A 56,835-nucleotide genomic window follows, 5' to 3' on the forward strand; every position below is an offset into this window, starting at 1 on the left:
CTCCTCGACCCTGTCCCGCCCGCCGACCTCACCCGCGCCATCGTCGCCGGAGTGCCGCAGCTCATGGACGAGCTGGACTCCGACACGCGCAACGTCCTGCTCACGCTCGCCCGCGTCTGGACCACCCTCGCCACCGGGGCCATCCGCTCCAAGGACACCGCCGCCGACTGGGTGCTTCGCCGACTGCCGGTCGAGCAGAGCCCGGCGCTGACATGGGCGCGGGACGAGTATCTCGGGGTTCAGCGGGAGGCGCCGTCGCCGGAAGGCGTGCGGGGCTGCGCCGACGCCATGGTCCAAGAAATTCGTACCCTCGCGGATCAGCCTTCGTACGGCCCGCCCAGGTCCCAGCCCTGATACATCGCGTCCGCGAACGCCGCCGCGATCTTGTGTTCGCCGTTCGCGTTGGGGTGGGTGCCGTCGTACGTGTCCGTGTGGATGTCGTACGACGGCGGTGTCGAGGCCAGCAGCAGCGGGGAGCGGGGCTCGTCCAGGTCGGCCACCGTCTTCGCGAGGAGTTCGTTGAAGGACGTCACCTGCGCGGCGAAGGGGGCATCCGACATCGCGCGGACGTTCGGGATCACCGGCAGGACGACCATCCGCACGCGTGCGTTACCCGTCCGCGCCCCGGTGACGAAGGCGCGGACGTTCTCCGCCGTCTGCTCCGCGTTCGTGTAGAAGCCCAGGTCGATCAGGCCGAGGGAGACCAGGAGTACGTCTGCGCGGCTTGCGCGTATCGCGTCGCCGATCAGCGGTGCCATGTGCAGCCAGCCCTCGCCCCAGCCGGCCAGGTGGGAGCGGGGGAAGTCCGGTTCGGCGTAGGCGTACGAGGTGGGGGCGTCGGCGGCCTTGTCGTACAGCGTCTCGCGTGGGCCGACGAGGGTGAACGGGCCGCCGGATGTGGCGCACAGGTGGCGCCACATCCGGTAGCGCCAGGTGTGTTCGCCCGCGCTGCCGATGGTCATGGAGTCGCCTACGGGCATGAACCTGAGCATCCGCTCATGATGGATGATCGGCGGGGCCGGTGGGGTGTGAAGCCTGCCACGCACCCAGAACAGGCGTGCGGGGTGGCAGTCTTGGGGGATGCGCCGATCCTTCGCCGTTCTCGCCGCTGTCCTGCTCACGGGTGCACTCGCCGTGCCGTCCGCCTTCGCCGCCGACGGGGACGAGGGGTTCACGATCAAGGACCCGCGTATCACCGAGTCCAGCGGGCTGGCTGCATCGCGTCAGCACCCGGGCATCTACTGGACCCACAACGACAGCGACGACGGGGCCTATCTGTACGCCGTGGACAGCTCGACCGGCGAGACCGTCGCCACCCTCACCCTGACCGGCGTCGGAACGCCCCGGGACGTCGAGGCCGTCTCGATCGGCCCCGGCAACCAGATCTACGTCGGCGACATCGGCGACAACCTCGGCGGCACCTGGGACCACGTCTGGATCTACCAGCTGCCCGAGCCCGAGGAGCTCCAGGACCGGACCGTGCGGGCCACGCAGTACGTCGTGAAGTACTCCGACGGCGCCCGCGACGCCGAGTCGCTCGTCGTGCATCCGAAGACCGGGCGGGTCTACGTCATCGACAAGAAGGAGGAGGGCGGGCACCTGTACGAGGGGCCGGCGAAGCTGTCCTCCTCCGGAACGAACGTCTTCAAGCCCATCGCCGCCGTCCCCGAACTGGAGGCCACCGACGCCGCGCTGTCCCCGGACGGCGAACAACTCGCCGTACGCAGCTACTTCGGCGGTATCGCGTACGACTGGAACGGCGGGCAGATCAAGCGGACCGGGCGGCTCAGCGTGCCGTTCCTGGGGCAGGGGGAGTCCGTCACCTACTCCGCCGACGGGACGAAGCTCATGTACGGCAGTGAGGGGGAGGGGAGTTCGGTGGAGCCGGAGGATGTGCCCGGGGGGCTCTCCGAGTCCAAGTCGCCGTCGGGCAAGGGGAGTTCGAGCGCTGGTGACGAGGGCGAGGGCGGGGGCTTCTCGGCCCGGACCGGGGCGCTCGCGGTGGCCGTCGCCTGTGCCGTCCTGCTCGGCTTCCGGGTGCTGCGGCGCAAGGGCTAACTCGTAGCGTCACCCCGCTGTGCGACCAGCACCTCGAGGCCGTCGAGGATGCGTTGCAGGCCGAACTCGAAGTGGTCGAAGTCGGCGCTCCAGGTGCCGTCCGCGAGGGAGGCCATGATCGGGTAGCGGCCGGTGGCCATGACCTTCTCCAGGACGGGCACCTGTGCCTGCCAGAACTCCGCGTCCGTCAGGCCCGACCGGTGCTCGGCCTCCTCCTGGTACACCTGGGTGCGCGCGGCGCCGACGACGTACGAGTCGACCATGATGATCGCCGAGACCAGCTCCGGGTCGGTCAGGCCCATGGGCTTGATGCGGGAGAGGACCTTCTCCATGCCGTCGAGGGCGCTGGGGCCGAGGATCGGGCGGGCCTGGTTGACGTGGAGCAGCCAGGGGTGGCGGCGGTAGAGGGCGAGGGTGGCGCGGCCCAGGGCCTCCAGTGCGGAACGCCAGGTGCCGTCGCCGAGGTCGGCGGGGTTCTCGGAGGGGCGCTGGACGCGGTCCAGCATCAGGTCGAGCAGCTCGGCCTTGCCGGGGACGTACCGGTACAGCGACATCGCGCCGGTGCCGAGTTCGGCGGCGATACGGCGCATGGACACGGCGTCCAGGCCCTCCGTGTCCGCGACCCGGACGGCCGCTTCCACGATCCGGTCCAGGGTCAGCCCGGGTTTGGGACCGCGACTGGGCCGTCGGCCGGTGTCCCACAGGAGTTCGAGGGTGCGGACGATGTCGCCGCTGCCGCTGGTCTCCGTGGCGCCGGTGCGCCCGCCGGTGCCGCTCTTGCCACTCGTCATGACCTCAGCTTATGTCCCCGGAGAAAAACTGAGTACGTCGTACGCGAAATAGGGTACGGTGTACTCGGTTGGTGCGGGTATCGGAAGGGACAACCATGGACGGATACGCGGTCCGGGCCGAGGGCCTGGAGAAGCGCTACGGCGAGAAACGCGCCCTCGACGGCTTCGACCTGGCCGTGCGCGAGGGCACCGTACACGGACTGCTCGGGCCGAACGGGGCGGGCAAGACCACCGCCGTACGCATCCTCTCCACGCTCGTCCGGCTGGACGGCGGGCGCGCGACGGTGGCCGGACTCGACGTGGTCCGGCAGTCGCGCGAGGTGCGGGCGAGGATCGGACTCACCGGGCAGTACGCGGCGGTGGACGAGGTGCTCACCGGGCGGCAGAACCTGGAGATGTTCGGCCGGCTGTTCCACCTGGGTGGGAAGCGGGCCAAGCTGCGCGCCACCGAGCTGCTGGAGCAGTTCGACCTGACCGACGCCGCCGACAAGGGCGTCGGCAAGTACAGCGGCGGCATGCGGCGCCGCCTCGACCTCGCCGCCTCGATGATCCTGGCCCCGGCGGTCCTCTTCCTCGACGAGCCGACGACGGGGCTGGATCCCCGCAGCCGCGGTGAGGTCTGGGAGTCGGTGCGGGCGCTGGTGGCGAGTGGGACGACGGTGCTGCTGACCACGCAGTACCTGGAGGAGGCCGACAAGCTCGCCTCGCACATCACCGTCATCGACCAGGGGCGGGCCATCGCCGACGACACCCCGGACGGGCTGAAGAACCGGGTCGGCGGCGACCGTATCGAGGTCGTGGTCGCCGAGCGGTCCGAGATCCCCCGGGTGGTGAAGGCGGTCGCCCGGGTCTCGGACGGCGAACCCGAGGCCGACGAGACCGAGTTGAGGGTGCACGCCCCGGTCACCGACCGGGTGTCCGCGCTGACGGACGTGGCCCGCACGCTCCAGGACGAGGGCGTCCGCGTCGAGGACATCGGGCTGCGCAGGCCCAGCCTCGACGACGTGTTCCTGCGCCTGACCGGACACCGCACCGAGAAGGAGGCCGCCGTATGAGCGCCGTGGACCTGACCGGCCCGGCTGCGCGCGGGCGTGCGTACTGGCTGCTCGCCGACTGCTGGAACATCGTCCGGCGGGGCCTGACCCACTACCAGCGCCAGCCCGTCAACATCGCCTGGCAGCTGGGCTTCCCGATCCTGTCCGTGCTGCTGTACGGCTATGTCTTCGGCAGCGCGATGAAGGTGCCCGGCGGCGGGGACTACCAGGACTTCCTGATGCCGGGCATGTTCGTGATGACCATGGCGTTCGGCTTCATCAACACCGCCACGGTCGTGGTGTACGACTCCACCAAGGGCGTCATCGACCGGTTCCGCTCGATGCCGATGGCCTCGTCCGCGGTGGTCGCCGGGCGCGGGGTGACCGATCTGATCGTCGCCTGCGCCGAGTTGGGGATCATGATGCTGACGGCGCTGGCCATGGGCTGGCGGCCGGACGGGGGGTGGGGCTTCCTCGCCGCGTTCGGGCTGCTGCTGTGGCTGCGGTTCGCGCTCATCTGGATCGGGGTGTGGCTCGGACTGATCGTGCCCAACCCGGAGGCGGCGGGCGGACTGTTCGCGGTGGCCTTCCCGCTGACGATGATCTCCAGCATCTTCGTCGCGCCCCAGCTGATGCCCGACTGGCTGGGCTGGGTGGCGGCCTGGAACCCGATCTCGTCCACGGCCGCGGCCACGCGCGAGCTGTTCGGGACGCCGATCGGCGGCGGCGACTCCTGGGTCGAGCAGAACGCGCTGCTGATGGCGGGGGTGTGGCCGGTGGTGCTGACGGTGATCTTCCTGCCGCTGGCGGTGCGGCGTTTTCAGAAGCTCAGCCGCTGACTCGGCTGGGGGTCTGGGGGCCCGCGGCGGAGCCGCTGATGTCACAGCCCCCAGGAGATGCAGCCTGCCGCTGGCCGTCCGGCGGTTCCAGAAGCTGAGCCGCTGACGGTTCCAGAAGCTCAGCCGCTGACGGCTCAACGACGAGGGGCGCCCGGAGAGTTCCGGGCGCCCCTCGTCGTCGTACGGGAAACCGCTACAGCTTCTCGATCACGTAGTCGATGCACTTCGTCAGCGCGTCGACGTCCGCCGGCTCGATCGCCGGGAACATCGCCACGCGGAGCTGGTTGCGGCCGAGCTTGCGGTAGGGCTCGGTGTCGACGATGCCGTTGGCGCGCAGGACCTTGGCGACGGCGGCGGCGTCCACCTCGTCGGTGAAGTCGATCGTGCCGATGACCTGGGAGCGCTTGGCCGGGTCGGTGACGAACGGGTTGGCGTACTTGATGTCCTCGGCCCAGCCGTACAGCGTGCGGGCGGAGGTGGCCGTACGGCGGACCGCCCAGTCGAGGCCGCCCTGGCCGTTGATCCACTCAAGCTGCTGGTTCAGCAGGAAGAGGGTGGCGAGGGCCGGGGTGTTGTACGTCTGGTTCTTGCGGGAGTTGTCGATCGCCGTGGGGAGCGAGAAGAACTCCGGGATGTGGCGGCCGGATGCGTGAACGCGCTCGGCACGCTCGATCGCCGCCGGGGAGAAGACGCCGATCCACAGGCCGCCGTCGGAGGCGAAGGACTTCTGCGGGGCGAAGTAGTAGACGTCGGTCTCGGCGACGTCGACCGGGAGGCCGCCGGCGCCGGAGGTGGCGTCCACGAGCACCAGGGCGCCCTCGTCGGCTCCCGCCACGCGCTTGATCGGCATGGCGACGCCGGTGGAGGTCTCGTTGTGGGTGAAGGCGTAGACGTCGACGCCCGCCTCGGCGACCGGCTCGGGGTGCGTGCCGGGGTCGGTGGAGATGACGTCCGGCTCGGCGAGCCAGGGGGCGAGCTTGGCGGCCTTGGCGAACTTGGAGCTGAACTCACCGAAGGTGAGGTGCTGCGACCTGTTCTCGATCAGGCCGTGCGTCGCGATGTCCCAGAAGGCCGTCGAGCCGCCGTTGCCGAGGACGACCTCGTAACCGTCAGGGAGCTGGAACAGCTCGCTGATGCCCTCGCGCACCTGGCCGACCAGGTTCTTGACCGGGGCCTGACGGTGGGAGGTACCGAGGAGGGAGGTTCCGGTGGCGGCCAGCGCGTCCAGCGCTTCCGTCCGCACCTTGGAGGGGCCCGCGCCGAAACGTCCGTCGGCGGGCTTGATGTCAGCGGGAATCTGGATCTCAGCCACGGAGTGAGGTTAGCCGTTTCGGGAAACCCGGGCGAAACCTCGTCCGTCGGGTGAGACGGCGTTTCGCCTGCCGTGGGGCCCGGGGGCTGCCGCCCCCGGGCCCCCGCTTCGGCCCTGAAGGGGCCTCGTCCCCGCACGCCGGACGGGCTGGACGGCGTGCGACCGGAGCCGAGAGACCGCCGGCCACCGCAGCAGCGGGAACCCAGCCGGACCGGCGCGAGAAGCCGCCCTCGGTGTGGGTCAGCGCGGTGACGGCCCTGGCCAGACGGCCGAGGCGTCGTCTCGGTGGGGGTCGGGCAGGCGGACCGGGCGGACGGAAACGGGGTGGCGGAGGCCTTCGGCGTAAGCCGCCCACGGGGCTGGGCGGCCGGAGTAGCACAGGGTGGTGAGGGCGAAGACGCCGTCGGCGTAGACCTCGACGTACTCGCCGATGGTGAGGATGCGCAGCGAGGCGGCGGGTTCCGGCAGGAGGGTTTCGCCGAGCCGGTCGCCGTCAGGGCCGGTCACCCAGAGGTTCTTGCCGTCGCAGCCGACCGTGAGCGCGGGGCGGTCCGCGTCGGAGGCATCGGAGGCAAGTGTGCGCAGGGTGATCTCGGTGCGGCCGGAGATGCCGACGTCGCCGACCGCGTGCAGGGGAGCGTCGTAGGTCTCCTCGCCGAGCCAGTGGTCCAGGCCCGGCCACCACTCCAGGCGGGGCGCCGAGTCCTGCGGTACGACAAGGGACTTGGGCTGGGCGAGCATGCCGCGGCAGCGGTCGCCGGTGTCGGTGAGGCCGACGCGGCGCGGGGTGGTGTGCAGCACGACGCGGGAGCCGTCGGGGGCGGCGATGACGCGGGGGGCGTACGAACCCGTCGGGCCGAGAGGGCCGCGACGGGTCCAGGGGCCGCGCAGGCGCGGGGCGGTCCACGCCTCGAAGCCCCGCGTGGCGCCGATGGAGCCGAGCAGCAGCCAGCTGCCGTCGTCGAGGCGTTCGAGGACCGGGCACTCCAGCTCGTCGATGTCGCCGGGGGAGATGAGCGGCGGGTGGACGGTCCAGTGCTCCAGGTCGTCGGAGGTGGCCCAGGCGACACACCCGCTGACCTCGACCGGCAGGGAGGCGTCGGCGGCGCAGACCACCATCACCCAGCCCTCCGACTCGTCGTCGCGCACGACGAAGGGGTCGCGCCAGCCCATGCGTTCACCCGTGCGGTACCAGCGCGCGTCGGCCTCGACGACCGGCCCCGTGCCGTGACGGCGCCAGCCGGTGCCGTCGGTGCGGTCGGAGTACGCCAGACCCACCGACTGCAGCGGCCAGCCGCCCGGGGTCAGCCCCGAGACGCCCGTGTAGAACATCGCCGTGCCGGCGCCGTGCGGGACGATGTGCATGGTCCACACCGCCTGCTGGTCGAAGCGGCCCGGCAGGCCGTTGCCGAAGGCCGTGCCCTGCGGCTCCCAGTGGACCAGGTCGGCGGAGGTGGCCCGGCCGTACGACGTCTCCATGCGCAGGTGGTCGAACTCGGTCGTCCACGGGCCCTGCAGATGCAGCACGGTGTACGTGCCCTCCGCGTCGCGCAGGAGGTCGAAGTCGTTCACGCAGAGGCCGGGCGGGGCGTATCGCATGGACAGGTCCTGTCTGCTCGCAGCAGCAACTCAAACGTGTGCGCTGGGTTCTGGCTGGTGAGAGATTCTTTGGGGGGTGGTCGAAGTAAATCTGAACGCAAACGCTTGCGCAACCGGGTGGGCGGGTTTACGGTCACGTCACTCGCCCCTCACGCCGATGTGACGTTCGAACCTCTTCACGCGGTGTGCACCCGATCAAGGAGCGTCCCGTGACGGTCAGCATCACCGATGTCGCCGAGGCCACCGGGGTCTCGGCGTCCACCGTGTCCCGCGCCCTGCGCGGCCGCCCCGGAGTGTCGGAGGAGATGCGGGTACGGATCGTCGCGGCCGCCGCCGAACTGGGCTACACCGCCTCGCGCTCGGCCTCCAGCCTGGCCGGCGGGCGCACCTACACCATCGGGGTCGTCGTCCCGTACGTGGGCCGCTGGTTCTTCGGCACCGTGCTGGACGCGGCCGAGAAGGTCTTCAGTGCCGCCGGCTACGACGTCCTGCTGTACAACCTCGGCTCACCGGAGGCACGCAAGCGTTTCTTCACCAAGCTGCCGATCCGCAAGCGGGTCGACGCCGTGCTGTCGCTGCTGATCCCGGACCCGGAGGAGGCCGCCGCCCTGCGGTCGCTCGACGTGCCGTTGGCGACCACGGTCGGCGGCGCCAGGCCCGGCTTCATGGTGGTCGGCATCGACGACCGCGGCGGGGCGGAGAGCGCCGTACGGCATCTGGTGAACCTCGGCCACCGGCGGATCGGCATGATCTCCGGGGCCAGCGAGCCGCTGCACTGGACGACGCCGATCGACCGTCGGCAGGGCTACCTGGACGTGCTGGCCGACGCCGGGATCGAGCACGATCCCGCCCTGGAGGCGGACGGCGGTTACACGGTCGAGGGCGGCGAGCGGGCCATGACCGAGCTGCTGGCCCTGCGCCACCCGCCGACCGCCGTGTTCGCCCAGTCCGACGAGATGGCGATGGGCGCCCTGCGCGCCCTGCGCCGGCACCGGCTGAGGGTTCCGGAGGACGTGTCCGTCGTCGGCTTCGACGATCATGAACTGTCCGAGGTGGTCGGGCTGACCACCGTGGCCCAGCCGGTCGCGGCCCAGGGCCAGGAGGCGGCCCGGCTGCTGCTGGCGCAGCTGGACGACCCGGACGCCGGGCCGCCCCACCCGGTCGAGATGCCCATCCGCTTCATCCTCCGCGAGACCACCGCGCCGCCGAACCCCCGGAGGCAGCGGTAGCTCCTGTCCCCGCCCCCGGGTCCTTTGATTCCCGCACGCCCCCGGAGGGTCGCTTCAGCCCCGGCCCCACACTCCTCGCACCCCCACACTCCTCGCACCCCCACACTCCTCGCACCCACCGCACTCCTCGCACCCACCGCACACCCCGCACGGAGGCACAACCATGATCACCGGCCCCAGAAGGTACCGTCGCACGGGCCTGACAGCCCTGGCTCTCCTCCCCCTGGCCGCGCTGGCCGCCTGTGGCGGAGGCGGCGGCAGCGACACCTCCGCCGAAGAGGGAAGCGGCAAGGGCACCATCAGCATCTGGGCCCACCAGGGCCAGACCAGCGAGGCGGCCGCGTTGCAGAACGCGGTGAAGTCCTTCAACTCCTCGCAGAGCGACATCAAGGCCGAGCTGAAGCTGATCCCCGAGAACGACTACACCAAGACCATCACGGCCACCGACGCCTCCGAGCTGCCGGACGTGCTGGAGTTCGACGGCCCGACCATGGCGAACTTCGTCTACAACAGCAAGCTCGCCCCGATGGACGACTACCTCTCCGCCAAGACCCTCGACAACGCCACCGACGCCATAAAGGCGCAGGGCGAGATCGACGGCAAGCACTACGGCCTGGGCATGTTCGACTCCGGTCTCGGCATGTACGGCAACAAGAAGCTGCTGGACGCGGCCGGAGTGAAGTACCCGACGAGCCTGGACGACGCCTGGACGGCCGAGGAGTTCGACAAGGCACTCAAGGCCCTGAAGGCCAAGGACTCCGACGGCAAGGTCCTCGACATCCAGGAGGGCAACGGCCTGGCCACCGAGTGGGGCACCTACGGCCTCTCCCCGATCGTCTGGTCGGCCGGCGGCGCCCTCCTGAAGGACGGCAAGGCCGCGGGCGCCCTCGACAGCCCGGACGTCGTCTCGGCGCTGAAGACCTTCCAGTCCTGGAAGCCGTACGTCGACCCCAACACCGACGGCAACGCCTTCGCCAAGAGCAAGGTGGCGCTGAGCTGGGTCGGTCACTGGATGTACCCCGCTTACAGCGAGGCCCTCGGCGACGACCTCGTCGTCCTGCCGCTGCCGGACTTCGGCAACGGCCCCAAGACCGGGCAGGGTTCGTGGGCCTGGGGCATCGGTGCCAACAGCAAGAACGGCAAGGCCGCGGGCGCCTTCCTGGACTACCTCCTGAACGACACCAACGTCGGCGCGATGACGAAGGCCAACGGCGCGGTGCCCGCCACCGAGTCGGCACTCGCCAAGAGCGAGCTGTACAAGCAGGGCGGCCCGCTCCAGCTCTTCGCCGACCAGCTCGCCAAGGCGTGCGGTGACAGCGACATCAGCAAGTCCTGTGTTGCCGTCACCCGCCCGATTACCGCCGGGTACCCCACGGTCACCGCCAAGTTCAGCGAGGCCCTGAACTCGATCTACGGCGGCAGTGACCCGAAGGAAGCCCTGGAGAAGGCCGCCCGCGCCATCGACCGGGACTTCACCGACAACGCCGGCTACGAGATCCCGTAACCCCGCAGCACGCATCGGCCGGGCGGGCCGTCGGCAACGTGGCGACGTAGACGTGGCGACGTAGACGTGGCGACGTCGCCGACCGCGCCCGCCCCCGGCCGGGAAGAGGACCCTCCCGTGAAAACCGTGGAACCCGCGCACGCCGCGGCCCCTGGCCGGGCGCAGGCCACCTCGTCCGCGCCCTCCGCGAAGCCCTCGCGTCCGCCGCGCGGGAACCGCGACTGGCTGCACGGACTGCTGATGTCCGCCCCGGCCGTGGGTGGGCTGATCGCCTTCGTCGGCATCCCGTTCGGCTATGCCGTGGTGCTCTCCTTCTACAACGTCCGCCTCGGCTCGCCCCTGGAGCCCACCTTCTTCGGCGTGGAGCACTACCGGCGGCTGTTCACCGACCCCGACCTGTCCGGCCCGTTCCTGCGGGCGCTGCTGAACAACCTGACGTTCGCCGCGGTCGTCGTACCGCTGCAGACGGGTCTGGCACTGGCGCTCGCGATCCTCCTCAACCGCAAGCTGAAGGCCATCGGCCTGTTCCGGTCCTTCTTCTTCATGCCGGTCGTCTTCCCGATGGCCCTCGTCGCCGTGATCTGGCGGCTGATCCTCGCCCGCAGTGAGCAGGGCATGCTCAACTCCCTGCTGAACGCGGTGACGTTCGGCAACTGGGGTGCCTTCGACTGGCTCGGCGACAGCCTCACCGCGATGGGCTCGATCATCGTGCTGTCGGTGTGGCAGGGCGTCGGCTTCCAGATGGTCATCCTGCTGGCCGGCCTCCAGCAGATCCCGGGCGAGCTCTACGAGGCCGCCCAGCTGGACCGGGCCTCGCGCTGGCAGCAGTTCCGGCACGTCACCCTGCCCGGCATCCGCGGCACCCTCGTCTTCGTCGCGATGCTCACCTCGGTGCTGTCCTTCCGGGTCTTCGACCAGGTGTACATCCTCATCCGCGGTGGCGGCCTGGACGAGGACGCTACCCGTACGGTGATGTACCAGGCCGTCACCACGGCCTTCGACCAGAACAACATCGGCCAGGCCTCGGCCATCACGGTGGTGTTCTTCCTGATCGTCGTCGCCCTGACGATCGTCCAGCGCCGCGTCGTCCGGCCCGAAAACGAGGACTGACTGACCCATGGCCATGACCCGTACGCCCGTGCGCCGCGTCGTCGACTACACCGTCCTGAGCGTGTTGGCGTTCATCTTCGCCCTCCCCGCCCTCTACCTCTTCCTCGGCAGCCTCAAGCCGTCCGACGAGATCCTGAACGGCCTGTCCGGCTTCCTGCCCACCCACCTCTCCTTCGACAACTACGCCGCCGTCCTCGACAGCCTCAGCTCCGACAGCACCGGCTACTTCTGGCAGTTCATGGGCGTGTCGGTGCTGCTCGCTTTCGTGGTCGTCACGGGCGGACTGATCGTCAACTCGATGGCGGCGTACGGGCTCACGCGGCTGAAGTGGCGGGGCCGGAACGCGGTGTTCGCCCTCGTCCTGCTGCTGATGCTGATCCCGTTCGAGTCGGTGGCGGTGCCGCTGTTCTACATGTTCAACGGCCAGCGCAACACGATCTACATCCAGGCGCTGCCGTTCATGGCCAACGCCTTCGCGATCTACCAGTTCCACACGTTCTTCCGGAATATCCCGCCGAGCATCGAGGAGGCGGCCCGGCTGGACGGCGCGGGTCCCTGGCGCACCTTCTTCGCGATCATCGTGCCGATGTCCAAGCCGGTGTTCGCCTCGGTCGCGATCCTCACCTTCCTCATCCAGTGGGGATCCTTCCTGTGGCCGGTGCTGATGGTGTCCGACCCGTCGGTGCGTCCGCTCCCCCTGGAGATGAGCGTCTTCCAGGGCCAGCAGCCCCCGGACTGGGGCCAGATCCTCGCCTTCGGTGTGCTGCTGGTGCTGCCCGTGCTGATCGTCTTCGCGTTCTTCCAGCGCTGGTTCGTCGAGGGCGTGGCCAGCTCCGCCGTGAAGGGCTGAACCCCCGGTGGGCGTCGGCCCGGCCCGTCACTGTCAGTCGTCGGATGCATTCTGGACGTATGACGGATCTCGAAGCGCAGTTGCGTGCCGTTGTCCGGGGTGACGTGGGGTTCGACATCACCTCTCGGGCGTTGACGACCATGGACGCGTCCAACTACCGGCGTGTCCCGCTCGGCGTCGTCGCCCCGCGTGACGCCGACGACGTGGCGGCGGTGCTGTCGGTATGCCGGGAGCACGGAGTTCCGGTGGTGCCGCGGGGCGGGGGCACGTCGATCGCGGGGCAGGCCACGGGCACGGGCGTGGTGCTGGACTTCACCCGGCACATGAACCGGCTGGTGTCCCTGGACCCCGAGGCGCACACCGCCGTCGTCCAGCCGGGGCTCGTCCTGGACCGCCTCCAGGAGGCCGCCGCCCCGCACGGCCTGCGCTTCGGCCCTGATCCCTCCACCCACAGCCGTTGCACGCTGGGCGGCATGATCGGCAACAACTCGTGCGGCTCGCACTCGGTGGCGTGGGGGACGACTGCGGACAGCGTGCGGGAGCTGTCGGTGGTCACCGCGCGCGGGGAGCGGTTGCGGCTCGGGAAGGGCTGGGCGGGGCTCCGGACGGCTGCGGGCCTTGGCGGAGGGGAGTTGGCGCGGTTGCGGACCGGCTTTCCCGAGCTGCCCCGCCGTATCTCGGGGTACGCGTTGGACGCCCTGCTGCCCGAGAAGGGCGCCGACGTGGCCCGCTCCTTCTGCGGCTCGGAGGGCACGCTGGGCGTGCTGACAGAGGCGGTCGTACGGCTGGTGGAGGCGCCACGCGTGCGTGCGCTCGCCGTGCTGGCGTACGCCGACGAGAGCGCGGCGGCGGAGGCGGCGGCGGGGCTGCTGCCGTACCACCCCCTGACCGTCGAAGGCATGGCCGCCGACCTGGTGCCCTCGCCGGCCGCGCTGCCCGAGGGCGGGGCCTGGCTGTTCGTGGAGACCGGCGGGGAGTCGGAGGCGGAGGCACGCGCGCGTGCGGAGGCGATCGTGCGGGCGGCCGATGTCGTCGATTCGACGGTGGTGACCGATCCGGCCGGACAGCGGGCGCTGTGGCGGATACGGGAGGACGCGAGCGGTACGGCGACGCGTATGCCGGACGAGAGCGAGGCCTGGCCAGGCTGGGAGGACTGCGCGGTGCCGCCGGAACGGCTCGGGGCGTATCTGCGGGACTTCCGGGCGCTGCTGTCCGCGCACGGCCTGCGCGGCACGCCGTACGGGCACTTCGGGGACGGCTGCATCCACGTCCGTATCGACTTCGACCTGCTGACGGAGGCGGGCATCGGCCGCTTCCGGCGCTTCTCGGAGGAGCTCGCCGAGGTCGTCGTGGCGCACGGCGGCTCGTTGTCCGGGGAGCACGGGGACGGGCAGGCGCGGGCGGAGCTGCTGCCGAAGATGTACGGCGAGGAGATGGTCGGACTGTTCGAGCGGGCGAAGGGAGTGTGGGACCCGGACGACCTGCTCAACCCCGGGATGCTGGTGAGCCCCGCGCCGCTGGACGCCAACCTCCGGTTCGCTGTCCTGCCCAGGGAGCCGGTGGATGTTGCCTTCGGCTATCCGGCCGACGGCGGGGACTTCGCGGCGGCGGTAAGGCGGTGCGTCGGGGTCGCCAAATGCCGTACGACATCGGCGACCGGCTCCGCTGTCATGTGCCCGTCCTTCCGGGTGACCGGCGAGGAGGAGCACTCCACGCGCGGGCGTGCCCGGCTGCTGCACGAGATGCTCGCCGGGGAGCTGGTGACCGACGGCTGGCGGTCGACGGAGGTGCGGGACGCGCTGGACCTGTGCCTGTCCTGCAAGGGCTGCCGGTCGGACTGCCCGGTCGAGGTGGACATGGCCACGTACAAGGCGGAGTTCCTGCACCACCACTACGAGGGCCGACGGCGCCCGGCCGCGCACTACAGCATGGGCCGGCTGCCGGTGTGGCTGCGCGCGGTGGCACGCACGCGTACGGCACCGGTGGTCAACGCCCTGGCCGCCGTACGGCCGCTCGCGTGGGCGGCGAAGCGGCTCGGCGGGATCGCGCCGGAGCGGGAGATTCCGCGGTTGGCGACGCGGACGTTCAGCCGGTGGTGGGAGCGGCGGGACAAGGCCGTGGACGGCGACCTGGTCATCCTGTGGCCGGACACCTTCACTGAGCACCTCTCGCCGTCCGTGGGGCAGGCGGCCGTACGCGTGCTGGAGGCGGCGGGGCTGCGGGTGGCGCTGCCGCCGACGGTGCACTTCAGGAGGGCGCCGGTGGGGGACGGTGTGACGGTCGCCCTCGACCCGGTGTCCCTCCTGCGGGGCAGGGGCCGCGTCTGCTGCGGGCTGACGTACGTCTCCACCGGGCAGCTCGACCGCGCCCGTGCGGTGCTGCGCCGCACGCTCGACCTGATGGAGCCGGTGCTGGAGACCGACGTCCCCGTCGTCGTCCTCGAGCCCAGCTGCGCGGCCGCCCTCCGCGCGGACCTCCCCGAGCTGCTGTACGACGATCCGCGCGCCCGCCGCCTGGCCGACCGCGTCCTGACCTTCGCGGAGGCCCTGGAGCGACTCGCCCCCGGCTGGAGGCCACCCCGGGTCGACCGGGCGGCGGTGGGGCAGACCCACTGCCATCAGCACGCCGTGCTGGGGGACGCGGCCGACCGCCGACTGCGCGAGGCCGCGGGGCTCTCCGGGGAACTGAGCGGTGGCTGCTGTGGCCTCGCGGGCAACTTCGGTTTCGAGAAAGGGCACTTCGAGGTGTCGGTGGCGTGCGCGGAGGAGCAGTTGCTGCCGGCGGTGCGGGGCGCGGGGGAGGAGACGGCGGTGCTTGCGGACGGATACTCCTGCCGGACGCAGCTGGAGCAGCTGGCCGGGGTGCGGGGGCAGCACCTGGCCGAGGTGTTGGCGGAGGCGTTGGAGGCGTCCGGGCCCTGACTCCGGGACAGTTCCATAATGGGTTCACACACCTGACGTAGTCCACTACCCTGGACTCGGCAGTACATCATGATGAACGAACCCCGAGCCGAGCCCCTGGACCGCCCGTGAGCACCCCCGACGCCACCACCACGCCTTCGCCCACCCCTGTTCGGACCGCACCCGCGCCGGCGAACGGCACCGCACGCCGCTGGGGCTCTCTCGGTCCCGTCGGACTGGTGCTCGCCGGTGGGATCTCGGTGCAGTTCGGCGGCGCCCTGGCGGTCACCCTGATGCCGCGGGCCGGTGCGCTCGGCGTGGTGGCGCTGCGGCTGCTGGTGGCGGCGGTGGTCCTGCTGCTGGTCTGCCGCCCGCGCCTGCGTGGTCACTCCCGTACCGACTGGGGCACGGTGATCGTCTTCGGCATCACGATGGCCGCGATGAACGGCCTCTTCTACCAGTCGGTCGCCCGCATCCCCCTCGGCCCCGCGGTCACTCTCGAGGTCCTCGGCCCTCTCGCCCTGTCCGTCCTGGCGTCACGCCGGGCGCTCAACCTGGTGTGGGCCGGGCTGGCCCTCGCCGGTGTCGTCCTGCTCAGCGGCGGCGGTTTCGGCGACCTCGACCCGGTGGGGGTGGCGTTCGCGCTGGGCGCGGGCGCGATGTGGGCGGCGTACATCGTCTTCAGCGCCCGCACGGGCCGCCGCTTCCCGCAGGCCGACGGACTCGCCCTGGCGATGGCGGTGGGGGCCCTGCTGTTCCTGCCGCTGGGCATCGCCGAGTCCGGGGCGAAACTCGTCGACCCGGTGACGCTCGGCCTGGGCGCGTCGGTGGCGCTTCTCTCCTCCGTCCTCCCCTACACCCTCGAACTCCTCGCGCTGCGCCGCCTGCCCGCCCCCACCTTCGCCATCATGATGAGCCTGGAACCGGCCCTCGCGGCGACGGCCGGCTTCCTCGTCCTCGACCAGGCCCTCACCGCCATGGAGGCCGCCGCGATCGCGCTCGTCATCGCGGCGAGCATGGGAGCGGTACGGACGCAGGTGGGGCGGGGGAAGGCGAAGGCCCCGGGCGCGGTACCCGAGGCCTGAGCCGGTTCTGATCAGGCAGCGAGCATGACGGGCGCGGTGACCGGCCCTTGCTGCTTCGCGGGGCGTGCGGTCCGGTCGCGGCGGGTGGCAAAGACGTAGAGGCGCAGGACGATGAAGCGGCCCACCCCGGCGAGCCCGGAGGCGCTGAGGTAGACGATCTGCTCGGTCAGCATCCCGGCGGCGGGCTGCACCAGGTGCAGAACCGAGATGGCGAGGCTGGTGGCCAGGTAGGCGGCGGTGGCCGAACCTGCGGACTGCCAGTGCTCCCGCCATCCGGCACGGCGGCCCTTGCCGAAGGTGTAGCGGGCGTGGAGCTCGGTGCACAACAGGGTGGAGGCGACGGTGACCAGCGCGTTCGAGGCCACCCAGGGCATCACCAGGGCCAGCAGTGCTACGGCGAAGCCGGCGAGGGCCCCGACGCCACCCCCGAAGATCACGAACCGTATGAAGGAGGCGACCGGGCCGGGACCGGCCTGAGTCGCCGCCTCGGACTTCGTCGAAGGTGAAAGCGGCGACTTCATGGCGGCGTCCTTCCTGAGGGCGGGTGGGGCGTCGTTCAGAGGCTGCGGGCGGTGATGTCGCCGTAGCCGGTGGTGGCGTGGATGGTGAGACCCGCGCCGTCACTGTTCTTGAGCGAGTTGCTGATACGGCCGTATCCGGTACCGGCGTCCAGGGAGGCGGAGACGCCTCGCACGGCGCCGACGGTGATGTCGCCCTGTTCGGTGCGCAGGGTGACCGTGCCGCCTGCGGCCTCGGTGATCTGGAGGTCGCCCCTCTGGGTGCGGATCTCGGCGGGGCCGTTCAGGCGCCCCACGGTGATGTCGCCGTCGGCGAGGGTGAGCCGGGCGCCGGCGGCCTCGTCGAGCTTGACCGGGCCCTGCGAGCTGCCGTAGGTGACCTCGCCGAGTCGTCCGACGCCGCGCAGTTCGGCGGCGGCGGCCTTGGCCTCGACACGGGAGCCTGCCGGCAGCTGGACGGTGACCTCGATGGACCCGGTCGGGCCGAGGGACCGGTTCTTGGCCTCCGGGACCCCGATACGCAGGACGCCGTCGCCGTAACTGACCTCGGCCTGCTCAGCCGCCTTCACGTCGCGGTTCTTGGACGGGTTGGCGGGGCGGATCTCGACGGTGGTGTCGTTCCGGTCGGCGGCGATGAGCTGGATACGGCCGGCGGGGATGTCGAGAACGGCGGAGATGGCGGAGGGGGTGTCGAACGTCTGCATGGTGCGCTCCTGGGATGTGGCTGTCGTCGCTGTTTCTGACAATGGAAACGCTACGTTGCATTCATAGTTTCGGCAAGCAGACTATTGCGCGCTGATGGTATTTACGCAGGTAAAGGCAGAGAAATCGTTGCAATGACTTGAGAGTCAATGCAACTTCGATCGATTGTTCGTTGCAATGAGATGCGGGTGAACGCTATGGTGGAAGCACTGAGGGCCGTCCGCTTCAAAGAAGCGGACGGCCCTCGTGGGGAGCGACTCTTACGTCAGCCGAAGACGCCGGCGGCAGTCGCGGAGATGAACCGGGCGAAGCTCTCGCTGGTGACGGTGAGGGCTCCGTGGGTGGGGTTCTTGGAGTCGCGGATGGCTGTGTGGGGGGTGAGGTGGGCGACTTCGACGCACTCGCCGCCGGTGCCTCCGCTGTACGACGACTTACGCCACTGCGCTCCCGTCAGGTTCTGGCTGTTCTGCATAGCGTTCCTCCCGGACACGGGCGATCAGTGCCGCCGAGTCCTCGATGGAGAGGGCTGCGGCCTGCAGATGATCGTAACGATGCGAACAGTCCCTGACGACGTCGGGATTGGCTGTCATGTATCCCTTGTCATAGTTCTCGGAGTAGCTGATCTCGGGGTCGCTGTCGAAGCGCAGAACGGTGAATGAGCCTGCTGTCGCGGGGTGGTTGCCGACGCCGAGGGGCAGTACCTGAACTCGCACCTGCCGACGCCCCTGGAGGTCCAACAGGTGGGTCAGTTGCTCCCGCATCACCTTGTCGCTGCCGAACGGCCTGTGCAGTACCACTTCGTCCAGCACGACCCAGACCCACGGCGGGGCCTCGCGCGTGAGGATGCGCTGCCGCTCCAGTCGTGCCGCGACCTGCTCGTCGAGCCCGTCCGCCCAGCCTGCTTGCAGCACCGCCCGGGCGTAGTCCGGCGTCTGGAGCAGCCCGTACACGACCTGGGCCTGGAACGTGGCGATACTCGTGGTGCGCGACTCCAGCTCGGCGAACGGCTGAAACCAGCTCGGCAACTGGCTCCGCAACACCAGCCCGACCAGCCTCGAGAACGTCCCGTCGGTCCCCAGTGCCGCATCCACCCGCTCCGAGAACTCCCGCGTCGGCACCTTCAGTGTCGTCTCGATCTGGCCGATCAGTGACCCCGTGCAGAAGACGATCGACCCGAGCGCTCGCTGCGTGAGCCCCGCCGCCTCCCGAGCGCGTCGTAGCTCATAGCCGTAGTAGTCCAACGGTGACGCACTGGGATCGAGCTCGCGGATATGCACGGTCACCACCTCCCATCACCGAGCGTAGCCACACGGCAGCGGAGAGGTCTCGGCTTGTGGAAAATCAAAACAATGCAAGCACGCTTGATTGTTTCTGGCGCCGCTGCCATGCTCGCCCCATGGCCGACCCGACGCCCGTGCTCGACGACCTGCGTGCGGAAAGCGACGAACTCGACCGGCTGGTGGCCGAGTTGAGCCCGGAGCGCTGGACGCTCCCGACCCCCGCCCCCGGCTGGACCATCGCCCACCAGATCGCGCACCTCGCCTGGACCGACCGCTCGGCGCTCCTCGCCGTCACGGACGAGGACGGTTTCCGAGACCTGGTCGAACAGGCCCTCGCCGCGCCCGACACCTTCGTCGATCAGGGTGCCGAGGAGGCCGCCCAACTCCCGCCCGCCGAACTGCTGTCGCGCTGGCGCGAGGGCCGCACCGCTCTGGACGAGGCGCTCCGCAAGGCCCCGCAGGGCGCCCGCTTCCCCTGGTACGGCCCCCCGATGTCGGCCGCTTCCCTCGCCACCGCCCGCCTCATGGAGACCTGGGCACACGGGCTGGACGTGGCGGACGCCCTCGGTGTCACCCGAGCCCCCACCGACCGCATCCGCCATATCGCCTGGCTCGGCGTCCGTACCCGCGACTTCGCCTTCGGCGTGCACGGGCTCCCGGCCCCCACCGATCCCGTCCGGGTGGAACTCCGCAGCCCCTCCGGTGAGTTGTGGGTGTACGGCCCCGAAGACGCCCCGCAACATCTCACCGGCCCCGCCCTCGACTTCTGCCTCCTGGTCACCCAGCGCGCCCACCGCGCCGACCTGGCCCTGCGCGCCGAGGGTCCCGACGCCGACCGCTGGCTGGACATCGCCCAGGCCTTCGCGGGCCCGCCCGGCACCGGGCGCCCGCCGAAGGGAGCCGTCGGATGATCCCGCGCACCGGCCGCCCGCCGAAGGGAGCCGTCGGATGACCCTCCGCATCGGCAACGCCTCCGGCTTCTACGGCGACCGCTTCGACGCCATGCGCGAGATGCTCACCGGCGGCGAACTCGACGTCCTCACCGGTGACTACCTCGCCGAGCTGACCATGCTCATCCTGGGCCGCGACCGACTCAAGGATCCGACCGCCGGATACGCCCGCACCTTCCTCCGCCAGCTCGAGGAATGCCTCGGCCTCGCCCACGAGCGCGGAGTCCGGATCGTCACCAACGCCGGCGGCCTCAACCCGGCCGGACTCGCCGACAAAGTACGGGAGTTGGCCGACCGCCTCGGCATCCCCGTACGCGTCGCGCACGTCGGGGGCGACGACCTCACCGCCCGGCACCCCGGAAGCCTCGCCGCCCACGCCTACCTCGGCGGCTTCGGCATCGCTACCTGCCTGCGCGAGGGCGCGGACATCGTGGTGACCGGGCGGGTGACCGACGCGGCCCTGGTCACCGGGCCCGCCGCCGCCCACTTCGGCTGGCAGCCGGGGGAGTACGACCGGCTCGCGGGCGCCGTCGTCGCCGGGCATGTCCTGGAGTGCGGCACGCAGGCCACCGGCGGGAACTACTCCTTCTTCCGTGACGGCGACGTCCACCGGCCCGGCTTCCCCCTCGCCGAGATCCACCCCGACGGCACTGCCGTCATCACCAAACACCCCGGCACCGGCGGTTTCGTCGACGTCGGCACGGTGACCGCCCAGCTGCTGTACGAGACCGGCGGCGCCCGGTACGCGGGGCCCGACGTCACCGCCCGGCTGGACACCGTACGGCTGACGCAGGACGGACCGGACCGCGTCCGCATCGAGGGCGTCCGCGGAGAGGCCCCGCCCCCGACCCTCAAGGTCGGCCTGAACCGGCTCGGCGGCTTCCGCAACGAGGTCGTCTTCGTCCTCACGGGCCTCGACGTCGAGGCGAAGGCCGCACTCGTGCGGGAGCAGATGGAGGCGGCCCTCGGCAAGGTCACCGAGGTGCGCTGGGAACTGGCCCGCACCGACCGGCCCGACGCCGACACCGAGGAGACCGCGAGCGCCCTGCTCCGGCTGGTCGTACGGGACCCGGAGCAGGATGCGGTCGGGCGGGCGCTGAGCGGGGCCGCCGTCGAGCTGGCGCTGGCCAGTTACCCCGGCTTCCATGTGCTGGCGCCACCTGGAAAGGGCGCGCCCTATGGGGTCTTCGAGGATGTGTACGTCCCCCATGGCGCCGTCGACCATGTGGCCGTCCTCAATGACGGGCGCCGGATCCCTGTGGCCCCGGCCGCCGACACCCTCGTACTCGACGACGTGCCCGCACCGTCCCTCCCGGAGCCCCTGCCGCCAGGGCCGACCCGCCGCGCCCCCCTCGGCCTCGTCGCCGGCGCCCGCAGCGGCGACAAGGGCGGCAACGCCAACGTGGGCGTGTGGGCCCGCACGGACGAGGCCTGGCGCTGGCTCGCAAACGAGCTGACGGCGACCCGCTTCCGCGAGCTGATCCCCGAGAGCCGCACCCTCCTGGTCACGCGGCACAGCCTCCCCAACCTCCGCGCCCTCAACTTCGTCGTCGAAGGCATCCTCGGCGCCGGCGTCGCCGCCCAGCACCGCTTCGACCCGCAGGCCAAGGCCCTCGGCGAATGGCTGCGCTCCCGCCACCTGGACATCCCGGAGGCCCTGCTGTGACCGTCCTGTCCTCCGCCCTGGACACCACCGGCCCCGACTACCGCGCCCACCGCGACGCGATGCTCGCCAAGCTCGCCGACCTCGACGCCGAACACGCCAAGGCCCTCGCGGGCGGCGGTGAGAAGTACGTCGAACGGCACCGGCGGCGCGGCAAGCTCCTCGCCCGTGAGCGCATCGAGCTGCTCCTCGACCCCGACACGCCGTTCCTGGAGCTGTCACCGCTGGCCGCCTGGGGCAGCGAATACACGGTCGGAGCTTCCCTGGTGACCGGCATCGGAGTCGTCGAGGGCGTCGAGTGCCTGATCACCGCCAACGACCCGACCGTGCGCGGCGGCGCCAGCAACCCCTGGAGCCTGAAGAAGGCCCTGCGCGCCAACGACATCGCCCTCGCCAACCGGCTGCCCTGCATCAGCCTGGTCGAGTCCGGCGGTGCCGACCTGCCCTCACAGAAGGAGATCTTCATCCCGGGCGGCGCCATCTTCCGCGACCTCACCCGCCTCTCGGCCGCCGGAATCCCCACCGTCGCCGTCGTCTTCGGGAACTCGACCGCGGGCGGCGCGTACATCCCCGGCATGTCCGACCACGTGATCATGGTCAAGGAACGCGCGAAGGTGTTCCTCGGCGGCCCGCCGCTGGTGAAGATGGCCACCGGCGAGGAGAGCGACGACGAGTCCCTGGGCGGAGCCGACATGCACGCGCGCGTGTCGGGTCTCGCGGACTACTTCGCCGTCGACGAGCAGGACGCGCTCCGCCAGGCCCGGCGCGTGGTCGCCCGCCTCAACCACCGCAAGGCGTACGACGATCCGGGCCCGGCCGCACCCCCCAAGTACGACGAGGACGAGCTCCTCGGCATCGTCCCCGGCGACCTGAAGACCCCCTTCGACCCGCGCGAGGTGATCGCCCGGATCGTCGACGCCTCCGACTTCGACGAGTTCAAGCCGCGCTACGGCACCAGCCTGGCCACCGGCTGGGCGACCCTGCACGGCTATCCCCTGGGTGTGCTGGCGAACGCCCAAGGGGTGCTGTTCAGCGAGGAGTCCCAGAAGGCCGCCCAGTTCATCCAGCTCGCCAACCAGCGTGACATCCCCCTGCTCTTCCTGCACAACACCACCGGCTACATGGTCGGCAGCCAGTACGAGCAGGGCGGCATCATCAAACACGGCGCGATGATGATCAACGCGGTGAGCAATTCGAAGGTCCCCCACCTCTCCGTCCTCATGGGCGCGTCCTACGGCGCCGGCCACTACGGCATGTGCGGACGCGCCTACGCCCCCCGCTTCCTCTTCGCCTGGCCCAGCGCCAAGTCCGCCGTCATGGGCCCGCAGCAGCTCGCCGGCGTGCTCTCGATCGTGGCCCGCCAGTCGGCCGCCGCGAAGGGGCAGCCGTACGACGAGGAGGGCGACGCCGCGCTGAGGGCCATGGTTGAGCAGCAGATCGAGTCCGAGTCCCTGCCGATGTTCCTGTCCGGCCGCCTCTACGACGACGGCGTCATCGACCCCCGCGACACCCGCACCGTCCTCGGCCTGTGCCTGTCCGCCATCCACACGGCGCCCTACGAGGGCGTACGCGGCGGCTTCGGCGTCTTCCGGATGTGAGGTCCATGATTTCCACTCTGCTCGTCGCCAACCGGGGCGAGATCGCCTGCCGGATCTTCCGCACCTGCGGTCAGTTGGGAATCCGGACGGTCGCCGTGCACTCGGACGCCGACGAAAACGCCCTCCACGCGCGCGTGGCCGACACGGCCGTACGGCTGCCGGGCGCGGCACCCGCCGACACGTATCTGCGCGGCGACCTGATCGTGCAGGCGGCCGTCGCGGCCGGCGCCGACGCCGTCCACCCCGGCTACGGCTTCCTCTCCGAGAACGCCGACTTCGCCCGAGCGGTCCTGGACGCGGGCCTGGTGTGGATCGGCCCGCCCCCGCAGGCCATCGAGGCGATGGCGTCCAAGACACGTGCCAAACAGCTGCTGGGGCTGGCGCCCTTGGGCGACGTCACCGCGGACGACCTGCCGGTGCTGGTCAAGGCGGCCGCGGGGGGCGGAGGGCGCGGGATGCGGATCGTGCGCCGGCTGGGCGACCTGCCCGCCGCGCTGGAGGGCGCCCGCGCCGAGGCAGCGAGCGCCTTCGGCGACGGCGAGGTGTTCGTCGAGCCGTACGTGGAGAACGGCCGCCACGTCGAGGTGCAGATCCTCGCCGACACGCACGGCACGGTGTGGGCGCTCGGCACCCGCGACTGCTCCCTCCAGCGCCGCCACCAGAAGGTGATCGAGGAAGCACCGGCCCCCGGCCTCACCGACGAGCTCACCCAGGAGCTGTACGACACCGCCGTACGCGCCGCCCGCGCCGTCGGCTACGCCGGCGCCGGCACCGTCGAGTTCCTGGTCGCCGACGGCAAGGCCCACTTCCTGGAGATGAACACCCGCCTCCAGGTCGAACACCCCGTCACGGAAGCCGTGTTCGACATCGACCTGGTCGCCCTCCAACTCCGCGTCGCCGAGGGCCACGCCCTCGAAACCGACCCCCCACGCGCGCGTGGCCACGCCATGGAGGCCCGCCTCTACGCCGAGGACCCGGCCAGCGACTGGGCCCCCCAGACCGGCACCCTGCACCGCCTCACCGCCCCCGAAGGCATCCGCCTGGACACCGGCTACACCGACGGCGACGACATCGGCATCCACTACGACCCCATGCTCGCCAAGGCAGTCGCCCACGCCCCCACGCGCGCGGAGGCCCTCCGCAAACTCGCCGGCGCCGTGGAACGAACCGTCATCCACGGCCCGACCACCAACCGCGACCTCCTGATCCGCTCCCTGCGGCACAAGGAGTTCACCACCGCCCGCATGGACACGGGCTTCTACGACCGCCACCTCCCCGAACTCACCGACCCCACCCCCGACCCCCTCACCCCCCTGGCCGCCGCCCTCGCCGACGCCCACGGCCGCTCCCGCTTCGCCGGCTGGCGCAACGTGCCCTCACAGCCGCAGATCAAGCGGTACCTGATGGCCGGCGAGGAACACGAGGCCCGCTACCGGCACACGCGCGGAGGCGGCCTGACGGCCGACGGGGTGCGGGTGGTGCACGCCGACGCGCGTCTCGTCGTACTGGAAGTGGATGGAGTGCGGCGGAAGTTCGAGTGGCGCGATACGGCGACCAGGTGCACGTGAACACCACCACCCTCACCGCCCTGCCCCGCTTCCCCGACCCGACCACCCAGCACGCACCCGGATCCCTCCTCGCCCCCATGCCGGGCACGGTCGTCCGCGTCGCCGAGGGCCTGTCCGTAGGAGCACCGGTACGGGCCGGAGAGCCCCTGCTGTGGCTGGAGGCGATGAAGATGCAGCACAAAATCTCGGCCCCGGCCACAGGCACGCTCACTGCACTGCACGCCACCTTGGGCGAACAAGTGCAGGTCGGCGCGCTACTGGCGGTAGTGCAGGAGACCTAAGGGGCGCGGGGCCGTATCGATATGCGGCTCCGCCCCGTGAGCGCGACCAGCCACAACGAACCCGCAGCCGGAAGGAGCCCCCATGGCCCCCACTCTCGAATCCGAAGAACACAAAGCCCTACGATCCGCAGTATCCGCCCTCGGCACCCGCTACGGCCGCGAATACCTCACCACCGTCGTCAAGGAAGGCCGCCACCCCCACGAACTCTGGTCAGAAGCCGGAAAACTCGGCTACCTCGGCGTCAACCTCCCGGAGGAATACGGCGGCGGAGGCGGCGGCATAGCCGAACTCTCCATCGTGCTCGAAGAGTTGGGAGCAGCCGGTTGCCCCCTCCTCATGCTGGTCGTCTCACCCGCAATCTGCGGCACAGTGATCGCCCGCTTCGGCACCGACGCCCAGAAGCACCGTTGGCTGCCCGCGCTAGCGGATGGCACCCGCACCATGGCCTTCGGCATCACCGAACCCGACGCCGGCTCCAACAGCCACCGCATCACCACCACGGCCCGCAAAGACGGCCCCGACTGGCTCCTGACCGGCCGCAAGGTCTTCATCTCCGGCGTCGACACAGCCGACGCCACCCTCATAGTCGGCCGCACAGAAGACTCCCGCACCGGCCGCCTCAAGCCCTGCCTCTTCATCGTCCCGCGCGACGCGCCCGGCTTCACCCGGCACCCCATCGACATGGAACTCAACGCCGCCGAGAAGCAGTTCGAGCTGGTCCTGGACGACGTACGGCTGCCCGCCGACGCACTCGTCGGCGACGAGGACGCCGGCCTGCTGCAACTCTTCGCCGGCCTCAACCCCGAACGCATCATGACGGCCGCCTTCGCGATCGGCATGGGCCGCTACGCACTCGCGAAAGCCATCGAGTACGCCCGCGACCGCAGCGTCTGGAACACGCCCATCGGCGCCCACCAGGCCATCGCCCACCCCCTCGCCCAGGCGCACATCGACCTCGAACTGGCCCGCCTGATGATGCAGAAGGCGGCCCACCTGTACGACACCGGGGACGACACGGGTGCGGGAGAGGCCGCCAACATGGCCAAGTACGCGGCCGGAGAGGCCTGCGTGAAGGCCGTCGACCAGGCCGTGCACACCCTCGGCGGAAACGGCCTCACACGCGAATTCGGGCTCGCCTCGTTGATAACGGCCGCACGCGTGGCTCGTATAGCACCGGTGAGCCGGGAGATGATTCTCAACTACGTCTCCCACCAGACCCTGGGCCTGCCCAAGTCGTACTGATCCGGCACAGCGTTGTGCGAGGAGGAACCGATGTTCCGCAGCGAGTACGCAGACGTCCCACCCGTCGAATTGCCCATCCACGAGGCCGTGCTCGGCCGGGCCGCCGAGTTCGGTGACGCGCCCGCGCTCATCGACGGCACCGACGGCACCACCCTCTCCTACGAGCAGGTGGACCGCTTCCACCGGCGGATCGCCGCCGCGCTCGCCGAGGCCGGCGTCCGCAAGGGCGACGTCCTCGCCCTGCACAGCCCCAACACCGTCGCCTTCCCGACGGCCTTCTACGCCGCCACGCGCGCGGGTGCCTCCGTCACGACCGTCCACCCGCTCGCCACGGCCGAGGAGTTCGCCAAGCAGCTCCGCGACTCGGCCGCCCGCTGGATCGTCACCATCTCGCCGCTGCTGGACATCGCCCGCCGGGCCGCCGAACTCGCGGGCGGCGTCCGGGAGATCTTCGTCTGCGACAGCGCGACCGGCCACCGCTCGCTGATCGACATGCTCGCGTCCGCGGCCCCCGAACCGCAGATCGACATCGACCCCGTGACGGACGTCGCCGCCCTCCCGTACTCGTCCGGCACCACGGGCATCCCCAAGGGCGTGATGCTCACCCACCGCCAGATCGCCACCAACCTCGCCCAGCTCGAACCGGCCATCTCCGCCGGCCCCGGCGACCGCGTCCTCGCGGTCCTGCCCTTCTTCCACATCTACGGACTGACAGCCCTGATGAACGCGCCCCTGAGGGTGGGCGCCACGGTCGTCGTCCTGCCCCGCTTCGACCTGGAACAGTTCCTCGCCGCCATCCAGAACCACCGCATCACCGGCCTGTACGTCGCCCCGCCCATAGTCCTCGCCCTCGCCAAACACCCGGCGGTCGCGCAGTACGACCTGTCGTCCCTGAAGTACGTCATCAGCGCCGCCGCCCCGCTGGACGCGAACCTCGCCGCCGCCTGCTCGCGCCGCCTGAACCTGCCACCCGTCGGCCAGGCCTACGGCATGACGGAACTGTCCCCCGGCACGCACGTCGTCCCCCTCGACGCCATGCACGACGCCCCGCCCGGCACCGTCGGCCGCCTCATCGCCGGCACCGAGATGCGCATCGTCTCCCTCGACGACCCCGACAAGGATCTCGGCGTCGGCGAGGCCGGCGAGATCCTCATCCGCGGCCCCCAGGTCATGAAGGGCTACCTGGGCCGCCCCGACGCCACCTCCGCGATGATCGACACCGACGGCTGGCTGCACACCGGCGACATCGGGCACGTCGACGCCGGCGGCTGGCTCTTCGTCGTCGACCGCGTCAAGGAACTCATCAAGTACAAGGGCTTCCAGGTGGCCCCCGCCGAACTGGAAGCCCTGCTCCTCACCCACCCGGGCATCGCCGATGCCGCCGTCATCGGCGTCTACAACGAGGACGGAAACGAGGTCCCGCGCGCGTACGTGGTCCGCCAGCCGTCCGCACCCGACCTCTCCGAAGGAGAGGTCATGATGTACGTCGCCGAACGCGTCGCCCCCTACAAGAGGGTCCGCCAGGTCACCTTCATCGACGCCGTGCCCCGCGCCGCCTCCGGCAAGATCCTGCGCCGGCAGCTGAGGGAGACCACGTGACCCTGATCGGCCGCACCCGCGCGCGGGGAGTCGAGACCCTCACCCTCGACTCCCCGGCCAACCGCAACGCCCTCTCGGCAGCGCTCGTCGGCGAACTCGCCGACACCCTCACCGACTGCGGCAAGGACAGCGACATCCGCGCCGTCGTCCTCACCCACACCGGCACCACCTTCTGCGCAGGCGCCGACCTGCGCGACCCACCCCACCCCGACACGCTGGTCGGCCTGCTCCGGCAGATCGTGGAACTGCCCAAACCCGTCGTCGCCCGAGTCACCGGACACGTACGGGCCGGCGGACTCGGTCTGCTCGCCGCCTGCGACATCGCCGCCGCGTCCGACGCGGCCACCTTCGCGTTCACCGAGGTACGGATCGGCGTCGCCCCCGCCGTCATCTCCCTCACCCTTCTGCCCCGCACCGACCCCCGCGCCCTCGCCCGCCACTACCTCACCGGCGAACGCTTCGACGCCACCGAGGCCGCCCGCATCGGCCTGCTGACAGCGACGGGCGACGACGTGGACGACGTACTGGCCCCCGTCCTGGACAGCCTGCGCAAAGCGGCCCCCCAGGCCCTGACCGAGACGAAACGCCTGCTCACAGCTAGGGTGCTGGAGACATTCGACCGGGACGCGGCCCACCTGACCGCACTCTCGGCCCGCATGTTCGCCTCCGCCGACGCCCGCGAAGGCATGACCGCCTTCCTCGAACGACGGGATCCCCCATGGGTGCTGTGAACCCGGTCAACACCATCACCACGGTGACCACCGTCGACCGCCCCGACCGCGCTCCCAAACAGGACCGCAGCCGCGCCACCCGGCAACGGCTCCTGGAAGCCGCCGTCGCCTGCCTCGCCGAACACGGCTGGGCCGGCTCCACCGTCGCCGTCGTCGCCGAACGCGCCGGAGTCTCCCGCGGCGCCGCCCAGCACCACTTCCCGACCCGCGAGGACCTCTTCACCGCCGCCGTCGAATACGTCGCCGAGGAACGCTCCCTCGCCCTGCGCGCCCTGTTCCCCCAAGGCGCCGCCGGCGACCACCGCGCCGTCGTGGCGGCCCTCGTCGACCTCTACACAGGGCCGCTGTTCCGCGCCGCCCTCCACCTCTGGGTCGCCGCCTCCAACGAGGACCAGCTGCGCCCCCGCGTCACGGAACTCGAAGCCCGCGTCGGCCGCGAAACCCACCGCATAGCCGTGGACCTCCTCGCCGCCGACGAATCCCGCCCCGGCGTCCGCGAAACCGTCCAGGGCCTCCTCGACATGGCCCGCGGCCTGGGCCTGGCCAACCTCCTCACCGACGACGCCCAGCGCCGCGAAGGCGTGGTGACCCAGTGGGCGACACTCCTGGACGACGCGTTGGGCCACGTCAGGGGCTGAGCCGCTCCACTCGCCAACTGCCGTCCGCCTGCGCCACGTACCGCAACCGGTCGTGCAACCGGTTCTCCCGCCCCTGCCAGAACTCCACCGCCTGCGCGGCCACCCGGAAACCGCCCCAGTGCGGCGGCACCGGCACCTGCTCACCGTCCGGATAACGGGCCGCCAGCTCGGCGTACGCGGCCTCGAGATCCGCACGCGTCGCGACCACCGAGGACTGCGCGCTCGCCCACGCCCCGAGCTGCGACCCGTGCGGCCGGGTGCGGAAGTACGCCGCCGTCTCGTCCCGCCCGGTGCGCCGCGCGATGCCGGTGACGATCACCTGGCGGGCCATCGGATACCACGGAAAGAGCAGCGAGACGTACGGGTTCTCGGCAAGGTCGCGGGCCTTGCGGGAGTCGTAGTTCGTGTAGAAGACGAAACCGGTCTCGTCGAAGTGCTTCAGCAGCACCGTACGAGAACTGGGCCGGCCCTCCGCGTCGGCTGTGGAGACGACCATGGCGTTCGGCTCGAAGATGTGGCCCTCCGTCGCGGCCTGCCTGAACCAGCGCGCGAACTGCTCGAAGGGCGTTGCGGCCAGATCGGTCTCGGCGAGACCCTCGGCCCGGTAGTGCTTGCGCATGGCGGCGGGATCGGGGTGCGCGGCGGGAACGGTGGCTTCGTCGGTCACACGATCATCTTGCCGTATGCGCGGCGGGCGGTGGTCTTCGTCACTGACTGGCACTGAGTGCCGCAGACTCTCCCCAAGGGTGGCACTCGGAGATATCGTGCTGTGAGGCCTTCCGGTTGGGTGACCGCCAGCCGGGCATCACCCCAGTGACTGCCCAGGACCGCGAGTCTTCGAACGCCACGCACACGACCGCGGATCCACCGGGCGATCACCACACCCGCACCAGCTCATGGTCGCCGCACCAGCACCACCCACACGCTGCGCACCAGTCCGCTCGCCCCTCACCACCACAAGTCCCACCACCCCCACCAGTCCCATAACGCAATCCCTCCACAACACCACCCGTCCCACCATCACGAGGAGCCGCCTGATGTCCGACTTCGTACCCGGACTCGAAGGAGTCGTCGCGTTCGAGACGGAGATCGCCGAACCGGACAAGGAGGGCGGCGCCCTCAGGTACCGAGGCGTCGACATCGAGGACCTGGTCGGTCACGTCTCGTTCGGCAACGTCTGGGGCCTGCTCGTCGACGGCGCCTTCAACCCCGGCCTGCCGCCCGCCGAGCCCTTCCCCATCCCCGTGCACTCCGGCGACATCCGCGTGGACGTCCAGTCGGCACTCGCCATGCTGGCACCCGTCTGGGGCCTCAAACCCCTCCTCGACATCGACGCCGCCCAGGCCCGCGAGGACCTTGCCCGCGCCGCCGTCATGGCCCTGTCCTACGTTGCCCAGTCCGCCCGTGGCCAGGGCCTGCCCATGGTCCCGCAGAGCGAGATCGACAAGGCGCACTCCGTCGTCGAACGCTTCATGATCCGCTGGCGCGGCGAGCCCGACCCCAAGCACGTGGCGGCGGTCGACGCCTACTGGACATCGGCAGCCGAACACGGCATGAACGCCTCCACCTTCACCGCACGCGTCATCGCCTCCACCGGTGCCGACGTGGCCGCGGCCCTCTCCGGCGCCGTAGGCGCCATGTCCGGGCCGCTGCACGGCGGCGCCCCCTCCCGCGTCCTCGGCATGATCGAGGAGATCGAGCGCACCGGCGACGCCGAGGCATACGTCAAGCAGGCCCTCGACAAGGGCGAACGCCTCATGGGTTTCGGCCACCGCGTCTACCGCGCCGAGGACCCGCGCGCCCGAGTCCTCCGCCGCACCGCCCGCGAGCTGGGCGCCCCCCGCTACGAGGTGGCGGAGGCCCTCGAAAAGGCGGCCCTCGAAGAACTCCACAACCGCCGCCCGGACCGTGTCCTGGCCACCAACGTGGAGTTCTGGGCGGCCATCGTCCTGGACTTCGCCGAGGTCCCCGCCCACATGTTCACCTCGATGTTCACCTGCGCCCGCACGGCCGGCTGGTCCGCCCACATCCTCGAACAGAAGCGCACCGGCCGCCTGGTCCGCCCCTCCGCCCGCTACGTCGGCCCGGGCCCCCGCGACCCGCGCGCGATCGAGGGCTACGAGGACATCGCCCACTGACCGCCTGAAACGGTCCCTGAACGCAGACGACCCGCGAGTCTGGTTCCTCCAGCGGAGGAGCCGGCCGGACGTACCGGCGACTCGCGGGTCGGGTGACTGCGTTGGATTGGCCGGCTGCGTGTTTCTCACACGCTGGTCCGGCGCCGAACCGAGTACGACGGCGGGCCGCTAGCCCGCAGCCACCTCTTCCGTCCGGTATGCATACATCTGCCGAACCACCTCCTCTCCGAAGTAGCAGCCACTTTAGGAAGCAGTCTTCAGTCGCTCAAGCGATTTTCCGAGAAGTTGACGGTGCAGATTCCGGCTGGGTGCTGTAGCCGTACCCATCCCCCCGCTGAAGGATCCGCAGGTTCCAGTGGGAGACGTTGAACCGTCCCATTGGCGTCCTAAGGCTGTGCTGGCCCCTGGCCCGCACTGAGATACGTCCCGTCCATGTGCCCGTCCACTGGCCGCTCGGCACGTTGGCCCGCACGAGATCCCCAGTGACGTAGCCGAAGTGCTGCTTGCTACGAGACCTTCGGAGCCGAGGGAATCCGAACCGGTCCGGAGTAGTACGTGCGTAGGAGCCGCGTCCAGTGGCTTTGGCGACGAGGACCTGCGCGGGGAACCGCACGATCGCATCCCCGCCCTCGTGATCCAGAGACCCAACGGACAGCGCGTCCAGGGTGTGTGTCTTGGCCAGCCCCATGGCGCTGCGGTTCTCCCTGGTCTGCGCGCCCGGCCAGGTGTGTAAAGGCTTGCCAAGGCTGCTCAGTGCATCCATGAGCTGCCAGCGGGTCGCGTTCATGGCGGCGGCGTCGTGGAGTGGTGTCCTGACCTGCTGGAGGATCTTCGCGAGGCGGTCGGGCCGGTGGGCGAGGAAGACTTCGACGGGGCTGTTGCCCTTGGCCTGGTTGCAGGGGACGCAGGCGAGGACGAGGTTGGTGATGCGGTTCGAGCCTCCCCGGCTGCGTGGCTGGAGGTAGTCGATGTTCAGGGGGACGCCGGTGGCGTCGCAGTAGGCGCAGGCGTTGTCCCACTTGGCGTGTAGGTAGGCGCGGGCACTGGTGCCGACGAGTGGTCCTTGCTGGTACTCGGCCCCTTTGAGTGGTCTGCCCGCGCTCATGGAGTGGGTGTCGAAGGCGACGAGTTCCACGTGGATCTCGGTGACAGGCGCGTAGCGGCACAGTCTTTTGGCCACGGAGAAGGTCGTATCCACGCGGTGGCGTAGGGAGGGTGGTAGCCATCCTGCCGGGTGTCCCCGGTTACGAGAGCGCGGTGCGCGATAGCGGCAGTTGGCCGAGCGGCGTCTGTTTCGGTATCCAGCGCGTTGTTGCATGCACAGCCGGATCTGATCGGCGCGGTGCTGGAGCTCGACCGAGACCAGCCCGCGTCGGATGGTCACGGTGGTGCCGTGTTCGTTGGCTTCCTTCTTCTCGTCGGTGAGGACGAAGCCGGTGCCCTTGGAGCCGGGGTCGATGCGTAACTGCACGCCGTCCACTTCCGACTCGGCGAGCGTTCGGTCCTTCAGCCGGATGGTGAAGGGCACTTGTCGGGTGACCACGGCCCGACCCTTTCCGAGTAGCTCGCGGGCGCGGGCGGGGTGGCAGGGCATGAGAGGGTTCCCCTCCTTGGAGAGCACGAAGACCCTGCTTGCACCAACGCCACCTTCGTACGACGGGTTGCTTTGTGGGGGAGCGTCACTGCTCCCGTTCTCTGCCGCCTGCGCCACCGTGGCGGCGCTCTTGGCGTGACGCCGACGGGCTCGGGTGCCTTGCCCGCCGGTCTCCCCTCGCCCATGTTCCCTGCCGGTGCCCCGCACGGTGGCGGGGTGTCCGTGAGCCGTTTCGTCCCTGCTCCCAGGGTTGTCTGCTCCCACGGATTCCAGAGCAGGCTGCTGAGGAAGCACAACCTGGTGGGTCTGCTCGCCTGCAGGAAACGTAGTCATCGGGGCACCTCCCTGATCTTTCGGATCGTGATGACTGGGGCTGGTCACTCTGCGTCTGCCCCTGTGTGAGACAGATGTCGGCGTGAGCCGAGGAGCGAGTGACCTCCCTTCGCGTGTGTAAGGGCGACTCTAGGGACCAAGATCCCTCGGAGGGCTCGATCTGCTAGAAGTCGCCCCTTCGTGCGAATTCGCCGAATTCCTCGAATCTGTGGTCGATCTTGCTGCTATGTGGCTGATTTCCAACCGCTCAAGTCAGTCCGACGTCAACCCTGACGATCGTCAAGGTCGGGGGTTGCCGTTCGGCTCGGGTTCTGGGGCTGGCCCCGCTTTTACGTTCGGCCTCATGGAACGAGAACAGCGAGAGATGACCCGGGCCGGTCGGTTATTGACCGCGGTGGGGATGCTGGGTGTCGCGGCGGGTGTGGTTGCCTGGCTTTCCCCAGGTGGGCTGGGCAAGGTCGGCGCGGTTGAGGTTACGGACGGGGCATCGGTTTCTGTGTACCGGTCGGTGACCGGGACGGTGGCGGACGCACCGTCATGGCTGGACACGGTCCTGGAAGCAGCCGGCGAGGGCACTCTGGTGATCCTCGGGGTGTTGCTGGCATGGAGGTGGTGGGCCGGGATCCGCCGCCGCGACGTACGCGGGGCCGCAGGGGCCGTGTTGACCGGCGCCGGCGCCGTGGCGGCCTATGCACTCAGCGAAGCGGTGAAGCTGGTGGTGGACGAGGAGCGGCCTTGCCGTGCCTCGCGCCCGGAGATCGACGTGATTGCGGAATGCCCTGGTACGGGGGACTGGTCGTTCCCGAGCAATCACGCCACCTTGGCCGCCGGACTGGCTGTCGGGCTGGCCATGTTGTGGCCGCGCCTCGCCGCGGTCACGCTGCCGCTGGCCGGGGTGGCGGCGCTGTTGCGCATCCTCGTGGGGGTGCACTACCCGCACGATGTGCTCGCCGGTGCGATTCTCGGCGGCGCAGTGGTGGCGGCTCTGCTGCTTGTGTTCATGCCGGCTGCTGAGCGGGCGGTGTCACGGTGGAGGAGGCGCCGACGGGGCTACGATTCCGGCCTCGTGAGCCACGACCGCGGCAGCAGCTCGGTTGTCCACGCCGAGGCGCGCGAGGATGGAACTCACATGGGCTTTGACCGTTCCCTCCACCACGTGCAGTCGTCGGGCGATCTGCCCGTTGGACAGTCCGCTGCCGAGGAAGGCGAGTACTTCCCGTTCCCGAGCGGTGAGGGAGTGGACCCGGTCGCGGGCAGCGGCGCGCCGGCCGGCGAGGGTGCCCGCGCCGGTCGCCGCGAGGTGCGCGACGACTCGGGCCGCGACTTTCGGTGACAGGTAGGCGGCGCCTTCGGCGACTGCCCGGACCCCTGTGATCAGTTCCTCGGGCTCGCCCGACTTGATCAGGAAGCCGGCTGCGCCACCGCCGAGTGCCTGGAGGATGTAGTCGTCCTCACCGAACGTCGTCAGGATGATGACGTTCGTGGTCGGCGCCGTTCTCCGGATTTCGGCCGCTGCCTCAATGCCGTTGATCCCTGGCATGCGGATGTCGAGTATGGCCACGGCAGGGCGGTGGCGCCGAACGAGTTCCACAGCGTCGTGCCCCTCGACGGCTTCGGCGACGACGTCGATCTCCGGATCGGTGGACAGAACGGCCCGCACTCCCGCGCGGACCATCGCTTCGTCGTCGGCGACCAGCACCCGGATCATCGGACGCTCACGGGGTGAGGGCGTCCAGGGACACCAGTGTGTCGTCCCGGAAGCAGAGCCGGTAGGCGTCTCCGGAACGATCGTCGAAGCGGTCGGCCGTCATGGCGTAGTACTCGCACGTCGTGCCGTGTCCTCTCGGTTCCGGGGCCAGGGGGCGGTGGGTCGTCTGACGGTTGGGCAGGAGAGGCTCCACCTCGGAGCGATCCTGCCCCACGCGCAGGCGGGCGTAGTCGCCCGGTTCCAGGACCGACTGCGATGCCGACAGCATTTCCCACCCGGTGAGTGCTCCGCTCAGGACGGCGGCTGTCAGCAGGGGCAGCATGACGGTGGCAACCAGGGCCCGGCGGACGCGGCGTCGGGCCTGACGATGTTCTGGCAGCAGTTCGCTGCTTGGGGATGAGGCCACGGCGGTGGTGGGCGGGGGGAGCTGTGGCGGGGGAGTGCGCGGAATGCGTGCGACGACCGCGAAGCCCCCGTCGCGCGGACCGTACTCGAAGGAGCCGCCGGCCAACCGCACACGTTCGTCGAGGCCGATGAGGCCACGCCCCCCGCCCGGCGGTCGGACAGCGGGCGTGAGTGACGGCGGGCCGTTCTCCACTGCCACCGTTGTCTCTGTGGGCGTGTGCGTCACGTGGATGGTCGCCTTCGCGCCGGGCGCATGCTTGGCGATGTTGGTCAGTGCCTCCTGTACGACGCGGTGAGCAGCTCGTTCGACCACTGTGGGGAGGCCGTCCGCCTCGCCGTCGACGTGCAGTTCGACCACGAGCCCGGCCGCGGACGCCTCGGCGGCCAGATGCGCAAGGCTGGACGCGGACGGCCGTGTCGGCGCGTCTTCGGTCTCCTCACGCAGGACACCGATCACTTCTCCGAGACGCTCCACCGCAGCCGCCGCTCTGGCTCTGATGTCCCCTGCGGCCCGTCGATGGTGTTCTTCGAGCCCGGGCGCGAGTTTCAGAGCGCCGGCCGACAGCGCCATGAGGCTGAGGTCATGGCCGAGTACGTCGTGCATGTCCTGAGCGATGCGGGCCCGCTCGCGCAGCCGGGCCTGGTCGGCGATCAGTCGCTGTTCACGTTGCAGTCGCTCGGCCCGCTCCCAGCCGGCCCGGACGAGTTCCTGGTACTGCCGCCAGAAGCGGCCTGCGAACCAGGGGAGCATCGTGGCGATCACCACGACCGCCACGAACCGGCTTCCCAGTGGCAGCCAGCCAGGTACGACGGACAGCGCCACCACACCGAGCGAGACAAGCGCGACCAGAGCGAGCGCCGTCGATCGGGTCCGTCCGGGCCGCCGTCCCGCCAGGAACGCGGCGGCCGCAGCGGGGACAGCCCACCACAGGCTCACCATGCTCAGACCGGCGGACATCACTGCGGCCGCTGTCAGAAGGTTCCCCGGATCCGGAGTTCGCCGGAAAACAGCCGTTCCGGCCTCCGCCCCATCCTTGATCAGCGTTCTGTCCACGGAGGCGACGGTACGGACATCGGAGGCCGCTCGACACTGCCGAAAGTCCAATCCTGCCTGCTGTTCTTACGCCTTGGCCCTGAGGACGTTGCCCATGAGACGTGTCGCTCCATGGTCACGTAGCGTTCCGTGCATGACAAAGCGGCGGGTGGTGCTCAGTGGGTCGGTGTTCGAGGAGCGGATCGGGTATGCCCGGGCTGTGGTCGACGGGGACTGGGTGCATGTGTCGGGGACGACCGGGTTCGACTACGCGAGCATGACCATCTCGGACGACGTGGTGGAGCAGGCCGAGCAGTGTCTGCGGAACATAGGTGCCGCGTTGGCGGAGGCGGGGTGCACGTTCGCCGATGTGGTGCGGGTGCGGTATCTGCTGCCCGAGCGGGAGGACTTCGAGCCGTGCTGGCCGGTGCTGCGCCGGTGTTTCGGGGAGGTGCGGCCGGCGGCCACGATGATGGTGTGCGGGCTTGCGGATCCTCGTATGAAGATCGAGGTCGAGGTGTACGCGCGGCGGGGGCCGGTCTCCGGGGTGCGGATCGAGGCCGTCGAGGGTGAGGCCATGCTCGAGGAGTGGCGGCATGTGCACAACGTGATCGTGCCGCCGGCCGCGCTCTCTGTCGATGAGGTGCGGGAGCGCAGTGGGCGCTATCGGCTGGAGAACGCGTACGTCGGTGATGTGCTCGTGGGATGTTCGACCGTGCGGCCGCCGGAGGGTGAGACGGGGGCGGTGACCGTGATCGCGCGGGTGCTGCCCGAGTGGCGGGGGCGGGGGATCGGGACGTTGCTCTACGAGAACGGGCTGGCGCACGCGCGCGTGCTGGGTGCCGACGCGGTCGAGACGTGCGTACTGGCGGTCAATGAGGACGGGCTGCGGTTCGCGGGGGCGCGTGGGTTCGTCGAGGTGGAGCGGTATGTGCTGGACGGTGAGCGGGACGAGTGGGTCGATCTTCGACTGTCGGTCACCGGGGGTTAGCGGTGGGTTGTCGTCCGGTTTCCGCCGCACAACGATTCTTGCAATCTTGCGGGAACCAGGTGTGGGCTGCATCACGTTCGAGTTGAATGATTGCAAGTGAGCGAAGCGACGTGCCGTACGTGCGGACGCAGCCTGCAGGGGGTCCAGGTGAGTGCTTCCCGGCGTAGTGGGACCACGGACGAACTGGGACCGGACGAGCCCGGGCCGGACGGCCCGGAGGGTTCGGGTGGTTCGGATCTGCTTGCCGCCCTGCTGGACGGCATGGATGCGGCGCTGTGCGCTTTCGACGCCGACGGGGTCGTGACGCACTGGAACCGTGAGGCCGAGCGGATTCTCGGGTGGTCGGCGGAGGAGGCCGTGGGGCGGCAGGGCTTCGCCGGGTGGGCGGTGCGCAGCGCCGACGCCGAGGAGGTCGAGGGGCGGCTGATGTCCGCCATGGACGCGCCCGGCCGTCAGGTGCACGAGTTCGCGCTGCTGACGAAGGACGGCGGGCGGGTGCTCGTACGGACGCAGTCCGCGGCCGTCCGGGGGCCGGACGGGAAGCCCGCGGGGGTGTACTGCGCGTTCAGTGAGGTCCACGCGCAGATCGACCTGGAGCGGTCCATCGCGCTGAGCGAGGCCCTGTTCGAGGACGCGAGCTGGGGTGTGGTCCTCGTCGACGCCGATCTGCGGCCGGCGGTGGTGAATGCGCATGCGGCACGTGCGCTGGGTACAGGGCGTACGTCCGTGCTGGGGCGGCCGCTCGGTGAGCTGCTCGCGCAGGGTGTGGAGGAGCTGGAGGGTGCCTTCACGCACGTCCTGGCGGAGGGTGCGCCGCCGGCGCCCGCCGAGATATGGGTGAGTGTGCGCACGCCGGAGGGCGACAAGCGGCGCTGCTGGCGCAGTGGGTTTCTGCGGCTGGCCTCGCCGCTCGCGGAGGAGCCGGTGCCGCTCGGGGTGGGCTGGCTGTTCCAGGACGTGACGGAGGCCAAGCAGGGCGAGCAGGAGGCGGCGCTGCTGCGGTTCCGCAGCAATCAGCTGCACCGGGCGGCCCGTGCGGCCGCCGAGTGCGAGGACCCGGCGGAGGCGGCGACCGTCCACCTGGACTTCGCGCTGGCCGGTTTCGCCGACCATGCGTTGATCGACCGGGTGGCGGGTGGTGAGCTGTCCGACACGGAGCCCGCGGGGCAGGTACGGCTGGTGCGGGTGGCCGCCACGCCGGCGGGTGCGCCGGGGCCGAGCCTGCCGGCCGGTGCGGCGGGGTTGCCGGTGCGGTATGCCGAGGGGCATCCGGCGTTGCAGTGTGTGGAGCGGATCGGCACGGTGCGGGCCAGTGTCGGCAGCGTGGCGGCCGAGCAGGCGCGCGCGTGGGCGGTGTCCCGGCAGTGGCCGGCCGATGCGGTGCACGCGTTGTGCGCGGTGTTGCGCAGCCGGGCGCGGACGCTGGGTGTCGTGACGTTCCTGCGGGGGAGCGGGCGGAGCGCGTTCGAGCGGTCGGACACGGCGTTCGCCGAGGATGTCGCCGTACGGATCGCGACGGCGCTGGACCTGGCGGGGCTGCTGCCGCCGGACAAGGACTGAAGCGCTCCGCCGGAAGTCCGGTATGTCACCTGCGGGTGCGTCGTGGCTGGTCGCTCCCCCACTCTCGGCTCCGCTCGAGCGGGGGGACCCCCATCGCGGCGGAGCCGCATGTCGATACAGCCTCGCGCCCCTTCGGGGCGCTTCAGTGCCGGTAGAAGATCCGGTCCCCGTACTCCTCCAGTACGCGGGCGTTCCAGTCGTGGCCGCCGTCGACGTTGCCGGAGCGCAGCAGCGGGGGGTCGATGCCGCGGTCGGCGAGGGTGCCGGCTGCCGTGGCCATGACGGCCTGGAGGAGGGCCGTGGTCACGACGGTCGAGGCGGGCGCGAAGGGGGCGGGGACGGTGTCGAGGGTGAGCTCGGCGTCGCCGACCGCGATCTTCGAGTCCAGCACGATGTTGCAGTGGTCCTTCAGGTAGGTGCCGGACGCGTGGCGGGACGTCGTCCGGGCGGCGTAGGCCACGGAGGTCACGCCGATGACCTTCGCGCCGAGGGTGCGGGCGTGCATCGCCATCTCCACGGGGAGGGCGTTGCGGCCGGACAGGGAGATGATCACCAGGGCGTCGCCGGCGCGGAGCGGGGAGGAGTCGAGGACGGCGGTGGCGAGGCCGTCGACGCGCTCGAGGGCGGAGCCGAGGGTGGCGGGCATGACGTCGACGCCGACGACTCCGGGTACGGCCAGCAGGTTCATCAGGGCGAGTCCGCCGGCCCGGTAGACGATGTCCTGGGCGGCGAGGGAGGAGTGTCCGGCGCCGAAGGCGAAGAGGCGGCCGCCGGTGGCGACGGTGTCGGCGAGGAGCGTGCCGGCGGCCGTGATCGGCTCGGCCTCCTCGTCGCGGATGCGGTGCAGCAGGCCGATCGCGGCGTCGAGGTACTGGTCGGCCAGCTTGCTGTCGCTCATGCGAGCTCCTTCGCTGCGCTGCTGTGCGTGCCGGTGTCGCGGATCACGGTGCGGTCTGGACCAGTGGGATGTCAATACGGGGGTGACGGCGGCGTCGACGGTGTGCTCACGGCCGCCGCATACCAGCATGTAACCGTCTGGTTTGAACGGCGCGGCACGGTTGTCGGTGGTATCCGGCAGAATTGAAGCCAGGGCCAGCGCACGCGCCGGAGAGCCGTCGAGCCTTCGGCAGATCTCATCGAGGGGCACGTATGTCCGGACTGATCGACACCACGGAGATGTATCTCCGCACCATCCTCGAGCTCGAGGAGGAAGGCGTGGTCCCTATGCGCGCCCGGATCGCCGAGCGGCTCGACCAGAGCGGGCCGACGGTGAGCCAGACGGTGGCGCGGATGGAGCGCGACGGTCTGGTGTCCGTGGCCAGCGACCGGCACCTGGAGCTCACCGACGAGGGCCGTCGGCTGGCCACCCGCGTGATGCGTAAGCACCGGCTCGCCGAGTGTCTGCTCGTCGACGTGATCGGCCTGGAGTGGGAGCAGGTGCACGCGGAGGCCTGTCGCTGGGAGCATGTGATGAGCGAGGCCGTGGAGCGGCGGGTGCTCGAGCTGCTGCGCCACCCCACCGAGTCGCCGTACGGCAACCCGATCCCGGGCCTGGAGGAGCTGGGCGAGAAGGACGGCGCCGACCCGTTCCTGGACGAGGGGATGGTGTCGCTGGCCGACCTCGACCCGGGCGTGGAGGGCAAGACCGTGGTCGTCCGCCGGATCGGCGAGCCGATCCAGACGGACGCGCAGCTGATGTACACGCTGCGCCGGGCGGGTGTGCAGCCCGGTTCGGTGGTGAGCGTGACGGAGTCGGCCGGCGGTGTGCTGGTGGGCAGCGGCGGTGAGGCTGCCGAGCTGGAGTCGGACGTCGCCTCCCACGTCTTCGTCGCCAAGCGCTGAGCGGCAACCGTTCAACTCCGGGGAATTCACCGGGAGTTGGGGGTCCTGGCGCCGTCGATCTCGTCGAATCCGGGTCTCCCTGTGCCGAATTGCAGCGCACGGGCGTTCCGCGTGCGAGGCTGTCGCGTGAGGCATATGACGGGGCGTATGGCCGGAGGGGGCGGGTGGATGGGCCGGAGTCGCGTGGAGAGCCCCGGCGCCGTGCGGCGCCGGGGCCTGTCCTCCCCTGTGCTGACCCGGAGCCCCGAGCTCTCAGGGTCATTCCTCACGGACCGGTTTCCCCGAGCGGTCCGCCCCCCGCAGAACATCTCCCCTCGACGGCGGGGATCATTCCTTGAGCGGTGTCACTCGAAGGAGGGGTGTTGCTCGCAGAAAGCCCATTCTCGAAAAGCTATTCGATAGTCTTCGGGTGCGGGCGAGGCTCATGGGGGATGGGCGGCGCGAGTCGCGAGTAGTGCGGTAGTACAGGCAGTACCGGTATGACAGGCAGGCACGGGCGGTACCTACGACGGCAGGCAGGCCGAGCGAAGCTTGGGGGGTGCCAGCATCAATGGCGCGACGCATCGACGTGACCGGGGCGGGCGGCGTACGACTCGCGGCCTGGGAGTTCGGCGACCCGCCCAAAGCGGACCCGGACCGGGCCAGGGCGGACCTCGATCCGGCCGGGGCCGATCCCGATCCGGCTCCGTCCGACGGCGATCCCTCACCAGGAGTGCTGTTACTCCACGGATTGATGGCCCGCGCCTCGCACTGGGCCTCCACCGCCCGCTGGCTGTCCGAACGTCACCGCGCCGTCGCACTCGACCAGCGCGGCCACGGCCAGAGCGACAAGTCCCCGCAGGTCTCCTTCACCCGTGAGGCGTACGTGGACGACGCCGAGGCCGCGCTCGAACAGCTCGGTCTCACCCCGGCCGTCCTCATCGGCCACGCCATGGGCGCCCTGACCGCCTGGCAGCTGGCCGCCAAACGCCCCGACCTGGTGCGCGGGCTGATCATCTGCGACATGCGGGCCTCCGCGCTGGGGGCGGCCTCGCAGCGTGAGTGGGCCGCCTGGTTCAAGGCCTGGCCCGTGCCCTTCGCCACCCTCGCCGACGTCCGCAAGTGGTTCGGCGAGGACGACCCCTGGGTGGAGCGGCCGAACCCGGCCCGCGGCGAGTTCTACGCCGAGGTGATGCACGAGTCGCCCGACGGCTGGCGGCCCGTCTTCGAACCCGACCAGATGCTGAAGTCCCGCGAGACCTGGGTCTACGACGCGCACTGGGAGGAGCTTGCCCAGGTCCAGTGCCCCGCCCTGGTCGTCCGCGGCCTCGACGGCGAGCTCGGCCGGGCCGAGGCGCAGGAAATGGTCCGTGTCCTGCCCCGCGGCGAGTACGCGGAGGTGGCCGACGCCGGCCACCTCGTGCACTACGACCAGCCGGACGCATGGCGCGCAGCGATCGAACCGTTCCTGGACGACGTACTCGGCACCTGACACGCACGGTGCTCGCCAGGGGGTGCCCGGCGTCGGACACCCCCGGTCCGTCACCCCTTGCTGACCGCCGTCAGGATCTCCGGCAGCCGTGCTGCCGTACGCGGCGCCGCCAGGCGTAGCCCCAGATACGCGATCGCCGCCCCGTACACGGTGCCCACCGGCAGCAGCAGCCGGCTCCACGCGTCCCCGCCCGCGCTGGTGTTGATCCAGATCGTCACGGCGATGACAGGGGCGCACAGCAGGGCCGCGGCCACCATCCCGCCGAAGATCGCGATCCAGGCGAGTCCGGCCTGCCCGGGGGCGACGTTCTTGTAGCCCTCCTGCGGGATGGAGTACGGGAAACGCGCCGAGGTCCAGGCGCCGGTCGCCAGCATCGAGCCGAGCAGGGCGAAGGACAGCCCCAGCACCTCGGGCAGCCGGGCCCAGTCGCCGAGCACCGCCGTCGTCAGGACGGTGACGAGCGCGGCGTACGGCAGCGTGATCACCAGCAGGGCGAGGGCCCGCGCGCGCAGTTCGACGTAGGCGTCACGTGTCGAGGAGACGGTCATCGCCACCATCCAGAACGCGGACGTGTCCTGGCCGAACTGGTTGTACATCTGGATGCCGAGCATGCCGGCGGCGAAGCAGGCGAAGTAGATGGAGCCGGTGCCCTGCAGCGCGTTGAACACCGGCACGATCAGCCCGATGGCCAGCGAGGTCACCCAGGCCGCCTTGGTCTTGGGGTCGCGCCACACATAGCGCAGGCTGCGCTCCATGGCGGTGCCGGTGCGTCCGGAGGGCAGCAGCCGGGCGAGGCCCGTCGACGGCCGGTCGCGGACGGTGGTGTCGCCGGCGGCCTGGAGGGTGGATCCGTCCGGTGAGGTCATCAGCCGGGTCAGATGCCGCGCCCACATCGCCAGCAGCGCCACCAACGCCAGGACGGACAGCGCGAGTTGGGCTGCCGCGATCCCGTACGAGCCCTCGCTGACCGCGTCCACCGCCCCGATCGACGAGGCGGGCGGCACCCAGCGCAGCACGTCGGCTGCCGGGGTGAGCTGTCCGAGCCCGGACGAACCAAGGCGCTGCGCCCCGAAGTTGACCACCTGTGCCCCGACCGCGATGACCAGCCCGCTCAGCACCGCCAGATCGCGGCCCTTGCGGCTGGTCAGCAGCCGGATGTTGGCGGTGGCGACGGCCCGCGCGAGGGCCACGCACACCAGCAGCGCCAGCCCGACGGCGACCACACCGACGACGTACGCTGCCGCCCCCCGCGCCACGGCGATCACCGAACCGGCGAACAGGCACACCGTGAACAGCGGCCCGATCCCCACCAGCGAGGCCGCGAGCAGCGCCCGCACCAGCGGCCGGGGCCGCAGCGGCAGCATCACCAGCCGGGTCGGGTCGAGGGTCTCGTCGCCGCCCGGGAAGAACAGCGGCATCACCGCCCAGCCCAGCGCCAGCACCGCCGCCAGCAGGACGACCACGGCGTCGGCGTGCGCGTTGCCGCGCAGCAGGACCAGGCCGAGCAGTTGCAGCACGGCGAAGAGCAGCGTGACGACCGCCGAAGCGATGTAGGCGGCGCGCCGGCCGGCGGACTGCCGGAGCCCGTTGCGCAGCAGGGACAGTTTCAGCTGGACCAGAGTGCCGGTGACGGTGCTCATCGCGCGCCGCCGCCGAGCCAGTCGAGGTCGGAGCCGGCATCGCGGACGCCCGCGCCGACGAGTTCGAGGAAGGCCTGCTGGAGGGTGGCGGCATCGCCGCGGACCTCGGCGAGCGGCCCGTGGGCACGGATCCGCCCGGCGGCCATGACAGCCACCCAGTCGCACAGCGACTCCACGAGCTCCATCACATGCGAGGAGAAGACGACGGTGGCGCCGGAGGCCGTGTACCGCTCCAGTACGCCCCGGATGGTCTGCGCGGACACCGGGTCGACGCCCTCGAACGGCTCGTCGAGGAAGAGCACTTCGGGATTGTGCAGCAGCGCGCACGCCAGCCCGATCTTCTTGCGCATACCGGTCGAGTAGTCGACGACCAGCTTGTGCTGGGCGCCCGCCAGGTCGAGGACGTCCAGCAGCTGGGTGGTCCGCTTGTCGACCTCGGCGCCGGGCAGTCCGCGCAGCCTGCCCGTGTACGCCAGGAGTTCCCGCCCCGACAGCCGCTCGAACAGCCGCAGCCCCTCGGGCAGCACCCCGATCCGGGCCTTCACCTCCACCGGGTCCCGCCACACGTCGTGCCCCACGACCTCGACGCTCCCCTGATCGGGCCGCAGCAGCCCGGTCACCATCGACAGCGTGGTGGTCTTCCCGGCCCCGTTGGGCCCGACAAGCCCGATGAACCGCCCCGCAGGCAGCTCCAGATCGATCCCCCCGACAGCAACCTGCTCCCCGAACCGCTTCCAGAGCCCCCGCACCCGCACGGCGGCCGTCCCCGTCTTCGCTCGCTCGGTCATGCAAAAACCCTACGGTGCAACAACGCCCCAAGGGGCGCGGGACGTTGACATATGCGGCTCCGCCGCGTGGGCGCGACCAGCCAAAGACAACCCGCAGTCGCCGAACAAAGACCAACCAAGCAGCTCCTTGGGCGAACCGCTACCGATCCCTCCCGCACGCATAGGCCAACGGCGAGACCAACTCCTCCGCATCCGGCAACCACCGATTCGCAGCCGTAGGCCGGCAGGCCCACTGCACGGCCCCCCGCGACCCGAACCGCGTAGGCGGCGCAGCCACCCACGCCCCCTCGCCCAACGCCACGAGATCGAGCGAGGCAACCGACCACCCCAGCTTGCGCACCAGATCCGGAACCTTCACCGATGCACCCGGCAGCACAAAGAACTGCATCCGCCGGTCCGGCGTCAACGTCACCGGCCCGAGCGTCAGTTCCATCCGCTCCATCCGTGCCAGTGCGAGAAACCCGGCCGTCTCCGGCACACAGATCGCGTCGAACGTACGGCCCGTCGGCAGCAGGATCGACGCGTGCGGCTGCTTCTGCCACATCCGGCGTGCGACGGTCGCGCTGCCCGTCGCCAGCGTCTCCCAGTCCGGGCGCGTCGGATGCGCCCCGGGCGCACCGCACGCGGCGTCACCGCAGGAGCAGCGCTGCACCCCGTCGACGGCTTCCAGCCAGGTGCCCGGGAACACGTCCCAGTGGCGCTCCTCGGCGTAGCGAACGGCGGTGTCCAGCAGCGATTCCCCGCGCTGCTTCGGAATCTGGGCGGCTTCGGTGGCCGGGATCGTCTCTTCCACGCTCCACTCAACTCCCGCACCAACCTGGGGTTACGGCCAGTCCGCGCGCGGGGGAGGAGCATTGATTCGCCGTTCGGGGCGCATGGATGCACGTGTGGGGGCGCGCGGGAGGATCCGCGGTGGGAGCTGGGTAGCCAGGTGTGGGGACGGCACCCGCCGTCACCCCGGCAATCCTCAGCAATCCCCGCATGACTCGCATTTTGCGCATGTCCGTGGGGCATTGATCTTCACGGCCGGAACTTATTCGCCTCTGGACGAAGGACGAAGGCGGAGGTCCCGGTCGGGAAGACCGACCAACTCGGTGCGTGGGCAGGCACCGCAGCCACAGGGGGTACGCCAATGGCCGCAAGGCCTCTCGTTGCGCGGCAGCCGAACGAACGGCTGCAGGCGCTCATCCAGGAAGCGGGCTGCTCGAACGCCGGGCTGGCCCGCCGGGTCAACATGTGCGGCGCCGAGCACGGTCTCGACCTGCGCTACGACAAGACGTCCGTGGCCCGTTGGCTGCGCGGACAGCAGCCGCGCGGACGGGCCCCGGCGATCATCGCCGAGGCGCTCGGCCGCAAACTCGGCCGTACGGTCACGATCGACGAGATCGGCATGGCCAACGGCAAGAACCTCGCCTCGGGCGTCGGCCTCCAGTTCTCGCCGACGGTACTGGGAGCCATCGAGCAGGTGTGTGAGCTGTGGCGCAGTGACGTGGGCCGCCGGGACTTCCTGGCCGGCTCCTCCGTCGCCGCCTCCGCGCTGGTCGAGCCGAGCCGCGACTGGCTGATCTCCGCGCCCGACGCGCAGGTGGCGCGTGCGGCGGGACCGCGCGTGGGCCAGTCCGACGTGGCCGCAGTGCGTGCGATGACGCAGGCGCTGGTCGACCTGGACCACCAGTACGGCAGCGGGCATGTGCGCCCGGTCGTCGTGCACTACCTCAACAGCGTGGTCTCCGGGCTGCTCGCCGGCTCCTACCGGGAGGCCGTCGGGCGTGAACTCTTCGCCTCCGTCGCGCGGTTGACGGAGCTCGCCGGGTACATGGCCGTCGACACCGGGCAACCCGGGCTCGCCCAGCGCTACTACATCCAGGCGCTGCGGCTGGCACAGGGCGCCGGCGATCGCGGATACGGCGGATATGTACTCGCCGCGTCCATGAGCCACCTCGCCGCGCAGCTCGGGAACCCGCGCGAGATCGCGCAGTTGGCGCGTGCGGCGCAGGAGGGGGCGCGCGGGCGCGTGACCCCGCGCGCGGAGGCGATGTTCCACGCGGCGGAGGCACGCGGGCACGCGCTGATGGGCGATGCGCGGGCCGCCGAGTCGGCGGCCGGGCGCGCGGTGAGCGCCATGGAGCAGGCGGACGCCGCGTCCGGGGACGATCCGGCGTGGATCGCGCACTTCGACGAGGCCTACCTCGCCGACGAGCTGGCGCACTGCCACCGCGACCTGGGCCAGGCCGAGGCGGCGGCGCGCTACGCGCAGGAGTCCCTCGACGGGCACCCCGAGTCCCGGGCCCGCAGGCGCGCCATCGGCTATGTGCTGCTCGCCACAGCGCAGGTGCAGCAGCGTGAGATCGAGCAGGCCTGCCATACGGGGCTGAAGGCCGTGGACCTCCTGGAGACCCTGCGCTCCAACCGGGGCGCCGAGTACCTGGAGGACTTCCAGCAACGGCTGGAGCCGTTCCAGGAGGAGGCAGTGGTGCGGGAGTTCGGGGCGCGGCTGGAGCTGCAGGCGGCAGCGTGAACAAGCGCCCTGCGCGTGCGTGAACATGCGGGAAACGAAGGGGCGGCGAGCAGGAGGTGACATAAGCAGCGTGCCGCGGGCCGGTTTTGTTACCGCGGTCACAGGGCAGGAGGTCAGGTCCTGTGCTGCGTGGCACCGGGCTCCGGGGACCCGGTAGCGTGAGCCGACGATTCCGAAGGTCCCCCATTCGTAGGAGTCCCGGTGACGCAGAGTGGACAGGGCGAGGAGCCCTCGGCGCGGCCCGCGCACGAAGGCATCGTGCTGCCCTCCGACGGTGGCGAGCCGCTGCTGCCGGGCATGACGGGCGGACCTGCCGACCGGCCTGCCGGCCCGCAGCAGGCTGCCCCCGGCGGTCGGATCCCGGCCTCGGCCCCGCCCGGCGGCCAGGCCTGGGGCCAGCCGTGGGGCCCCGACCAGCACCAGGCCCCGGCCCCACCGTCGGGCCAGGGCTGGCAGACGCCGCCCACGGAGGCGTGGGGCACACCGGAGCCGGCCCCTTGGACCACACCGGACACCTCGCCCGCCGTACCGTCCCAGCCGGGCCCGCTCCCACCCGAGGGGGCACCGGGCCAGGCGTACGGCACCGACGCACAGGGCGCGTACGGCACGTACCCGACCCCCGGCACCGGAGGGGACACGTACTCCACGCCGACGAGCGGCCCCGGCGCCTCGCTGCCACCCGCAGGTCAGGGCACCCACCGGCGGCCCGCGCACGGTGCCGCCCTGCCGCCCGCCTCCGGCCCCGACGAAGGCGCCACCCAGTACATACCGCCCGTCGCGTCCGCGCCCGGGAACGAAGGGGCCACGCAGTATCTGCCGCCCGTTGCCGCGGGCGGGGACGAGGGGGCGACGCAGTACCTGCCGCCGGTCGGGCCCGGGGCCCTGCCGCCGGAGATGCCGGCCGGGGGGTCCGCACAGCCGTCGTCGGAGACGACCCAGTACCTCGGCCGGGCCCGGCAGAGCGCGCCCGGTCCGCTGCCGTCGGCGTCCGGTCCCGACGCCGAGGCCACGCAGTACATCGCGCCCGTGCCCGGTCAGACGCCCGGTGCCCCGTACGGGGACCGGCAGCCGCCCGCCGAGTTCGACAACCTCTTCCGCAGCGGGCCGGGCGGCGACAGTCCGGCCGCGGCGACGCAGCAGCTGCCCCGCTTCCAGGAACCGCAGCCGGCGGGTCACGCCGCGCAGCCGTCGTACGACGGTCCCGGCCCGGCCGGTGGCCGGCGTGCTGCCCGGGACGGCGGCGGCCGTACCGGCTCGCGCGTGCCCCTCATCGCGGCCTGCGGCATCGGCATCGCTGTGGTGGGCATCGGCGCCGGTGCGCTGCTGGCCACCGGGGGCGGCGAGGAGGACAAGGACCCCAAGACCGTCTCCGCCACGGCGCCCACGACCGGCGAGACATCCGCCTCGCCGTCCGTCGATCCCGCCGAGCAGCAGGCCATCGCCCTGGACAAGCTGCTCGCCGACAGCGGTGACAGCCGGACCACGGTGATCAAGGCGGTCAACGACGTGAAGTCCTGCAGCAACCTGGCCCAGGCGGCCAAGGACCTGCGGGACGCGGCCGGGCAGCGCAACGGCCTGGTCACCCAGCTGTCCGAGCTGTCCGTCGACAAGCTGCCCGACAACGCAGCGCTGACCGCCGCCCTGAACAAGGCGTGGAAGGCGTCCGCCGCCGCCGACAACCACTACGCCGCGTGGGCCGACCAGGTCGCCGGCCAGCGGGGCAAGCTCTGCAAGAAGGGCCAGGCCCGCAGCACCGGCCAGACCGCGGCCGGCAACCGGGAGAGCGGCACCGCCAGCACACAGAAGGCGGAGGCGGCCAAGCTGTGGAACGCGATCGCGAAGACGTACGGCCTGACCGAGCGGCAGCCGACCCAGCTGTGAGGCCGGTGCGGGGCGCGACTCGCGGCTCAGCTCGCCTCAGCGCCCTGCAGGGTCTTCGTCACGTCGAGGGCGCTCTTGCGGGCCGCGACCAGCTGGCCGTCCCGCACGACCTGCACGGTCACGTCGGTGTTGACCAGGCGCGGGAAGCCCACCGAGGCCAGCACGTCCTGGAACTGCCACTGCAGCGTCGGCGTGAGCCCGCCCGTGGTGACCTTGAAACCGTCGTCCAGGGTGCGCCGTACGGATTCGGCGGTCACGTCGCTGTCGCCGAGCGACTTCACCACGGCCTCGAGGACGGTGTACGCGATCCAGGTGGTCTGCACACCGGCGTCCGCGGGGTCGATGCGGGTGTCGGTGAAGGCCTGCTCGCGGATCACCTTCTTCATCTCGTCCCAGCGCTTGTCGGTCTCCACCGGGTACCAGCCGGTGATGTACGCCCCCTCGTAGGGGCTCGACGCGCCGCCGGTCGCGTCGATGACCGTCTGGTCGACGCTGCCGAGGACGGTGCCGGTCCGCACCTCGGGGTAGTTCTCACGGGCGCGCCGGAAGGAGTCCATGAAGGTGCTGGTGCGGTCGCCGAGCGCGGGCACCACGCAGCCCGTCTGTGTCGGGTCCGTCGTGGCCTGGTCCAGCGCCCGCTCGGAGGGCGTGGAGTACTCGGTGGCGTCCTCCGCGGCGCGCAGGTCGCTCGCCGTGCTGTGGCCGCCCGCCCGCAGGCCCGAGTTGATCAGGGTGGGCAGTTCGTCGCCCGCGATGGTGTCGGGCCGGACCAGCGAGACCGGACCGCAGGTCCTGGCGAGCTCCCTGCCGAGGCCGGCCAGCAGCGCGGGCTGGCCGCCGTTGACGGGGTAGGAGAGGGGACTGGTGAACTCGCCGTTCGTGATGCCGTAGCCCCCTATGTACGGTATGCCCGCACCTTCCAGGATCGGGAAGAAGGAGTCGGCGTACTGGCTGTAGGAGCCGACGACCGCGACGGCCTTCTCCTTGACCGCACGACGGGCGCACTTGGCGGCGCCCACGCTGTCGTTGTGGTCGTTGCAGAGCAGGACCCGGAGCTTGCGGCCGTTGATGCCGCCGTTGGAGTTGACGTAGCGGGCGTAGGCGAGCGCGAGGGCCGGCATGCCGGGCTTGTTGGTGGCGTTGGTCTCCTGCGGCGCCCAGGTCATGACGGTGATCGGGTCGTCCCCGGAACCCGTGCCGGGAATGATCCCGCAACCGGCGGCGAGCGACGCGCACGCCACCAGGGCGCCCGCTGTGCGGATGGCTCTGGCGGGTCGCCTGAGGAGGGCGGGGAGGAAGGTGCTGCGGATGCGTCGCCTGCCGGTCATGCATCCGCACGATTCCGACACATTGCTAACCCAGGAGTGACCCTTGGTCAACGCCTGGTGACGTAAAGGTGAATTACGGGGGCCGGTGAACGGCGCGTGGCGAAGAACGTACGATCGATGACCGTGCAAGGTGTGCAAGGTGTACAAGGTTCGGCGAACTCTTCCCGCCGCGGGCGTCGCTCATCCACCATGGGCGACATGCCTCTGAACGACATGCCGTGGTGGCGCTGGCGCAGCAACGTGCGCTCCGCGCTGCACATGCTTTCCGATCCGGCGTTCCAGCGGGACGTCTGGCTGGCGGGCGTCGAGGGGTACGGGGACGTCACCGACGCCGTGTACCGGCTCGTCGAGGACACCTGGCTCGACCACTGGTCCGCCGAGAAGTACGTCGGCACGATCTTCCGCGACTCGCAGGAGGCGGCGCTCGTCGACACCGCCGTACTGCGGGTGCTGCGGATCATGCACCAGGTCGGGCCGGACGCGCCGGTGTCCTCCTACGTCGACCACCCGGCGTGGCCGGAGGCGGTGCGGGCCGCGCGGGACGCCCATGTGCGGATGGCGGTGAGCGACGGCGAGGACCCGGACGCGCCGCCCCGCACGCTCGAGGTGCTGCGGATACTCACGCGGTCGGCGTAGCTCGTCCGACCGCCGGACGACTTGCCCCGCGCCGAGCCCGGTGTGGGACCCTGTCCTGCATGAACGAGCAGTCCAACCGAGCCGCGGCCCCGGCCGACCAGTACGTCCTCACCCTGTCCTGCCCCGACAAGCAGGGCATCGTGCACGCCGTGTCGAGCTACCTGTTCATGACCGGCTGCAACATCGAGGACAGCCAGCAGTTCGGTGACCACGACACGGGACTGTTCTTCATGCGCGTCCACTTCTCGGCGGACGCTCCGGTGACGGTGGACAAGCTGCGGGCCAGCTTCGCGGCGATCGGTGACTCCTTCCGGATGGACTGGCAGATCCACCGGGCCGAGGAGAAGATGCGGGTCCTGCTGATGGTCAGCAAGTTCGGGCACTGCCTGAACGACCTGCTGTTCCGGGCACGGATCGGGGCGCTGCCGGTGGAGATCGCGGCGGTGGTGTCCAATCACACCGATTTCGCCGAGCTCGTGGCTTCCTATGACATTCCCTTCCACCACCTTCCGGTGGCGAAGGACAACAAGGCCGAGGCCGAGGCGCGGCTGCTGGAGATCGTGAACTCGGAGGGTGTGGAGCTGGTCGTGCTGGCCCGCTACATGCAGGTCCTCTCCGACGAGCTGTGCAAGCAGCTGAGCGGGCGGATCATCAACATCCACCATTCCTTCCTGCCGAGCTTCAAGGGCGCGAAGCCGTACCACCAGGCGCATGCTCGGGGCGTGAAGCTGATCGGTGCGACCGCGCACTACGTCACCGCCGATCTCGACGAGGGGCCGATCATCGAGCAGGAGGTCGAGCGGGTCGGCCATGGCGTCACGCCGGAGCAGTTGGTCGGTATCGGGCGGGATGTGGAGTGCCAGGCGCTGGCGCGGGCCGTGAAGTGGCACGCGGAGCGCCGGATCCTGCTGAACGGGCGCCGGACGGTGGTGTTCGCCTAGGAGCTCGGGGGGCTGGGTTCGAGGGCGGCTGCGGGCGCGTCGTGGTTTCTCGCGCCCACGCGGCGGAGCCGCATATCGATACAGCCCCGCGCCCCTACGGGTGCGTCCACTGCACGTACTCAAGGGGCGCGGGGAACTGCGCGACCAGCCCACGGCTTTCCGCAGCCGCCCGCGACAGAGGACCCACCCCTACATCCGGCTCAAGCTTGCCGCTGCAAGCAGCACGTCCCTGATCGCCTCCCGGTCACCGACCTGCCCTGCTGCCGCCTCCTCCGGAGGGACATGGCCCGCGGCCAGTCGGCAGAACTCGGCGCCGTCCAGTGCGACATGGGCCACCTCGTGCTCCGCGGAGCCCACCGCCGCCGGCGAGTCGAGCGGAATCAGCCACTCCCCGCCCCCGGAGCCCTCGATCTCCAGGCGCAGGGTCCGGCCGGGCTCACCGGCCGGTACGAGCCGCCGCGGCGTGCGGGCGGGCGCGGCGAGACCGGACCGGCGCCGCTCGGCCAGCGCACCCGGCAGCAGGCGCGCCGCGAGGTCGATCATGCGGTGGAGATGGCGCGGGGACGGCGGCTCGTACGGGTAGTTCACCGCGTCCGCGATGTCCTCCGCATGCACCCAGCACTCGAACGCCCGGTCGATCATCGCGTCGTGCAGCGGCAGCTCGAAGTCGCCGTACGACACCGCCGGCTTCGCCGCGCCGCCGGTGAAGGACACCGTCCGCACGATGCCGTGGCTCTGCTCCCGCCAGGGCCCCCGCACCGAGCGGGTCGGCGGGAAGTGCGAGGCACGCCAGTACGCCTCCGTGCGGCCGGCAGGCGTCGGAGCATCGGCGTCGGTGCCGCCGAGAGGGTCGTCGAGCCCGAGGGCGAGCGCGACGATCCCGTCGACCGCCAGCAGGTGCGCGATGACTCCCGCGACGGTGGTGCGGCGGCTCAGGGCCTGCGCACCGTCGAACCAGCGCAGCCGTACCGGCGCGTGCCACTCGGAGTCCCCGAAGTCCTGCAGCAGGGCGTCGAGCCGCGCGCTCTCGGCGTCGTACGGCCTCGCCCACTCGGGAACCGGGATGCGCGGTGGCCGCCGGTCGAGACAGGCGGCCAGGACGCGGGTGCGCAGGCCGGGGTCGAGGTCGAGGCTGTCCGGGCGCTGCAGCAGGCCGACCGCCTCGCGCAGCCGTCGTGCCTCGTCCGCGCAGCTTCCGCAGGTGCCGAGGTGTTCCTCGACGGCCGCCGTCTCCTCGGCCGAGCAGGCGGCCAGCGCCCACGCTCCGAGGAGGGACTTCAGGACGTGGTGCTCCAGTACGAGGGGCGCGGGGTCCGGCATGGCCGCCCGCAGGTCGTCGAGGGCGGGCAGCGGCCGTCCGCTGTCCTCGACCGAGGCGCGCGGCATGGGTATGCGGGGCGGCTGCCGGCCGGGTACGGGGGCGTGGTCGTCGCCGTCGCCGGGGCCGTCCGGCCCCTGCGGGGAGCCGCCGTCCCGGATGCCGTGGGGCGGGTCAGGGTCGCCCTTCTTTCCGTTGCCGGAATCGCCGTGCTCGCCGTATTCCCCGTCTCCGCCGTACCTCTCGTGTTCGCCGTACTCCTCGTCCTTCCCGTGGTCCTCCTGCTCCCCGAACCCCTCATGCTCGTCGTACGCCCCGAAGCGGTCCGCCTCCGTCACACCGCACCCCCGTATCCCGGCGGCGCCCCGGGCATGCCGGCGTCGTGGGCCGTGGAGAGCAGTTGCAGGCCGAGGCGGAGCCTGCGGCGGGCCTCGTCCTCGGTGACGCCGAGGTCGGTCGCGGTCTGGCGGTAGTCGCGGCGCTGGAAGTAGGCACGCTCCAGGGCCGCGCGCAGCGGGGCCGGCATGGACTGGACGATGTAGTCGGCGCGGGCGGCGACGTAGGCGTGGCGGACCTTGCGCTCCAGGTCCTCGGAGGAGTCGTGGTCGCTCTCGGCGAGCGCGGCGGCCTCGGTGGCGCGCAGCCGCTGCACGGCGAGCCGGTGGGTCAGCGCGGCGACCCAGGAGCGCAGGGGGCCCTGCTCGGGGTCGTAGGCCTCCGGGTGCTCCCAGAGGTGGGCGAAGACCTCACGGGTGATGCCGTCGGAGGCGTGCTCGTCGCCGAGCACACGGTGGGCCTGGCCGTGCACGAGGGAGGCGAACCGGTCGTAGAGCTCACCGAGGGCGGCGGCCTCACCGCGGGCGAGGCGCTGCTGCATCTTGCGGTCCCAGCGGGGCGGTGCGTCCTTCTTCGCCATACGGCCCCCTCCCCGTGCTCCGTCCCGGTGTCCGGCGTGTGTCCCTCGCCACCTCGAATGTAGTCGGCACGTCCGACAGTGCACGCCCCTTTGTGGCAATGTGCGCTCCCCGACAAGCCGCTGGTGATAGTGGACTTACGCCGCGTCTACCCCGTCACCATGCGCTCAGGCCTGATCGAACAGGATCGAATGCGACTGAAACAAGCCTTTTTCGTTCGGGTTTCGTTTTCGGTGAGGTGTTTCAGGGAACGGCCGCTGGGCAGCCGCGCTGCGAGGAAGTGTAGGAGTTGCTTCCGTTTCGGCGAGCGAAGGGCATGGTGGTGGCGTTCAATGTGACCGGCGGCGAGCAGGGCCGATGGGCCGTGCTCCAGGTGTCGGGCGAGCTGGACCTGGTGACGTCACCCGTGTTGCGTCAGCGGGTGCACGACCTGGTGGCCGAGGGCCGCCACAGTCTCGTCCTCGACCTCTCCGAGGTCTGGTTCTGCGATTCCAGCGGTGTCGGCGTGCTCATCGCCGCCCGCCGTCTGCTGCGCTCCTGTCAGGGACGGCTCCGTCTGATACTTCCGGCTCAGGGGGCGGCCGACGGCTCCCATGTCAACCGCGTCCTCGGCGCGCTGGGTGTGCGCAGGCTGTTCGACGTGCACGCGGATCTGCCGTCCGCGACGTCCGACGAGGCGCGTCCCCTCTCGGCGTGACCTCTGCCACGTCGTTCACATCGTTGTTCCAGAATTCCCCCGGTCTTGGCACAACCGTGGGTTTCCCGCTCCGGGACCGCCCCCGACGTCGTACGCTCCGTGCGAGATGCACCCCGAGATGACGTGAGGCGGCCCGAAAAGACATGGTCAGCAGCGAGTACGAGCGCAGGATTGCGGCCCGGTTCGCCACCTTCGACCAGGACGGCAACGGTTACATCGACCGCGAGGACTTCAGCGGTGCGGCCAAGGCGCTGCTCGCGGAGTTCGGCACCGCGGCCCGGTCCGACAAGGGGCAGGCGCTGTACGTCGGCGCCGAGGCCTTCTGGCAGGGCATGGCCGGGATTGCGGACCGGGACGGTGACCAGCGGATCACCCGCGAGGAGTTCGTGAACGGCGCGGTCAAGCGACTGCGCGACAACCCGGACCGGTTCGCCGAGATCGCCCGCCCGTTCCTGCACGCCGCCATCGCCGTGGCGGACACCGACGGCGACGGAGCCGCCACCGTCACGGACACCGCACGTGTCCTGAAGGTGCTCGGCGTGCCGGAGAACATCGCGCACTCCGCGGCCGCCGCCCTCGACACGGACGGTGACGGCAAGGTGAGCGAGGTGGAGATCGTGCCCGCCTTCGCCCGTTACTTCACCGTGCCCGAATAGCGTTCCCGCAGCTTGTACTTGAGCACCTTGCGCAGCGTCTCGCCCCGCGGAAGGGCATCCACCACCTCCAGCTGCTCCGGCAGTTTGTGCACGGACAGCCCTTCCGCGCGCAGATGCGACGTCACCGCCTCCAGGGTCAACGCACCCGCCCCCGGCGGCTGTTCGACCACCGCGCAGACCCGCTCACCGCGTTCGGCGTCCGGCAGCCCGATCACCGCCACGTCCGCGACCGCCGGATGCCGGTGCAGCAGGTCCTCGATCTCCTTGGCCGAGATGTTCTCGCCCTTGCGGATGATCACGTCCTTGAGGCGGCCGGTGAGCACCAGATGCCCGCTCTCCGTCAGACGCCCGAGGTCGCCGGTGCGCAGAAAGCCCTCCGCGTCGAAGGCCTCCGCCGTCTGCGCAGGATCCAGATAGCCCCGGCACACGGCCTCCCCGCGCAGCCGCACCTCTCCGTCCACGATCCGTATCTCCATGCCGTCCGGCGGGCGCCCCTCCGTGGTGGCCAGGTTCTCGGGCGTGTCGTCCGGCGCCCCCATCGTGATCATCGGGACCTCGGTCATCCCGTAGCCGTGGGTGAGCTGCACCCCCATCTCGCGTACGACGGCGTGGTAGATCTCCGGTGGCTTCGGTGCCCCGCCGCCGGCCAGCAGCCGCAGGGTCGGCACGACCGGCGTGTCCGGCTGCTTGCGTTGCTCGGCCAGGAACATCGAGTAGAACGCCGTCGACCCGCCCGCCAGCGTCACCCCGTGCCTGCGGTACACCGCCAGCGCCTGAGGCAGTGCGAACTGCTCGACCAGCACCGCGGGGAAGCCGTACAGCAGCAGCATCACCATGTAGTCGGGGCCGCCGATGTGCGCGTACGGGAACGCGATCGACCCCACGTCCCCGGCGGTGGGCCGCAGGGCGTGCGCCAGGCAGGAGCCGCCCGCGATCAGTGAACGGTCCGTGTGCAGGACGCCCTTGGGCTCGGAGGTCGTGCCGGAGGTCCAGTAGATCCAGCGGACCTCCGTGCCCTGCGCCGGCGGCGGGGGCAGCACGGCCGGATCGCCGTCGGGCAGGTCGTCGTACGCCTCGAAGACGCCCTTCGCGCCGAGGCGGCGCGCCATCTCCGTGTGGTCGAAGCCGCGCCACTCGCCCGGTACGGCGAGGTACTCGGCCCGCGACTCCCGCAGCGCGAAGCCGACCTCGCGGTCCCTCAGGAACGGGATGAGCGGCGTCTGTACGGCGCCCAGGCGGGCCAGCGCGAAGGACAGCACCGCCGTCTCGATGCGGGTGGGCAGCTGCCAGGCGACGACCGTGCCGGGGCGCACCCCCATGCCGTACAGGCCGGCCGCCGCCCGCTCGGCACCCTCGCGCAG

48 protein-coding genes and 2 pseudogenes (1 of these 50 only partly in view) are annotated in these 56,835 nt (G+C 70.9%); 30 read left to right on the forward strand and 20 right to left on the reverse strand.

Going from position 1 to position 56,835, the window contains the following annotated elements; all coding sequences use genetic code 11:
* On the forward strand, positions 1-354 hold a 354-nt coding region (locus StrepF001_RS00005), incomplete at its 5' end, for a DUF4111 domain-containing protein (protein WP_129796288.1).
* Here the strand turns inward: StrepF001_RS00005 and StrepF001_RS00010 are convergent.
* Positions 318-992, reverse strand: a complete 675-nt coding sequence (locus tag StrepF001_RS00010) for a GDSL-type esterase/lipase family protein (RefSeq protein WP_129796289.1) — start codon at positions 990-992, stop codon at positions 318-320. The two genes, StrepF001_RS00005 and StrepF001_RS00010, sit on opposite strands and share 37 nt — an antisense overlap.
* A gap of 88 nt (positions 993-1,080) precedes the next feature.
* Between StrepF001_RS00010 and StrepF001_RS00015 the strand changes: the two genes are divergently transcribed.
* The gene (locus StrepF001_RS00015; RefSeq protein WP_129796290.1) at positions 1,081-2,058 is read left to right on the forward strand and encodes a WD40 repeat domain-containing protein; all 978 of its coding nucleotides are present in this window, start codon (positions 1,081-1,083) and stop codon (positions 2,056-2,058) included.
* Here StrepF001_RS00015 and StrepF001_RS00020 read toward each other — a convergent pair.
* Positions 2,055-2,849, reverse strand: a complete 795-nt coding sequence (locus StrepF001_RS00020; protein WP_129796291.1) for a TetR/AcrR family transcriptional regulator — start codon at positions 2,847-2,849, stop codon at positions 2,055-2,057. The two genes, StrepF001_RS00015 and StrepF001_RS00020, sit on opposite strands and share 4 nt — an antisense overlap.
* Positions 2,850-2,944: 95 nt before the next feature.
* On the opposite strand from StrepF001_RS00020, the gene StrepF001_RS00025 reads away from it, so the two are divergent.
* Both StrepF001_RS00025 and StrepF001_RS00030 read left to right on the forward strand, forming a co-directional pair.
* Positions 2,945-3,904 carry an ATP-binding cassette domain-containing protein gene (locus StrepF001_RS00025; RefSeq protein WP_129796292.1) on the forward strand — a complete coding sequence of 320 codons (960 nt, stop codon included), beginning with the start codon at positions 2,945-2,947 and terminating at the stop codon, positions 3,902-3,904.
* Positions 3,901-4,722: an ABC transporter permease gene (locus StrepF001_RS00030; RefSeq protein ID WP_129796293.1), complete on the forward strand. Its 822-nt coding sequence runs from the start codon at positions 3,901-3,903 to the stop codon at positions 4,720-4,722. Before StrepF001_RS00025 ends, StrepF001_RS00030 begins: the two co-directional genes overlap by 4 nt.
* A gap of 193 nt (positions 4,723-4,915) precedes the next feature.
* Here the strand turns inward: StrepF001_RS00030 and serC are convergent, their stop codons facing one another.
* Both serC and StrepF001_RS00040 read right to left on the reverse strand, forming a co-directional pair.
* Positions 4,916-6,034, reverse strand: a complete 1,119-nt coding sequence (serC, locus tag StrepF001_RS00035; RefSeq protein WP_129796294.1) for a phosphoserine transaminase — start codon at positions 6,032-6,034, stop codon at positions 4,916-4,918.
* 240 nt (positions 6,035-6,274) lie between these two features.
* Positions 6,275-7,633 carry a mucin-1 gene (locus tag StrepF001_RS00040; protein WP_129796295.1) on the reverse strand — a complete coding sequence of 453 codons (1,359 nt, stop codon included), beginning with the start codon at positions 7,631-7,633 and terminating at the stop codon, positions 6,275-6,277.
* Positions 7,634-7,842: 209 nt separating this feature from the next.
* Between StrepF001_RS00040 and StrepF001_RS00045 the strand changes: the two genes are divergently transcribed.
* The 6 genes from StrepF001_RS00045 to StrepF001_RS00070 all read left to right on the forward strand — a co-directional run bounded on the left by StrepF001_RS00045 (position 7,843) and on the right by StrepF001_RS00070 (position 16,311).
* On the forward strand, positions 7,843-8,862 hold the full coding sequence (locus tag StrepF001_RS00045; protein WP_129796296.1) for a LacI family DNA-binding transcriptional regulator: 1,020 nt from the start codon (positions 7,843-7,845) through the stop codon (positions 8,860-8,862).
* A 163-nt stretch (positions 8,863-9,025) separates the two neighbouring features.
* On the forward strand, positions 9,026-10,366 hold the full coding sequence (locus StrepF001_RS00050; RefSeq protein ID WP_129796297.1) for a sugar ABC transporter substrate-binding protein: 1,341 nt from the start codon (positions 9,026-9,028) through the stop codon (positions 10,364-10,366).
* 117 nt (positions 10,367-10,483) lie between these two features.
* On the forward strand, positions 10,484-11,476 hold the full coding sequence (locus StrepF001_RS00055; protein WP_129796298.1) for a sugar ABC transporter permease: 993 nt from the start codon (positions 10,484-10,486) through the stop codon (positions 11,474-11,476).
* A 7-nt stretch (positions 11,477-11,483) separates the two neighbouring features.
* Complete coding sequence (locus tag StrepF001_RS00060; protein WP_129796299.1) at positions 11,484-12,326, forward strand: carbohydrate ABC transporter permease; 843 nt, start codon at positions 11,484-11,486, stop codon at positions 12,324-12,326.
* Positions 12,327-12,385: 59 nt separating this feature from the next.
* A complete protein-coding gene (locus StrepF001_RS00065; RefSeq protein ID WP_129796300.1) occupies positions 12,386-15,247 on the forward strand; it encodes an FAD-binding and (Fe-S)-binding domain-containing protein in 2,862 nt (953 codons plus the stop codon).
* 107 nt (positions 15,248-15,354) lie between these two features.
* Positions 15,355-16,311, forward strand: coding sequence for an EamA family transporter (locus StrepF001_RS00070; RefSeq protein ID WP_129796301.1), 957 nt, complete (start codon positions 15,355-15,357; stop codon positions 16,309-16,311).
* Positions 16,312-16,322: 11 nt separating this feature from the next.
* Here the strand turns inward: StrepF001_RS00070 and StrepF001_RS00075 are convergent, their stop codons facing one another.
* From StrepF001_RS00075 to StrepF001_RS00090, 4 genes are all read right to left on the reverse strand, one after another.
* Complete coding sequence (locus tag StrepF001_RS00075) at positions 16,323-16,832, reverse strand: GtrA family protein (RefSeq protein WP_129796302.1); 510 nt, start codon at positions 16,830-16,832, stop codon at positions 16,323-16,325.
* A 35-nt stretch (positions 16,833-16,867) separates the two neighbouring features.
* Positions 16,868-17,533, reverse strand: coding sequence for a DUF4097 family beta strand repeat-containing protein (locus tag StrepF001_RS00080; protein WP_129796303.1), 666 nt, complete (start codon positions 17,531-17,533; stop codon positions 16,868-16,870).
* A 263-nt stretch (positions 17,534-17,796) separates the two neighbouring features.
* Complete coding sequence (locus StrepF001_RS00085; protein ID WP_129796304.1) at positions 17,797-18,003, reverse strand: DUF397 domain-containing protein; 207 nt, start codon at positions 18,001-18,003, stop codon at positions 17,797-17,799.
* Positions 17,963-18,808: a helix-turn-helix transcriptional regulator gene (locus StrepF001_RS00090; RefSeq protein WP_129796305.1), complete on the reverse strand. Its 846-nt coding sequence runs from the start codon at positions 18,806-18,808 to the stop codon at positions 17,963-17,965. The genes StrepF001_RS00085 and StrepF001_RS00090 overlap by 41 nt, the downstream gene beginning before the upstream one ends.
* Before the next feature lie 119 nt (positions 18,809-18,927).
* Here StrepF001_RS00090 and StrepF001_RS00095 point away from each other — a divergent pair, with 119 nt between their 5' ends.
* The 8 genes and pseudogenes from StrepF001_RS00095 (at position 18,928) to StrepF001_RS00130 (ending at position 29,082) form a co-directional block, all read left to right on the forward strand.
* Complete coding sequence (locus tag StrepF001_RS00095; protein ID WP_129796306.1) at positions 18,928-19,722, forward strand: TIGR03084 family metal-binding protein; 795 nt, start codon at positions 18,928-18,930, stop codon at positions 19,720-19,722.
* 37 nt (positions 19,723-19,759) lie between these two features.
* A complete protein-coding gene (locus StrepF001_RS00100; RefSeq protein WP_129796307.1) occupies positions 19,760-21,427 on the forward strand; it encodes an acyclic terpene utilization AtuA family protein in 1,668 nt (555 codons plus the stop codon).
* On the forward strand, positions 21,424-23,022 hold the full coding sequence (locus StrepF001_RS00105; protein WP_129796308.1) for a carboxyl transferase domain-containing protein: 1,599 nt from the start codon (positions 21,424-21,426) through the stop codon (positions 23,020-23,022). Before StrepF001_RS00100 ends, StrepF001_RS00105 begins: the two co-directional genes overlap by 4 nt.
* Positions 23,023-23,027: 5 nt before the next feature.
* Positions 23,028-24,871 (forward strand): annotated as a pseudogene (locus StrepF001_RS00110) (biotin carboxylase N-terminal domain-containing protein).
* Positions 24,872-24,953: 82 nt separating this feature from the next.
* Entirely contained in the window at positions 24,954-26,114 is a 1,161-nt protein-coding gene (locus tag StrepF001_RS00115; RefSeq protein ID WP_129796309.1) for an acyl-CoA dehydrogenase, read from the forward strand.
* A 30-nt stretch (positions 26,115-26,144) separates the two neighbouring features.
* The gene (locus tag StrepF001_RS00120; RefSeq protein ID WP_129796310.1) at positions 26,145-27,713 is read left to right on the forward strand and encodes a 4-coumarate--CoA ligase family protein; all 1,569 of its coding nucleotides are present in this window, start codon (positions 26,145-26,147) and stop codon (positions 27,711-27,713) included.
* Entirely contained in the window at positions 27,710-28,444 is a 735-nt protein-coding gene (locus StrepF001_RS00125) for an enoyl-CoA hydratase family protein (protein ID WP_129796311.1), read from the forward strand. The genes StrepF001_RS00120 and StrepF001_RS00125 overlap by 4 nt, the downstream gene beginning before the upstream one ends.
* Positions 28,432-29,082, forward strand: a complete 651-nt coding sequence (locus StrepF001_RS00130; protein WP_240797205.1) for a TetR/AcrR family transcriptional regulator — start codon at positions 28,432-28,434, stop codon at positions 29,080-29,082. Before StrepF001_RS00125 ends, StrepF001_RS00130 begins: the two co-directional genes overlap by 13 nt.
* On the opposite strand, the gene pdxH is transcribed toward StrepF001_RS00130, so the two are convergent.
* Complete coding sequence (gene pdxH, locus StrepF001_RS00135; protein ID WP_129797458.1) at positions 29,072-29,701, reverse strand: pyridoxamine 5'-phosphate oxidase; 630 nt, start codon at positions 29,699-29,701, stop codon at positions 29,072-29,074. The two genes, StrepF001_RS00130 and pdxH, sit on opposite strands and share 11 nt — an antisense overlap.
* 418 nt (positions 29,702-30,119) lie before the next feature.
* On the opposite strand from pdxH, the gene StrepF001_RS00140 reads away from it, so the two are divergent.
* Positions 30,120-31,220, forward strand: coding sequence for a citrate synthase 2 (locus tag StrepF001_RS00140; RefSeq protein ID WP_129796312.1), 1,101 nt, complete (start codon positions 30,120-30,122; stop codon positions 31,218-31,220).
* A 265-nt stretch (positions 31,221-31,485) separates the two neighbouring features.
* Here StrepF001_RS00140 and iscB read toward each other — a convergent pair whose 3' ends face one another.
* On the reverse strand, positions 31,486-32,931 hold the full coding sequence (gene iscB, locus StrepF001_RS00145) for an RNA-guided endonuclease IscB (RefSeq protein WP_276322789.1): 1,446 nt from the start codon (positions 32,929-32,931) through the stop codon (positions 31,486-31,488).
* Between the two features lie 616 nt (positions 32,932-33,547).
* On the opposite strand from iscB, the pseudogene StrepF001_RS00150 reads away from it, so the two are divergent.
* A pseudogene (locus StrepF001_RS00150) lies at positions 33,548-34,132 on the forward strand (phosphatase PAP2 family protein); the annotation flags it as partial.
* 39 nt (positions 34,133-34,171) lie between these two features.
* Here the strand turns inward: StrepF001_RS00150 and StrepF001_RS00155 are convergent.
* Positions 34,172-34,855, reverse strand: a complete 684-nt coding sequence (locus tag StrepF001_RS00155; RefSeq protein ID WP_129796314.1) for a response regulator transcription factor — start codon at positions 34,853-34,855, stop codon at positions 34,172-34,174.
* A gap of 7 nt (positions 34,856-34,862) precedes the next feature.
* Positions 34,863-36,218, reverse strand: coding sequence for a sensor histidine kinase (locus StrepF001_RS00160; RefSeq protein WP_129797460.1), 1,356 nt, complete (start codon positions 36,216-36,218; stop codon positions 34,863-34,865).
* A 229-nt stretch (positions 36,219-36,447) separates the two neighbouring features.
* Between StrepF001_RS00160 and StrepF001_RS00165 the strand changes: the two genes are divergently transcribed.
* Both StrepF001_RS00165 and StrepF001_RS00170 read left to right on the forward strand, forming a co-directional pair.
* The gene (locus tag StrepF001_RS00165; RefSeq protein ID WP_129796315.1) at positions 36,448-37,284 is read left to right on the forward strand and encodes a GNAT family N-acetyltransferase; all 837 of its coding nucleotides are present in this window, start codon (positions 36,448-36,450) and stop codon (positions 37,282-37,284) included.
* A gap of 147 nt (positions 37,285-37,431) precedes the next feature.
* Positions 37,432-38,844 (forward strand): PAS domain-containing protein, encoded by a 1,413-nt coding sequence (locus StrepF001_RS00170; protein WP_129796316.1) that lies wholly within the window; start codon positions 37,432-37,434, stop codon positions 38,842-38,844.
* Between the two features lie 142 nt (positions 38,845-38,986).
* On the opposite strand, the gene StrepF001_RS00175 is transcribed toward StrepF001_RS00170, so the two are convergent.
* Positions 38,987-39,742, reverse strand: a complete 756-nt coding sequence (locus tag StrepF001_RS00175) for an SIS domain-containing protein (RefSeq protein ID WP_129796317.1) — start codon at positions 39,740-39,742, stop codon at positions 38,987-38,989.
* Positions 39,743-39,993: 251 nt separating this feature from the next.
* Between StrepF001_RS00175 and StrepF001_RS00180 the strand changes: the two genes are divergently transcribed.
* Positions 39,994-40,686 carry a metal-dependent transcriptional regulator gene (locus StrepF001_RS00180; RefSeq protein WP_129796318.1) on the forward strand — a complete coding sequence of 231 codons (693 nt, stop codon included), beginning with the start codon at positions 39,994-39,996 and terminating at the stop codon, positions 40,684-40,686.
* Between the two features lie 550 nt (positions 40,687-41,236).
* The gene (locus StrepF001_RS00185) at positions 41,237-42,157 is read left to right on the forward strand and encodes an alpha/beta hydrolase (RefSeq protein ID WP_129796319.1); all 921 of its coding nucleotides are present in this window, start codon (positions 41,237-41,239) and stop codon (positions 42,155-42,157) included.
* Between the two features lie 50 nt (positions 42,158-42,207).
* Here StrepF001_RS00185 and StrepF001_RS00190 read toward each other — a convergent pair whose 3' ends face one another.
* The 3 genes from StrepF001_RS00190 to StrepF001_RS00200 form a co-directional block, all read right to left on the reverse strand.
* Positions 42,208-43,797 carry a transporter gene (locus StrepF001_RS00190; RefSeq protein WP_129796320.1) on the reverse strand — a complete coding sequence of 530 codons (1,590 nt, stop codon included), beginning with the start codon at positions 43,795-43,797 and terminating at the stop codon, positions 42,208-42,210.
* Complete coding sequence (locus StrepF001_RS00195; RefSeq protein WP_129796321.1) at positions 43,794-44,585, reverse strand: ABC transporter ATP-binding protein; 792 nt, start codon at positions 44,583-44,585, stop codon at positions 43,794-43,796. The genes StrepF001_RS00190 and StrepF001_RS00195 overlap by 4 nt, the downstream gene beginning before the upstream one ends.
* A gap of 139 nt (positions 44,586-44,724) precedes the next feature.
* On the reverse strand, positions 44,725-45,378 hold the full coding sequence (locus tag StrepF001_RS00200; RefSeq protein ID WP_129796322.1) for a bifunctional DNA primase/polymerase: 654 nt from the start codon (positions 45,376-45,378) through the stop codon (positions 44,725-44,727).
* A gap of 339 nt (positions 45,379-45,717) precedes the next feature.
* Here StrepF001_RS00200 and StrepF001_RS00205 point away from each other — a divergent pair, with 339 nt between their 5' ends.
* Together StrepF001_RS00205 and StrepF001_RS00210 are read left to right on the forward strand one after the other, a co-directional pair.
* Positions 45,718-47,103 (forward strand): transcriptional regulator, encoded by a 1,386-nt coding sequence (locus StrepF001_RS00205; protein WP_129796323.1) that lies wholly within the window; start codon positions 45,718-45,720, stop codon positions 47,101-47,103.
* Positions 47,104-47,304: 201 nt separating this feature from the next.
* The gene (locus StrepF001_RS00210; protein WP_129796324.1) at positions 47,305-48,984 is read left to right on the forward strand and encodes a hypothetical protein; all 1,680 of its coding nucleotides are present in this window, start codon (positions 47,305-47,307) and stop codon (positions 48,982-48,984) included.
* 26 nt (positions 48,985-49,010) lie between these two features.
* Here StrepF001_RS00210 and StrepF001_RS00215 read toward each other — a convergent pair whose 3' ends face one another.
* A complete protein-coding gene (locus StrepF001_RS00215; protein WP_129796325.1) occupies positions 49,011-50,312 on the reverse strand; it encodes an ABC transporter substrate-binding protein in 1,302 nt (433 codons plus the stop codon).
* Positions 50,313-50,501: 189 nt separating this feature from the next.
* Here StrepF001_RS00215 and StrepF001_RS00220 point away from each other — a divergent pair, with 189 nt between their 5' ends.
* Together StrepF001_RS00220 and purU are read left to right on the forward strand one after the other, a co-directional pair.
* Positions 50,502-50,948, forward strand: a complete 447-nt coding sequence (locus StrepF001_RS00220; protein WP_206306740.1) for a hypothetical protein — start codon at positions 50,502-50,504, stop codon at positions 50,946-50,948.
* A gap of 59 nt (positions 50,949-51,007) precedes the next feature.
* Positions 51,008-51,889, forward strand: coding sequence for a formyltetrahydrofolate deformylase (gene purU, locus StrepF001_RS00225; protein WP_129796327.1), 882 nt, complete (start codon positions 51,008-51,010; stop codon positions 51,887-51,889).
* Between the two features lie 189 nt (positions 51,890-52,078).
* Here the strand turns inward: purU and StrepF001_RS00230 are convergent, their stop codons facing one another.
* Positions 52,079-53,545 carry a zf-HC2 domain-containing protein gene (locus tag StrepF001_RS00230; RefSeq protein ID WP_129796328.1) on the reverse strand — a complete coding sequence of 489 codons (1,467 nt, stop codon included), beginning with the start codon at positions 53,543-53,545 and terminating at the stop codon, positions 52,079-52,081.
* Positions 53,542-54,123: a sigma-70 family RNA polymerase sigma factor gene (locus StrepF001_RS00235; RefSeq protein ID WP_129796329.1), complete on the reverse strand. Its 582-nt coding sequence runs from the start codon at positions 54,121-54,123 to the stop codon at positions 53,542-53,544. Before StrepF001_RS00235 ends, StrepF001_RS00230 begins: the two co-directional genes overlap by 4 nt.
* 314 nt (positions 54,124-54,437) lie before the next feature.
* On the opposite strand from StrepF001_RS00235, the gene StrepF001_RS00240 reads away from it, so the two are divergent.
* Both StrepF001_RS00240 and StrepF001_RS00245 read left to right on the forward strand, forming a co-directional pair.
* Positions 54,438-54,818: an STAS domain-containing protein gene (locus StrepF001_RS00240; RefSeq protein ID WP_129797461.1), complete on the forward strand. Its 381-nt coding sequence runs from the start codon at positions 54,438-54,440 to the stop codon at positions 54,816-54,818.
* A gap of 143 nt (positions 54,819-54,961) precedes the next feature.
* The gene (locus StrepF001_RS00245) at positions 54,962-55,474 is read left to right on the forward strand and encodes an EF-hand domain-containing protein (RefSeq protein ID WP_129796330.1); all 513 of its coding nucleotides are present in this window, start codon (positions 54,962-54,964) and stop codon (positions 55,472-55,474) included.
* On the opposite strand, the gene StrepF001_RS00250 is transcribed toward StrepF001_RS00245, so the two are convergent.
* Positions 55,453-56,835: the 3' portion of an AMP-binding protein gene (locus StrepF001_RS00250; RefSeq protein WP_129796331.1), read on the reverse strand. It continues 126 nt past the right edge of the window; the window shows 1,383 of its 1,509 coding nt (coding positions 127-1,509); the start codon falls outside the window, past its right edge — the gene reads right to left on this strand; it ends in the stop codon at positions 55,453-55,455. The genes StrepF001_RS00245 and StrepF001_RS00250 overlap by 22 nt on opposite strands.

Origin of the sequence: Streptomyces sp. F001 (assembly GCF_004187715.1) — a bacterium.
In the GTDB taxonomy this organism is placed as follows: domain Bacteria; phylum Actinomycetota; class Actinomycetes; order Streptomycetales; family Streptomycetaceae; genus Streptomyces; species Streptomyces flavusporus.

Excerpts from the sequence above, each read along its gene's own strand:
- StrepF001_RS00245 (WP_129796330.1), top strand. The coding sequence starts at position 54,962 with ATGGTCAGCAGCGAGTACGAGCGCAGGATTGCGGCCCGGTTCGCCACC.
- StrepF001_RS00205 (WP_129796323.1), top strand. The coding sequence starts at position 45,718 with ATGGCCGCAAGGCCTCTCGTTGCGCGGCAGCCGAACGAACGGCTGCAG.
- StrepF001_RS00180 (WP_129796318.1), top strand. The coding sequence starts at position 39,994 with ATGTCCGGACTGATCGACACCACGGAGATGTATCTCCGCACCATCCTC.
- StrepF001_RS00235 (WP_129796329.1), bottom strand. The coding sequence starts at position 54,123 with ATGGCGAAGAAGGACGCACCGCCCCGCTGGGACCGCAAGATGCAGCAG.
- StrepF001_RS00075 (WP_129796302.1), bottom strand. The coding sequence starts at position 16,832 with ATGAAGTCGCCGCTTTCACCTTCGACGAAGTCCGAGGCGGCGACTCAG.
- StrepF001_RS00060 (WP_129796299.1), top strand. The coding sequence starts at position 11,484 with ATGGCCATGACCCGTACGCCCGTGCGCCGCGTCGTCGACTACACCGTC.
- StrepF001_RS00220 (WP_206306740.1), top strand. The coding sequence starts at position 50,502 with ATGGGCGACATGCCTCTGAACGACATGCCGTGGTGGCGCTGGCGCAGC.
- StrepF001_RS00155 (WP_129796314.1), bottom strand. The coding sequence starts at position 34,855 with ATGATCCGGGTGCTGGTCGCCGACGACGAAGCGATGGTCCGCGCGGGA.
- StrepF001_RS00115 (WP_129796309.1), top strand. The coding sequence starts at position 24,954 with ATGGCCCCCACTCTCGAATCCGAAGAACACAAAGCCCTACGATCCGCA.
- pdxH (WP_129797458.1), bottom strand. The coding sequence starts at position 29,701 with ATGCGCAAGCACTACCGGGCCGAGGGTCTCGCCGAGACCGATCTGGCC.
- StrepF001_RS00065 (WP_129796300.1), top strand. The coding sequence starts at position 12,386 with ATGACGGATCTCGAAGCGCAGTTGCGTGCCGTTGTCCGGGGTGACGTG.
- StrepF001_RS00025 (WP_129796292.1), top strand. The coding sequence starts at position 2,945 with ATGGACGGATACGCGGTCCGGGCCGAGGGCCTGGAGAAGCGCTACGGC.
- StrepF001_RS00165 (WP_129796315.1), top strand. The coding sequence starts at position 36,448 with ATGACAAAGCGGCGGGTGGTGCTCAGTGGGTCGGTGTTCGAGGAGCGG.
- StrepF001_RS00015 (WP_129796290.1), top strand. The coding sequence starts at position 1,081 with ATGCGCCGATCCTTCGCCGTTCTCGCCGCTGTCCTGCTCACGGGTGCA.
- StrepF001_RS00095 (WP_129796306.1), top strand. The coding sequence starts at position 18,928 with ATGGCCGACCCGACGCCCGTGCTCGACGACCTGCGTGCGGAAAGCGAC.
- StrepF001_RS00240 (WP_129797461.1), top strand. The coding sequence starts at position 54,438 with ATGGTGGTGGCGTTCAATGTGACCGGCGGCGAGCAGGGCCGATGGGCC.
- StrepF001_RS00140 (WP_129796312.1), top strand. The coding sequence starts at position 30,120 with ATGTCCGACTTCGTACCCGGACTCGAAGGAGTCGTCGCGTTCGAGACG.
- StrepF001_RS00195 (WP_129796321.1), bottom strand. The coding sequence starts at position 44,585 with ATGACCGAGCGAGCGAAGACGGGGACGGCCGCCGTGCGGGTGCGGGGG.
- StrepF001_RS00085 (WP_129796304.1), bottom strand. The coding sequence starts at position 18,003 with ATGCAGAACAGCCAGAACCTGACGGGAGCGCAGTGGCGTAAGTCGTCG.
- StrepF001_RS00040 (WP_129796295.1), bottom strand. The coding sequence starts at position 7,633 with ATGCGATACGCCCCGCCCGGCCTCTGCGTGAACGACTTCGACCTCCTG.
- StrepF001_RS00120 (WP_129796310.1), top strand. The coding sequence starts at position 26,145 with ATGTTCCGCAGCGAGTACGCAGACGTCCCACCCGTCGAATTGCCCATC.
- StrepF001_RS00130 (WP_240797205.1), top strand. The coding sequence starts at position 28,432 with ATGGGTGCTGTGAACCCGGTCAACACCATCACCACGGTGACCACCGTC.
- StrepF001_RS00030 (WP_129796293.1), top strand. The coding sequence starts at position 3,901 with ATGAGCGCCGTGGACCTGACCGGCCCGGCTGCGCGCGGGCGTGCGTAC.
- StrepF001_RS00160 (WP_129797460.1), bottom strand. The coding sequence starts at position 36,218 with ATGTCCGCCGGTCTGAGCATGGTGAGCCTGTGGTGGGCTGTCCCCGCT.
- StrepF001_RS00080 (WP_129796303.1), bottom strand. The coding sequence starts at position 17,533 with ATGCAGACGTTCGACACCCCCTCCGCCATCTCCGCCGTTCTCGACATC.
- StrepF001_RS00050 (WP_129796297.1), top strand. The coding sequence starts at position 9,026 with ATGATCACCGGCCCCAGAAGGTACCGTCGCACGGGCCTGACAGCCCTG.
- StrepF001_RS00190 (WP_129796320.1), bottom strand. The coding sequence starts at position 43,797 with ATGAGCACCGTCACCGGCACTCTGGTCCAGCTGAAACTGTCCCTGCTG.
- StrepF001_RS00010 (WP_129796289.1), bottom strand. The coding sequence starts at position 992 with ATGCTCAGGTTCATGCCCGTAGGCGACTCCATGACCATCGGCAGCGCG.
- StrepF001_RS00175 (WP_129796317.1), bottom strand. The coding sequence starts at position 39,742 with ATGAGCGACAGCAAGCTGGCCGACCAGTACCTCGACGCCGCGATCGGC.
- StrepF001_RS00020 (WP_129796291.1), bottom strand. The coding sequence starts at position 2,849 with ATGACGAGTGGCAAGAGCGGCACCGGCGGGCGCACCGGCGCCACGGAG.
- purU (WP_129796327.1), top strand. The coding sequence starts at position 51,008 with ATGAACGAGCAGTCCAACCGAGCCGCGGCCCCGGCCGACCAGTACGTC.
- StrepF001_RS00185 (WP_129796319.1), top strand. The coding sequence starts at position 41,237 with ATGGCGCGACGCATCGACGTGACCGGGGCGGGCGGCGTACGACTCGCG.
- StrepF001_RS00215 (WP_129796325.1), bottom strand. The coding sequence starts at position 50,312 with ATGACCGGCAGGCGACGCATCCGCAGCACCTTCCTCCCCGCCCTCCTC.
- StrepF001_RS00100 (WP_129796307.1), top strand. The coding sequence starts at position 19,760 with ATGACCCTCCGCATCGGCAACGCCTCCGGCTTCTACGGCGACCGCTTC.